This window comes from Thiothrix litoralis (assembly GCF_017901135.1).
In the GTDB taxonomy this organism is placed as follows: domain Bacteria; phylum Pseudomonadota; class Gammaproteobacteria; order Thiotrichales; family Thiotrichaceae; genus Thiothrix; species Thiothrix litoralis.
This window is the reverse complement of the sequence record NZ_CP072801.1, coordinates 399,816-457,486: the sequence shown is the minus strand read 5'-3', so window position 1 is coordinate 457,486 and position 57,671 is coordinate 399,816. Positions and strand designations below refer to the sequence as shown.

At 53.1% G+C, this 57,671-nt stretch carries 55 protein-coding genes, 1 other RNA gene and 1 pseudogene (2 of these 57 cut by a window edge); 21 read left to right on the top strand and 36 right to left on the bottom strand.

Annotation, left to right across the window (positions count from 1 at the left end):
• Positions 1–229: the beginning of a lipoprotein insertase outer membrane protein LolB gene (gene lolB / locus J9253_RS02220; RefSeq protein ID WP_210223112.1), read on the bottom strand. Its footprint begins 407 nt before the window's first position; the window shows 229 of its 636 coding nt (coding positions 1–229); its start codon is at positions 227–229; its stop codon lies beyond the left edge, outside the window.
• Between the two features lie 28 nt (positions 230–257).
• A complete protein-coding gene (locus J9253_RS02215; protein ID WP_210223111.1) occupies positions 258–1,973 on the bottom strand; it encodes a tetratricopeptide repeat protein in 1,716 nt (571 codons plus the stop codon).
• A 156-nt stretch (positions 1,974–2,129) separates the two neighbouring features.
• Here J9253_RS02215 and hemA point away from each other — a divergent pair, with 156 nt between their 5' ends.
• Genes hemA through prmC form a run of 3 tightly spaced genes read left to right on the top strand, consistent with a single transcriptional unit; the run spans position 2,130 to position 5,310 of the window.
• Entirely contained in the window at positions 2,130–3,395 is a 1,266-nt protein-coding gene (gene hemA / locus J9253_RS02210) for a glutamyl-tRNA reductase (protein WP_210223110.1), read from the top strand.
• Between the two features lie 6 nt (positions 3,396–3,401).
• A complete protein-coding gene (gene prfA, locus J9253_RS02205; protein ID WP_210223109.1) occupies positions 3,402–4,481 on the top strand; it encodes a peptide chain release factor 1 in 1,080 nt (359 codons plus the stop codon).
• Positions 4,438–5,310 (top strand): peptide chain release factor N(5)-glutamine methyltransferase, encoded by an 873-nt coding sequence (gene prmC, locus J9253_RS02200; protein ID WP_323128866.1) that lies wholly within the window; start codon positions 4,438–4,440, stop codon positions 5,308–5,310. The genes prfA and prmC overlap by 44 nt, the downstream gene beginning before the upstream one ends.
• Here the strand turns inward: prmC and J9253_RS02195 are convergent.
• From J9253_RS02195 to J9253_RS02165, 7 genes are all read right to left on the bottom strand, one after another.
• Positions 5,307–9,107 (bottom strand): PilC/PilY family type IV pilus protein, encoded by a 3,801-nt coding sequence (locus J9253_RS02195; protein WP_210223108.1) that lies wholly within the window; start codon positions 9,105–9,107, stop codon positions 5,307–5,309. The two genes, prmC and J9253_RS02195, sit on opposite strands and share 4 nt — an antisense overlap.
• A 47-nt stretch (positions 9,108–9,154) precedes the next feature.
• The gene (locus J9253_RS02190; RefSeq protein WP_210223107.1) at positions 9,155–13,063 is read right to left on the bottom strand and encodes a PilC/PilY family type IV pilus protein; all 3,909 of its coding nucleotides are present in this window, start codon (positions 13,061–13,063) and stop codon (positions 9,155–9,157) included.
• A 43-nt stretch (positions 13,064–13,106) separates the two neighbouring features.
• Positions 13,107–13,526 carry a type IV pilin protein gene (locus tag J9253_RS02185; protein WP_323128865.1) on the bottom strand — a complete coding sequence of 140 codons (420 nt, stop codon included), beginning with the start codon at positions 13,524–13,526 and terminating at the stop codon, positions 13,107–13,109.
• A gap of 37 nt (positions 13,527–13,563) precedes the next feature.
• A complete protein-coding gene (locus J9253_RS02180; protein ID WP_210223106.1) occupies positions 13,564–14,067 on the bottom strand; it encodes a pilus assembly PilX family protein in 504 nt (167 codons plus the stop codon).
• 12 nt (positions 14,068–14,079) lie between these two features.
• Positions 14,080–14,997 (bottom strand): PilW family protein, encoded by a 918-nt coding sequence (locus tag J9253_RS02175; RefSeq protein WP_210223105.1) that lies wholly within the window; start codon positions 14,995–14,997, stop codon positions 14,080–14,082.
• A gap of 10 nt (positions 14,998–15,007) precedes the next feature.
• Positions 15,008–15,592 carry a type IV pilus modification protein PilV gene (gene pilV, locus J9253_RS02170; RefSeq protein WP_210223104.1) on the bottom strand — a complete coding sequence of 195 codons (585 nt, stop codon included), beginning with the start codon at positions 15,590–15,592 and terminating at the stop codon, positions 15,008–15,010.
• Between the two features lie 265 nt (positions 15,593–15,857).
• The gene (locus J9253_RS02165; RefSeq protein ID WP_210223103.1) at positions 15,858–16,040 is read right to left on the bottom strand and encodes a hypothetical protein; all 183 of its coding nucleotides are present in this window, start codon (positions 16,038–16,040) and stop codon (positions 15,858–15,860) included.
• Positions 16,041–16,172: 132 nt separating this feature from the next.
• Here J9253_RS02165 and J9253_RS02160 point away from each other — a divergent pair, with 132 nt between their 5' ends.
• On the top strand, positions 16,173–17,063 hold the full coding sequence (locus J9253_RS02160) for a formylglycine-generating enzyme family protein (RefSeq protein ID WP_210223102.1): 891 nt from the start codon (positions 16,173–16,175) through the stop codon (positions 17,061–17,063).
• A 6-nt stretch (positions 17,064–17,069) separates the two neighbouring features.
• Here J9253_RS02160 and J9253_RS02155 read toward each other — a convergent pair whose 3' ends face one another.
• The 12 genes from J9253_RS02155 to J9253_RS02100 all read right to left on the bottom strand — a co-directional run bounded on the left by J9253_RS02155 (position 17,070) and on the right by J9253_RS02100 (position 27,306).
• Positions 17,070–18,410 carry a dihydroorotase gene (locus tag J9253_RS02155; protein ID WP_210223101.1) on the bottom strand — a complete coding sequence of 447 codons (1,341 nt, stop codon included), beginning with the start codon at positions 18,408–18,410 and terminating at the stop codon, positions 17,070–17,072.
• A gap of 20 nt (positions 18,411–18,430) precedes the next feature.
• The gene (gene folA / locus J9253_RS02150) at positions 18,431–18,916 is read right to left on the bottom strand and encodes a type 3 dihydrofolate reductase (RefSeq protein WP_210223100.1); all 486 of its coding nucleotides are present in this window, start codon (positions 18,914–18,916) and stop codon (positions 18,431–18,433) included.
• 5 nt (positions 18,917–18,921) lie between these two features.
• Positions 18,922–19,437: a ClpXP protease specificity-enhancing factor gene (locus J9253_RS02145; RefSeq protein ID WP_210223099.1), complete on the bottom strand. Its 516-nt coding sequence runs from the start codon at positions 19,435–19,437 to the stop codon at positions 18,922–18,924.
• The gene (locus J9253_RS02140; protein WP_210223098.1) at positions 19,434–20,063 is read right to left on the bottom strand and encodes a glutathione S-transferase N-terminal domain-containing protein; all 630 of its coding nucleotides are present in this window, start codon (positions 20,061–20,063) and stop codon (positions 19,434–19,436) included. The genes J9253_RS02145 and J9253_RS02140 overlap by 4 nt, the downstream gene beginning before the upstream one ends.
• A gap of 84 nt (positions 20,064–20,147) precedes the next feature.
• Positions 20,148–20,912, bottom strand: a complete 765-nt coding sequence (locus J9253_RS02135) for a cytochrome c1 (RefSeq protein ID WP_210223097.1) — start codon at positions 20,910–20,912, stop codon at positions 20,148–20,150.
• A gap of 12 nt (positions 20,913–20,924) precedes the next feature.
• Positions 20,925–22,352 (bottom strand): cytochrome b, encoded by a 1,428-nt coding sequence (locus J9253_RS02130; RefSeq protein WP_210223096.1) that lies wholly within the window; start codon positions 22,350–22,352, stop codon positions 20,925–20,927.
• On the bottom strand, positions 22,352–22,954 hold the full coding sequence (gene petA / locus J9253_RS02125) for a ubiquinol-cytochrome c reductase iron-sulfur subunit (protein WP_210223095.1): 603 nt from the start codon (positions 22,952–22,954) through the stop codon (positions 22,352–22,354). The genes J9253_RS02130 and petA overlap by 1 nt, the downstream gene beginning before the upstream one ends.
• Before the next feature lie 279 nt (positions 22,955–23,233).
• Positions 23,234–23,989, bottom strand: a complete 756-nt coding sequence (locus J9253_RS02120) for a Nif3-like dinuclear metal center hexameric protein (RefSeq protein ID WP_210223094.1) — start codon at positions 23,987–23,989, stop codon at positions 23,234–23,236.
• A complete protein-coding gene (hisC, locus tag J9253_RS02115; RefSeq protein ID WP_210223093.1) occupies positions 23,986–25,038 on the bottom strand; it encodes a histidinol-phosphate transaminase in 1,053 nt (350 codons plus the stop codon). The genes J9253_RS02120 and hisC overlap by 4 nt, the downstream gene beginning before the upstream one ends.
• Positions 25,039–25,246: 208 nt before the next feature.
• The gene (locus J9253_RS02110) at positions 25,247–26,458 is read right to left on the bottom strand and encodes an SUMF1/EgtB/PvdO family nonheme iron enzyme (RefSeq protein WP_210223092.1); all 1,212 of its coding nucleotides are present in this window, start codon (positions 26,456–26,458) and stop codon (positions 25,247–25,249) included.
• 63 nt (positions 26,459–26,521) lie between these two features.
• Complete coding sequence (locus J9253_RS02105) at positions 26,522–27,034, bottom strand: GNAT family N-acetyltransferase (protein ID WP_228291477.1); 513 nt, start codon at positions 27,032–27,034, stop codon at positions 26,522–26,524.
• Positions 27,035–27,036: 2 nt separating this feature from the next.
• Positions 27,037–27,306, bottom strand: a complete 270-nt coding sequence (locus J9253_RS02100) for a type II toxin-antitoxin system TacA family antitoxin (RefSeq protein WP_210223091.1) — start codon at positions 27,304–27,306, stop codon at positions 27,037–27,039.
• An 82-nt stretch (positions 27,307–27,388) separates the two neighbouring features.
• Between J9253_RS02100 and J9253_RS02095 the strand changes: the two genes are divergently transcribed.
• Entirely contained in the window at positions 27,389–28,351 is a 963-nt protein-coding gene (locus J9253_RS02095; protein WP_210223090.1) for a hydrolase, read from the top strand.
• Positions 28,352–28,400: 49 nt separating this feature from the next.
• On the opposite strand, the gene ssrA is transcribed toward J9253_RS02095, so the two are convergent.
• Positions 28,401–28,765: a transfer-messenger RNA gene (gene ssrA, locus J9253_RS02090) on the bottom strand.
• 176 nt (positions 28,766–28,941) lie between these two features.
• Between ssrA and J9253_RS02085 the strand changes: the two genes are divergently transcribed.
• Positions 28,942–29,487, top strand: coding sequence for a sulfur globule family protein (locus J9253_RS02085; RefSeq protein ID WP_210223089.1), 546 nt, complete (start codon positions 28,942–28,944; stop codon positions 29,485–29,487).
• Between the two features lie 62 nt (positions 29,488–29,549).
• Here the strand turns inward: J9253_RS02085 and J9253_RS02080 are convergent, their stop codons facing one another.
• Complete coding sequence (locus tag J9253_RS02080; RefSeq protein WP_228291476.1) at positions 29,550–30,197, bottom strand: c-type cytochrome; 648 nt, start codon at positions 30,195–30,197, stop codon at positions 29,550–29,552.
• A gap of 189 nt (positions 30,198–30,386) precedes the next feature.
• On the opposite strand from J9253_RS02080, the gene J9253_RS02075 reads away from it, so the two are divergent.
• Positions 30,387–30,830 (top strand): hypothetical protein, encoded by a 444-nt coding sequence (locus J9253_RS02075; protein ID WP_210223087.1) that lies wholly within the window; start codon positions 30,387–30,389, stop codon positions 30,828–30,830.
• The gene (locus J9253_RS02070) at positions 30,820–31,254 is read left to right on the top strand and encodes a hypothetical protein (protein ID WP_210223086.1); all 435 of its coding nucleotides are present in this window, start codon (positions 30,820–30,822) and stop codon (positions 31,252–31,254) included. The genes J9253_RS02075 and J9253_RS02070 overlap by 11 nt, the downstream gene beginning before the upstream one ends.
• 23 nt (positions 31,255–31,277) lie before the next feature.
• Here the strand turns inward: J9253_RS02070 and mnmC are convergent, their stop codons facing one another.
• Positions 31,278–32,489 carry an FAD-dependent 5-carboxymethylaminomethyl-2-thiouridine(34) oxidoreductase MnmC gene (gene mnmC / locus J9253_RS02065; RefSeq protein WP_210223085.1) on the bottom strand — a complete coding sequence of 404 codons (1,212 nt, stop codon included), beginning with the start codon at positions 32,487–32,489 and terminating at the stop codon, positions 31,278–31,280.
• 110 nt (positions 32,490–32,599) lie between these two features.
• Here mnmC and lepB point away from each other — a divergent pair, with 110 nt between their 5' ends.
• On the top strand, positions 32,600–33,517 hold the full coding sequence (gene lepB / locus J9253_RS02060; protein ID WP_210223084.1) for a signal peptidase I: 918 nt from the start codon (positions 32,600–32,602) through the stop codon (positions 33,515–33,517).
• Here lepB and J9253_RS02055 read toward each other — a convergent pair.
• Both J9253_RS02055 and J9253_RS02050 read right to left on the bottom strand, forming a co-directional pair.
• On the bottom strand, positions 33,514–34,266 hold the full coding sequence (locus tag J9253_RS02055; RefSeq protein ID WP_210223083.1) for an OmpH family outer membrane protein: 753 nt from the start codon (positions 34,264–34,266) through the stop codon (positions 33,514–33,516). The two genes, lepB and J9253_RS02055, sit on opposite strands and share 4 nt — an antisense overlap.
• A 95-nt stretch (positions 34,267–34,361) precedes the next feature.
• Positions 34,362–35,600 carry a DUF1015 domain-containing protein gene (locus J9253_RS02050; protein WP_210223082.1) on the bottom strand — a complete coding sequence of 413 codons (1,239 nt, stop codon included), beginning with the start codon at positions 35,598–35,600 and terminating at the stop codon, positions 34,362–34,364.
• 185 nt (positions 35,601–35,785) lie between these two features.
• Between J9253_RS02050 and gspD the strand changes: the two genes are divergently transcribed.
• From gspD to mnmH, 6 genes are all read left to right on the top strand, one after another.
• Positions 35,786–37,861: a type II secretion system secretin GspD gene (gspD, locus tag J9253_RS02045; protein WP_210223081.1), complete on the top strand. Its 2,076-nt coding sequence runs from the start codon at positions 35,786–35,788 to the stop codon at positions 37,859–37,861.
• Positions 37,858–39,372 carry a type II secretion system ATPase GspE gene (gspE, locus tag J9253_RS02040; RefSeq protein WP_210223080.1) on the top strand — a complete coding sequence of 505 codons (1,515 nt, stop codon included), beginning with the start codon at positions 37,858–37,860 and terminating at the stop codon, positions 39,370–39,372. The genes gspD and gspE overlap by 4 nt, the downstream gene beginning before the upstream one ends.
• A 2-nt stretch (positions 39,373–39,374) precedes the next feature.
• The gene (gene gspF, locus J9253_RS02035) at positions 39,375–40,595 is read left to right on the top strand and encodes a type II secretion system inner membrane protein GspF (RefSeq protein WP_210223079.1); all 1,221 of its coding nucleotides are present in this window, start codon (positions 39,375–39,377) and stop codon (positions 40,593–40,595) included.
• A gap of 187 nt (positions 40,596–40,782) precedes the next feature.
• A complete protein-coding gene (locus J9253_RS02030) occupies positions 40,783–41,766 on the top strand; it encodes an exopolysaccharide biosynthesis polyprenyl glycosylphosphotransferase (RefSeq protein ID WP_210223078.1) in 984 nt (327 codons plus the stop codon).
• Positions 41,767–41,806: 40 nt separating this feature from the next.
• Positions 41,807–42,847: a selenide, water dikinase SelD gene (gene selD, locus J9253_RS02025; RefSeq protein WP_210223077.1), complete on the top strand. Its 1,041-nt coding sequence runs from the start codon at positions 41,807–41,809 to the stop codon at positions 42,845–42,847.
• A gap of 1 nt (position 42,848) precedes the next feature.
• Complete coding sequence (gene mnmH / locus J9253_RS02020) at positions 42,849–43,979, top strand: tRNA 2-selenouridine(34) synthase MnmH (protein WP_210223076.1); 1,131 nt, start codon at positions 42,849–42,851, stop codon at positions 43,977–43,979.
• On the opposite strand, the gene J9253_RS02015 is transcribed toward mnmH, so the two are convergent.
• Positions 43,972–45,612, bottom strand: a complete 1,641-nt coding sequence (locus J9253_RS02015) for an alpha-D-glucose phosphate-specific phosphoglucomutase (RefSeq protein WP_210223075.1) — start codon at positions 45,610–45,612, stop codon at positions 43,972–43,974. The two genes, mnmH and J9253_RS02015, sit on opposite strands and share 8 nt — an antisense overlap.
• A gap of 91 nt (positions 45,613–45,703) precedes the next feature.
• On the opposite strand from J9253_RS02015, the gene J9253_RS02010 reads away from it, so the two are divergent.
• Entirely contained in the window at positions 45,704–46,180 is a 477-nt protein-coding gene (locus tag J9253_RS02010) for a DUF1249 domain-containing protein (RefSeq protein ID WP_210223074.1), read from the top strand.
• 168 nt (positions 46,181–46,348) lie between these two features.
• The gene (locus J9253_RS02005; protein WP_210223073.1) at positions 46,349–46,861 is read left to right on the top strand and encodes a Fe-S cluster assembly transcription factor; all 513 of its coding nucleotides are present in this window, start codon (positions 46,349–46,351) and stop codon (positions 46,859–46,861) included.
• Positions 46,862–46,909: 48 nt separating this feature from the next.
• Here J9253_RS02005 and J9253_RS02000 read toward each other — a convergent pair whose 3' ends face one another.
• The 5 genes from J9253_RS02000 to J9253_RS01980 form a co-directional block, all read right to left on the bottom strand.
• Positions 46,910–47,662, bottom strand: coding sequence for a metallophosphoesterase (locus J9253_RS02000; RefSeq protein ID WP_210223072.1), 753 nt, complete (start codon positions 47,660–47,662; stop codon positions 46,910–46,912).
• A gap of 143 nt (positions 47,663–47,805) precedes the next feature.
• Positions 47,806–48,195, bottom strand: a complete 390-nt coding sequence (locus J9253_RS01995; protein ID WP_210223071.1) for a DUF423 domain-containing protein — start codon at positions 48,193–48,195, stop codon at positions 47,806–47,808.
• 101 nt (positions 48,196–48,296) lie between these two features.
• Positions 48,297–48,977: a class I SAM-dependent methyltransferase gene (locus tag J9253_RS01990; RefSeq protein ID WP_210223070.1), complete on the bottom strand. Its 681-nt coding sequence runs from the start codon at positions 48,975–48,977 to the stop codon at positions 48,297–48,299.
• Positions 48,977–49,180, bottom strand: coding sequence for a SlyX family protein (locus tag J9253_RS01985; protein WP_028487899.1), 204 nt, complete (start codon positions 49,178–49,180; stop codon positions 48,977–48,979). The genes J9253_RS01990 and J9253_RS01985 overlap by 1 nt, the downstream gene beginning before the upstream one ends.
• A 4-nt stretch (positions 49,181–49,184) precedes the next feature.
• Positions 49,185–50,405, bottom strand: a complete 1,221-nt coding sequence (locus tag J9253_RS01980) for an argininosuccinate synthase (protein WP_210223069.1) — start codon at positions 50,403–50,405, stop codon at positions 49,185–49,187.
• Between the two features lie 86 nt (positions 50,406–50,491).
• Between J9253_RS01980 and J9253_RS01975 the strand changes: the two genes are divergently transcribed.
• The 3 genes from J9253_RS01975 (at position 50,492) to J9253_RS01965 (ending at position 53,790) form a co-directional block, all read left to right on the top strand.
• On the top strand, positions 50,492–51,598 hold the full coding sequence (locus J9253_RS01975) for a TRAP transporter substrate-binding protein (protein WP_210223068.1): 1,107 nt from the start codon (positions 50,492–50,494) through the stop codon (positions 51,596–51,598).
• A gap of 63 nt (positions 51,599–51,661) precedes the next feature.
• Entirely contained in the window at positions 51,662–52,198 is a 537-nt protein-coding gene (locus J9253_RS01970; protein ID WP_210223067.1) for a TRAP transporter small permease subunit, read from the top strand.
• Positions 52,195–53,790 (top strand): TRAP transporter large permease, encoded by a 1,596-nt coding sequence (locus tag J9253_RS01965; RefSeq protein WP_210223066.1) that lies wholly within the window; start codon positions 52,195–52,197, stop codon positions 53,788–53,790. Before J9253_RS01970 ends, J9253_RS01965 begins: the two co-directional genes overlap by 4 nt.
• On the opposite strand, the gene J9253_RS20880 is transcribed toward J9253_RS01965, so the two are convergent.
• Both J9253_RS20880 and J9253_RS01955 read right to left on the bottom strand, forming a co-directional pair.
• Positions 53,705–53,968, bottom strand: coding sequence for an Lrp/AsnC family transcriptional regulator (locus J9253_RS20880; RefSeq protein ID WP_210223065.1), 264 nt, complete (start codon positions 53,966–53,968; stop codon positions 53,705–53,707). The genes J9253_RS01965 and J9253_RS20880 overlap by 86 nt on opposite strands.
• A 235-nt stretch (positions 53,969–54,203) precedes the next feature.
• On the bottom strand, positions 54,204–54,554 hold the full coding sequence (locus J9253_RS01955; protein ID WP_210223064.1) for an AAA family ATPase: 351 nt from the start codon (positions 54,552–54,554) through the stop codon (positions 54,204–54,206).
• A 52-nt stretch (positions 54,555–54,606) separates the two neighbouring features.
• Here J9253_RS01955 and J9253_RS01950 point away from each other — a divergent pair, with 52 nt between their 5' ends.
• Positions 54,607–55,821, top strand: a complete 1,215-nt coding sequence (locus tag J9253_RS01950) for an RNA-guided endonuclease InsQ/TnpB family protein (protein WP_210223063.1) — start codon at positions 54,607–54,609, stop codon at positions 55,819–55,821.
• A 192-nt stretch (positions 55,822–56,013) separates the two neighbouring features.
• On the opposite strand, the pseudogene J9253_RS01945 reads toward J9253_RS01950, so the two are convergent.
• Positions 56,014–57,487: pseudogene (locus J9253_RS01945) on the bottom strand (ISNCY family transposase).
• 149 nt (positions 57,488–57,636) lie between these two features.
• Positions 57,637–57,671 carry the 3' portion of a hypothetical protein gene (locus J9253_RS01940; RefSeq protein ID WP_210223062.1) on the bottom strand. 112 nt of this gene lie beyond the right edge of the window, so 35 of the gene's 147 nt are visible here — the last part of the coding sequence; the start codon falls outside the window, past its right edge; the stop codon is at positions 57,637–57,639.

Here is a 57,671-nt window from a genome sequence, read left to right as displayed (position 1 = left end):
GAAGCCAGGAAAGGTTGAAGGAAGCACTTTGGTCACGGAACTGCATCCCCACCTTGCCCTGCAAGCGCCAGGAACTCATCCGGGCAAAATCTGCCTGGCGTTGTTGCCAAGCCGCTTCGGCACTGATGGGTTTGGCTGCCGTGCTCGCAGGTGTCGGGGCTTTATTTTGACTGGCGCAACCGCCCAGCGTCAGTAAGCAGCAGGCAACAATCAGCATCCGTTGTTTCATGGGATTCGTCCTGAAAAATAAATAAGGGTTAGGCGTCGACCAGTTTGGCTTTTAGTGGCAGCAGCAGCTTGTCATCGGGGAACTTGCCGAGCATGGTATCCAGAATGGCCTTAGCCTCGGCTTTATTACCACGCGCAAGCAACACTTCCACCAAGTGGCTCGCCACTTCAGGGTCTGGTAACAGATTATAGGCTTTGCGCAGCCAGCTTTCCGCCTCTTCCAGCTTGCCGGTACGAAACAGCACCCAACCCATGCTATCCATGATCGCCGGGTCATCCGGGCGGACTTTCAGTGCCTTGTCAATCAGTTCAACCGCTTCCGGGTAACGCTGGGTATTCACCACCAGCATGTAGCCCAGGGCATTCAACACCATGGCATTGTCCGGCTGTAATTTCAGCACGGCCTGCAAGTCTTTTTCCGAGGCAGCAAAATCACCGGCTTTTTCGGCACTCAGCGCCCGCGAATACAGCACATCCGAGTCATCCGCCTTAATCGCCAACGCTTGTCCAAAACTGGCAATCGCTGGCGGGTATTGCCCGGCATCATGCAACAACTGACCATCGACTTGCCACAGCAGCACCTTGCGCTCATCGCTGCTGGACTTGATCTGTTCCGCCAGCCACGCCCGCGCTGCCGCCAGACTATCAGTATCTTTCAACAAGGCCGCAATCCGCACGGTGGACTCACGCGCATAACGCCCCACACTGGCACGCTTGTAAGCATCGAGAGCGGGTTTCGGCTGTTGCAGACCTTCATAAATCTGCCCCATGAAATAGCTGGCTTCTTCGGAACGCTCAGGCACTGCCAACAATTTTTTGATCAGTGGTTCGGCTGACTTGAAGTCTTTTTGCTCCAGATACAGCAATCCCAAGGTGTATAAAACATCAATATCATCAGGGTGACTGGCGTAAAGCTGCTGGTAAATCGGGATAGCTTCCGCCCGCCGATCGGCCAGAATCAGCAGTCGGGCATAATCCAGGGTTAACTCCGTGTCTTGGCTGGTTTTGCTGGTGGCTTCCAGTTCAGCAATCGCTTCGGGCAGTTTATCCAACCTTACCAAAGCTTTAGCTGCCCAACGCGATGCTTGCACTTGTTGCGCCTTGTCGCCTTTTTGCTTCACCACCTTGCAAACGTTCAAAGCCTCTTCAAACTGGTCAGCATTCAGCGCTAGCGCTGCCAGAGCCAGTTGCGCCCGCGCCGAGCTATCAACATTGCTGACATACTGCTTGAAGGCTTGGTAGGATTTTTTGGTTTCAGGTTCCAGCGACAGCAACGAGACGATGAACTCAAAACCGTGCCCCGCTTCCTTGTCGATAGTATCGCGAATTTTGACCAAATCCTTGATGGCGGCATCGTACTTTTCGGCACGCACATTGGCAAGTGCTTGATACTGCACAGCCTCAGCGGAATCCGGTGACAGTTTGATCCAGCGTTCCAGCGCCCGGCCTGCCAATCCGGCATCCTTACTGTTCATCGCCAGCTCCACTGCCCGTTGGGCAACGGCTGGGTCATTGGTTTGCTGCGCGGCCGCAACATAATGTAAGGCTGCTTGCTCAGGGTTACCCTGTTTTATAAACATCTCACCCGCGAGGATATTGTAGACTTGATAGCTGAGCGGACTGCTGAAAGTAGCGACATTATCCGCCTGCTCATCAGCAAAGGTAGCGTTCCCCATGGCACACCCACCGATCAACAGAGCCAGGGTGATGCTCAAAAAATGGCGCGGCAAACGAGTGCTGTGCATGTGTATCTCTGTTATGTTGCAGAAGGTTTTAAGGATATATTCAGCGAATTACCTTGTAATCGCCCATAACGTATCAGAAAATTCGCGGTTCTGAAAGTTAACTACCTTATCCCGAAACGGGCAAAGGCTGAAATGTATCTGTTGGTATACTACTGAATGTCCATCCTGATCGTTGGAGTCAATCATAAAACCGCCCCTGTATCGATTCGGGAAAAGGTTTCCTTCTCACCTGACAGCTTGCCGCAGGCGTTGCACGCTGCGCATCAGGTCGCTTCCGAGTGCCTGATCCTCTCGACCTGCAACCGCACCGAGCTGTATGCCGCCTGCCAACCACAACAATCAGTGGAAACGCTGGTGGAATGGCTGGCAGACTGGCATAACATTCCGGTCGCGCAACTGCAACCGTACTTGCAAATCCACCAGCAAGACGCAGCGGTACGCCATGCGCTGCGCGTTGCCTGCGGGCTGGATTCGCTGGTGCTAGGTGAGCCACAAATTCTCGGGCAATTGAAAACAGCCTTGCAAGCGGCCAGCCACAACAGCACCACGGGCAGCCAGCTTAATCGCCTGATGCAACACGCTTTTTCCACCGCGAAAAAAGTGCGCACCCAGACCAGCATCGGCGCAAACCCGGTCTCGGTTGCCTTCGCTGCCGTCAGTCTGGCAAAACAAATTTTCAGCAAACTGGAAAAACAAACTGCCCTGTTAATCGGCGCAGGCGAAACCATTGAACTGGTTGGCAAACACCTTGCCGCCAACCATATCGGCAAAATCCTGGTCGCCAACCGCAGCGTCGACAAAGCACACAAGCTGGCAGCCGAATACGGCGGCAAAGGCATCGGCCTGCCCGAGCTTGCCGACCATTTGCCATTGGCGGACATCGTTATTTCCTCCACTGCCGCCCCCGTGCCCATCCTTGGCAAAGGCGCCGTGGAACGCGCTCTAAAAATCCGCAAACATCGCCCAATGTTCATGGTCGACATTGCCGTACCCCGCGATATTGAGCAGGAAGTGGCAGAACTCGACGACGTATACTTATATACCGTCGATGACCTGCAATCGGTGATCGAAGAAAATCTGCAATCGCGCCGCGCTGCTGCCGCACAAGCCGAAGGCATGGTGGTAGAAGAAGTCGACAAGTTTATGGCATGGCTACAGGCACAAGACCACATGGCAACCATCCGTGATTACCGCGCCCGCACCGACAGCATCCGTCAGGAAGTCTTCGACAAGGCCACCACGCTGTTACACAACGGCAAAAGCCCCGAAGAAGCCCTGCAATTTCTGGCACACACTCTCGCCAACAAACTGTCGCACGACGCCACCCAAGCCATGCACCAAGCAGCCCGCAGCGGCGACCACGAACTGCTGCAACATGCCCGCACCCTGTTCAACCTTTCCACCCCTGACGATAACGGCTAAAAATCTGTGAAAGCATCCATCCTGCAAAAACTTGAAACCCTGAGCGAACGTTACGCTGAAATTGCCGCCCTGCTTGGCGAGCCGGACGTGATCGGCGACCAGAGCCAATTCCGCAAACTCTCGATTGAATACAGTCAATTGGAGCCCGTCGCGCAAAACTTTCACGCCTACCAACAAACGTCTGATGATATTGAAGCCGCCCGAGACATGCTTTCCGACCCGGAAATGCGCGACATGGCGCAGGAAGAAATCGAAACCGCCAAAGCCCGGCGCGATGCACTCGAAATCGACTTACAAAAGCTGCTATTGCCCAAAGACCCGCACGACGACAGCAACGTCTTCCTCGAAATCCGCGCCGGAACCGGGGGTGATGAAGCCGCCATTTTTGCAGGCGACCTGTTCCGCATGTACGCGCGTTACGCCGAAACCCGCCGCTGGCAGATCGAAATCATCAGCCAAAGTGACGGCGAACACGGCGGTTACAAGGAAATCATTTCGCGCGTGATCGGGCAAGGCGCGTATTCACGCCTAAAATTTGAATCAGGTGCTCACCGGGTGCAACGTGTCCCCGCCACCGAATCGCAGGGGCGTATCCACACCTCCGCCGCCACCGTCGCGGTCATGCCGGAACTGGATGAAGTCGAAGCCGTCGACATCAACCCGGCTGACTTGAAGGTCGACACCTACCGCGCCTCCGGTGCGGGTGGGCAGCACATCAACAAAACCGAATCCGCCATCCGCATTACCCACTTACCGACCGGGATTGTGGTGGAATGTCAGGATGAACGTTCCCAGCACAAAAACCGCGCCCGTGCGATGGGGCTATTACAGTCACGTATTTTTGAGGGCGAACGCCAGAAACAGGCCAGCGAACAGGCTGAAACCCGTAAAAATCTGGTGGGGTCAGGCGACCGTTCCGAACGCATCCGCACCTACAATTTCCCACAAGGGCGCGTTACGGATCACCGCATCAATCTGACGCTGTACAAGCTGGATGAGATTTTGGCAGGAAGTGTAGATCAGGTGATTGAGCCGCTCATCAATGAATACCAAGCGGATCAGTTGGCGGCTTTGGCGGGTGAATAATCAGGCATTACTGGCGGATGCCGTGCAGCAACTGCAAACCGCGTCAGAATCGGCGCGGGCAGATGCGGAAATCTTGCTGGCGCATTGCCTGCAAAAATCACGCACGTATTTATTTGCGTACCCTGAAACAGCAGTCGATAGCCTCACTGAGGCAAGTTTCAGAGAATTGCTGGCGGAACGTTTGCGGGGCGTACCGATTGCGCACATCACCGGTCAGCGTGAATTCTGGACGCTCAACCTAAAAGTCACCCCCGACACGCTGATTCCACGCCCCGAAACCGAACTACTGGTCGAAACAGCGTTAAAACTAGGAAGCAGCAGTAGCCATATCCTTGACCTTGGCACGGGCACGGGCGCGATTGCCATCGCCATCGCCAGCGAACGCCCCGACGTGCAAGTAACCGCCTGCGATTTTTCCGCCGCTGCTCTTGCAGTCGCCCAAGAAAATGCTCAAGTAAACAGCATCCACAACGTACACTTCATTCAGTCCGACTGGTTTAGCGCCCTACCCGCTCAACGTTTCGACATGATTGTTTCCAATCCACCCTACATTGAGGCCGATGACCCGCATCTGGCGCAAGGCGATGTACGCTTTGAACCCCTGACTGCGCTGGCATCCGGGCAAGACGGGCTGGATGATATTCGCCACCTTATCCAAACAGCACCGCAATGGCTGGTAAACGGCGGCTGGTTACTGCTTGAACATGGCTATAACCAAGGCCAAGCCGTGACCGCTTTATTGCAAGCAGCAGGCTTTACCCAGGTGCGTTGCCTACCGGATTTGGCGGGCAACGACCGAGTTAGCCGAGGGCAATGGCTCACGGATTAATCCGAGACATTGTGATCCAGCCAGAACATACGTGGCATAATGTCGGTCAGGTCGGTTTTACCAGCAATATCCTGCACGCTGATGCCAGTATTGGCATTGTCGCTATTCGCGGCATCCATCACGGGCATTTCCATTTTACCCACGCGGATTTCAACAGTTTGTTGGCAATCGCCTTCCGTACAGACACCGCCATCTGACGCGGCTGGCATACGGAACACAATCTTGGCGGCATCCAGAATTTCATTGACACCCGCCACGACGAAATCATCCTTACCGTCCGTACTATTGCTGGCGGTAGTGGTTGATGTCCGATCAAGGTCAGCAACCGCTGTCCCCTTAAACAAGTCAAGCACGTAAGCACGGGCACTATTGGGTGGCACAATACACGGATCATCAGATGCTGCGTTACCCGACTCATCCACCGGGGCAAACGTAGTGAATACCACTTTGTTCAAGAAGCTGATGGCTGGCGCAAGGACTTTTTCACCCGTATTGTCAAAGCTGTAGTACCAACCTTTGTAGTTGGTCGTGAGTAAACTGTCATTGGCTCCCTCAAAGCTGCCAGCGCTTCCCAACGTACCCCGTGCGTTAATCAAATCAGCATTGGTAATTTTGGTAAAAGCATGGTCACCTGTTGTAGCCGGTTCGTTATACACATTGGGGTCCATCAACACGTAGAAACGGTTATTGGTATTGGTATTCAACGGGTGGGTGCGGTAGCCACTACCAATCGCAATCGTCATCAAGACTTTGCCGTTGTACTGGATAAGCGCCACATCCGGCTCGTAGAAGAATTTGCGCGAGTCAGTGCCATAATCACCACCCGTGCCGAGTTCAGCCATTTTGGTCAGAATGGCATCATCGTAGTTGTACATATCCGGGTCACTATCCCGCAGGTCGTGATCCATATCTACCCGCCAGACATTCCCGCCGGTATCGGCAAAATACAAGCGGTCGAGTGCACCGTTACGATCCATATCCATCACCCGAATGTCGCCCGGAATACTGTCCTTGATCGGGTTGCTCAAGGCGCTGTTGTTGAAAAGGTCGCGCTGCAATGACCACAGGAGTTCACCCGTTAGTGCATCGACGATCATGACGTCGCTACCCACTTGGTCAGGTTGACGGGTAGCGACATTTTCCTCATCTTTGAGGGCATCGTAACCCGCGCCAAACACCACCACATCACGTACTTCGCTAGATGTCGCACTACCGATACGCATTTTAGCCAAGCTGGGTTTCGACCAAGTTTCACCCAACTCATACCATGCCGGGTCATCAGCCCCCGGCGCATTTTCCTTCTTCCACAAAATCTTCGGCGCATCAGGCAAAGTAACATCCAGTGCGTAATAAGCTTTGCCTCCCCGCCGCAACCCAAAGAACAGCACCCGCTTATCGCCATCGGTACTCTTGATTTCACCGTCATGGTTTTTGTCGTAGCTCCACAGCGTCAACGGGCCGTCAATGCCGTAAACATGATCTTTTGACGGCAAATTTTCCATAAACGTCTTGATATTGGGTAACAAGTCTTTCGGCATGAAAGCCCATTGCTCTTCACCATCGGTGGTATCAATGGAGTGCAGGAAACCTTCGTTGGTGGCTGCAAAAATCCGCTGCTCACCGTCACCATAATCAACGACCAGTGGTTTGCTATTGAGCATGTCACCCATGTGCTGGCGCGGCGTCGTCACCGCTGGATCAGGATCGGCATCCCCCCGCACAAAGTCCAACAACTGCTTACGGGCACTGTCTGTTAAATAATCTGTAGTGGGACAGGTAATAGCAACATCTGCAATCGTCACACAGCCCGCTTTGGTAGAATAATCACCCAGAACATTATGTTTAGTACCCGCACAGTCATAGTAGTAACCCAAACAACTCGTACCATCACCATCCACATCAGGCAACCAATACTTCACTACCTGACCAGCAACATCAGGAAGCCCCAACAGCAAACCATCAGTGAGATGTGTGTTAGCTGCATTCAACGCATTGGCAGTGGCCGTCAAGTTTACGTCAGTGCTGATATCGGTATACAACTTCCGGGCAGCGGGGGCAGGCAACGCGGAGGCAGCCCCACCACTGGCAACGTCAGTACCGCTGACAGGCCCCCACAAATCATCAGCCGAATCCAGAAATTCACCTTGGGCATTCACAATCGGCGTCCCTGAAGTAATGGCATTGGTAAGCGGGTCACGCACGATCGGCTCACCGACCAGTTTACCATCGGTGGTACGTGCAAATTTTTTCAGATTGCCTGACCAAACGGGTTTGTTATCCCGGTCAAACACGGGAATGTAAACCTCATCACTGTGCGCCAGCATATTGTTGGTATCCACCGTGTACGTCGGTGAACTGAAAGAGGATGCTGCCTTGCTGATGGAATTCAGGATGGACTTAAACGCATCAGACAGTTCATCCTCGTTGCCAGCGGGGAAATACTCACCCTTGCCTTTATTCGCTAATAACTGCAAATATTCCTCACCCTTATCGGAAGGGTCTGCATTCAGTGCAAAACCGACCGTATAGGTTTTGACAACCTGATCACCGTTGCTCGAATCGCCGTCCTGATCGGTTGTCGCCAACCAGTGCGCCAGCTCCGGCCCACAAGTACCACTGTTGTAGTTGATGGTAGGGTCAGAACCATCCACACAGTTTGCTAACCCCATGTAGTCTTCGAGACGTGGGTTTACCTTGATCTCACTGCTTTTGTCAGCCGCATAACCTGTCCCGCCCGGATACCGTTCGGATGACGGCGGGTAATACAGCGTACCATCCACTTCTGGCGGATTCACCCCGGGGTAGTAAGGGTATTCTGGCTTGCCATCTGACATCAACACCAGATAATTGGCTTGGCAGGAATGCTTGATGGGAGATTTGTAAGACAAATCCACACTGGTGTCATAAGCCGTGCACACCCGATTTTCGCACGTAGTAATCGTACTTGAGCAACTGTAGTTCTCATTGACGCAATAACCTGAACCATCCCCACCGGTTGAAACCCAACCATCATTGGGATCAGCCGGGTCGTCGCAACAAGCGTTATAGGTTTGTGCCTGGCAAGTAGCAGGCAATATTTCACCATTGCACTGCCCCCATTCCTTGACACAGGTTGGGTTGTTAGGCGATGCCGGTGGCGTGGCGGACGTTCCCCCACTCGCTGTCTGATAAGCTGTGCAACTGATGCTGTTCTCATAGGTTAGCGGGTGAGCAGACCACCCCAGCGTCGGCAACCCCATTCCCCAACCTACTTGGTCACCACGATAATAACGGGCAGCTTCATACATGGAATCAACAATAGGCGTATAGCCATCGGCACTCCAACTCTCGACGACGGAAGACAAAAATGAGCGCACAGGTGTTGTCAAAGGTGGTTGAGCACCCGACAGTTTGTACAGGTTTTCATCAGCAGCCGTCATCCCTGCCCCACCATCTGTCGAAGAGCCTATTTCGCTGTCGATAGGTGACACCGGAAAATTCACACCCTTGATGGAACTCCACCAGTAATCATTCCCCAAGCCATGATTGGCGTAATGCATCAACCCCACATTCAGGTTAGCAGGCGCGTTATCCATTACATTCTTGAAAGAGCTTTTGAGCACATCCATCCGAGAGTCACTACCCGTAACGGTCTGGCTCATACTGCCGGAACCATCAATCAGGAACAGGACATTGGGTGACACCTCACCACTTTTATCGGCGAAGTAGATTTCGGTTTCATCGGCCATTACGACTGAAACAGGCAACAACGCCGCCGCCAACAGTAACCAACCCATCAGGTGATGCTTGTTTTTCATGCTTTTTACATCGCTGGTAAAATTATTTTATTAATCATTCGCTGATACTAATAAGAAAGACCACCATCACGCCAGAAAGTCCTAGGTAAAATATCGGTCAAATCCACACTTCCTGCCACGCCTGTTCCCAATGCGTTATTACTATCCATCACTGGCAACAGCATTTTACCTACCCGAATATCCACACTCTGCTGACAGTCACCTTCAGTACACGCATCCACCCCATTACTGCCCACAGGGTCAAGGAACACGATTTGCGCCCCACTAAGGATTTCATTAACACCCGCTACCACTGATCTATCCTTATCAGCGTCTACCGTACCATCACGGTTCAAATCCGCCACGGCCTGCCCGTTAAACAAGTCGATCACGTAAGCGCGTGCCGTATTCGCGGGGGCATTACAAGGGTCATCACTAGCACCATCGCCAACCGCAAAGGTAGTAAATACCACTTTATTGAGGAAAGTGACCGCTGGAGCAAGCACTTTCTCAGCGTTATTCGGCAAGTCGTAATACCAACCGTAATATCCCGCATCCAGCAGATTTTTACCCGCCCCTGCCAAAGCATCCGCCTCGGTCAAATCGGCATCAGTCAAGGTCGTGAAAGTATCAGGATCAGGGGGTGTATACACATTTTCATCCTTCAACACGTAAAAACGGTCTTGAATACCGGCGCTCTGCGGATGCGAGCGATAGCCACTGCCAATCGCCAATATCATGACCGTTTGGCCTTGGTGCTGCATCAGCGCCACATCCGGTTCGTAATAGAACTTGCGTTTGTCTGTCCCACTGCCAGCCAGATTTGCCAACAGGGTCAAACGGGCATCAGCGTAATCGTACATACTGGCATCGGTATCACGTAAATCCATGTCCATATCCACCCGCCACACCTTACCGCCAGTATCCGCAAAGTACAGACGATCAAGTGCACCGTTACGATCCATATCCAGCACCCGAATATCGCCCGGAATACTGTGTGTCAGCAAGGCATCAGCACCATTCACATCATCACGCAATGACCACAGCTTATCACCTGTCAAGGCATCAACGATGAACACATCCCGCCCCATCGCATCAGGTGTCCGGCTTGCCGGGTTCTCTTCCTCTAACGCCGGGTCAAAACCACCACCGAACACCAGCACATCTTTCAACTCCATCGGGTCAGCGACTGTTGCCTGCACCCGCATTTTAGCCAAGGCCGGTTTTGACCAACTCTCACCCAGCTCAGCAAAATCTGCCTGACTGCTGTTGAGCGTCCACGCCAGTTTTGGAGCGGCAATGTCCGTAATGTCCAGCGCGTAATAAGCCCTGCCACCGCGTCGCAGACCAAAGAACAGGTAGGCTTTCTCACCTTGGCTGGCATCAACTTTGCCATCCCCATTCTTGTCCAGCATCCACGTCACCAGTTGCCCATCCACCCCGTAAAAATGGGTTTTAGCCTGATTGTTGTCGTAAAAATGACGGATGTTTTTCAGCAATGACTGCGGCATGAATGCCCATTTTTCTGCGCCATTATCCGTATCAAAGGCGTGCAAGAAACCTTCATTACTGCCCACCAGCACATAACTTTTACCATCAATGTAATCCAGCACCGCCGGTTTGCTGTTCATGATGTCACCTATATGGTGACGTACCGTGCTGCCATCCTTATCGTAACCGCGTGCAAAGGCCAACAAGCTGGCGTGCAAGGCATCATCCATCCCCGTATCCCCCAGCAACGCTTTGCTAATGGCCGCATTAGCAACACCAAGATAACCCAGCGTACCACCTGCATCGGTGTACAGCGTGCGGCTGGCAGGGTTCAGTAATGCCGCAGCACCACCGGCTTGTACCTGATTACCATCCGCAGCAGTCGAGGTTGACCATTCATCCCAGGTATCCTTGGTAAACTGCCCCTTGTCATCCACCGCTGGCTTGTTGTTTTTAGTGCTGTATATCTGGCCTTTCTGGATGTCAACAATCCCATCGCTATTGGTATCAATGGGCGATTTTGCCACCTTGAACTTTTTCAGATTACCCGACCAAAGCGGTAACTGGCTGCGCTCAAACACGGGGATATACACATTGTCACCGTGTGCCAACAGATTGCTCTTGTCGATACTGTAAGCCGGGGCGCTGAAAGACGCCGATGCCGCATCAATTTTATCCAGAATGCTGTTGAAGCTATTGGTCAGGTCATCCAGATTACTGGCCGTGAATGCCCCATTACTGGTAACCGCCAAACGCCCCCAGTAGCGCAAGGGGTTCAATATTTCCTTTAGGCCGGAACGGACTTCTGCCAACGCCACACCCGCACCCAGCACCCCAAAGACCTGCTGATACACATTCTGAGTTTTTTGCGCCAAAGCCAGTGGCTTGGTGACGGTATAATCGGGCTGATAAGCCATACTGGCCGAGGCGATCTGCCCACCATCAATGCGGTTAACCTTGCGGATCACTTGATCAAACGCCAGCTTCAAGCTAGTGCTGTCGTTTGCCGCCAAGGCTCCATCGGTCATATTGGCGAGGCTGGCAAGGTAGTCAGTACTGGCCTTATCTTCCACACCAAACGCCACTGTGAATGTACCAATAGCCTGTTTGCCTGCAACCGTACTGGACTGGTCCGTGTTGGCAAGAAAGTGGGTCAATTCGGAGCCACAGGTGCCACTTTTATAGCCGTTAGGGGCATCATTACCGCATCCTGCGCCCTTGCCAGTCAGGGTTTGCACCTCATTCTGGCGTAGTGGATATTGGTTAATACCACCGCCGTTACTGGCGCTGCCTGCGTATTCAGGCCGCCCGTCAGACATCAGTACCACGTAGTTGGCCTGACATTCATACTGCATCGGCGAAATATAGCGCTTCCCGCCGCCACAGGTGATTTGCTGTTGCCTGCACTGTTCCTCGGTAACGTCTTCCCATTCCTCACACACCTGTTGCGTGCTGGTGTTGGTGGTGGAGCAGGTAAAGCCGCCGGTGCATTGCTGGACATTTTTAGTGCAAGCCACCTCAGTACATTGCTGGACATCTTTCATGCAAGCCACTTCGGTGCAACTGGAAATTGGCTGGCCCGATTCATCGTAGCCACTTGTCACACAGTTCTGACACATCCCCGGTTGTTTTACGGTTATGCAATTTTGGCAGGTACTGGCCTGTTGCACCGTTTCCCAACCACAGCACTGGTTGGGTGTCGTTGAGGTGATGGTTTCCGTGGCGTATTTCTTGCAAACCTTTTTCGTCTCGGTCTTACAGTCAGTCAGGGCAAGCGCAGTGTTACACTGACCTGCTGAGTTATTGCACCATGATTCTTTGGTCTGGCAATTCAGGCTCGCGTCATTGGTGTAGGTGGATGGATGAGCTGCCCGTACCTGATCGGGGGCGAGATTGCCAAAATCGACCGTTTCGCCACGGTAATAACGGCTGGCTTCATACAAGGCATCCACAATCGGCGTGTTACCGCCTGCACTCCAGCTATGGGCAATGTCTTGCAAAAATTCCCGCACAGGTTCACCGTTTCCTGTTGGGTTGGGCAAGTTATCCTGCCCCAGCGGAATACTGGCTTCGATGACCGATTTGGCACCACCGTTACCATCCTTATCCAGATCAATCGGTTTTACTGGGAAGCTGACTCCATTCGCCTGGTTTTCACCATGCCCACCGTAACGCATCAAACCAATATTGAGGTTGCCCGGTGCCGAAGACATGACCGCTGAAAAGGCTTCCTGCATGACTTGCATACGGGTTTTACCGCCACTGCCTGCCACGATGTTTTTGTTCACACAGCTACTATCCGGCTTGTCGTATAGCCCGTTGGCATCAGCTTGGCACTCCATGCTCAGCGAGGTATCCAACACAAACAGGATGTTCGGGTCGGCACTGACGCTTTGCCCGTAGTAAATCTCTGCATCATCAGCCATCAATACGGTAGAAAACAGCAGGGGGATAGCGGGTAATAGACGGCGAAGCATTCGTTTCATGGTGCACCTTTTTATTATTCTGGCTACTGAGGCAAACAATGGGTTATTTCCAGCAGGTATTGGCAGTGGTCGTGGTGGCAGTCGCCCCACCCTGTTTCACACCGCGATTATTCAGTGTCATAACTTGGCAGGGCGTGTCATGTGCCTGAGGCTTGCCACTCGTCGCTGTAGCTGTGGCTGTAAAGGTAGTGGCGGTCGCGGTGATCGACAGGGTGTAATAACCATCCCCACTGCTCGTACTGTAGCCCAACGCCGTGGTATCCCCATAACTGCGGTTACGCAGGAAATAGCTTTCTTCGCGCTGCGCAATTTCCATCAAGGCTACTTGCGCGTCTGCGCGGCGGCTTTTCTGCACACTGGCGGTATAACTGGGGTAAGCAATGGCAGCCAGAATGCCGACAATCGCCACGGTGATCATCAGTTCAATCAGGGTGAAACCGCGTTGGTGTGTTATTGTTGTCATGATTATGGCCTTATTAGTTCGCGTTGATTGGCTTGGCTTAGTTGATTTTGGGAACGGGTTTCAACACACCTTCGGAATGCTCGCTACGCGCCCCCGTTCCTGACAGGGAAGCATTTGCCTCCGTGGTAAACACCCGACAGGAAATACCGCCCGCATCCGGTGTCATTTCAGTCGTCATGGCAATACCTTTCAGAGGTGGGCAACCTTCTTCCTCACTCATTGCCGACTCACCCGTTACCTTGACGCCACTGGTTGCCTCAGAAAAGGTGCTCAGTTGCAATTCTTTAACCTTATTCTTATTGTAAGCACCTGACGGTGTTGTACCCGTTTGCGCTGTTTGCATCACCTGATACAAACTGATGGATTTCCTGAGCATCGAATCTGCCCCCTGGAATGTCAGCATGGACATCATCTGATTACCAGCAATGCGGCTATCGACTGTTGCCATCCGGGTAGCGGCAATGCCAATCACGGTCATGGTCAGCAAGATAACCAACCCCCACACCAACACCGCACCGCGTTCCTGTTTTCTTGTTCTCATACTGAGTCTCCCTTAGCCATCAACTCTATTGCGTAGTTGAATAACCGTGTTATAAACGACGTGTTGGTAACGATCATCACGCACCACATCCTTATCCAACAAGCGGTATGTTTTAGATTCTTTTACGGGCAAGACGGGTTCTATCGAACGCATTAACAACGCCACCTTAATACTAATTACCCTGTCCCAAGCATTGGCTGTTGTCACTTGCGTTGCGGTAAGGTATTGATCTACCGAGTCATTGCCATCAGCATCTACCCCGTACATGAACTGCATGGCATCAACCCCTTGAGCCACTGATTGTTTATTAGCACTAACCGAACCAGAGCAATACAAATTGGGAATACTGACTCCCAGTGAATCCTTTTCCGGTGTAGTGGCATAACCAATCGAGAACGTATTATAAATGAGCGAGCCTTCCACATTTGCCGCCGCCCCATGCTTACACAACGACTTCAAACGCTGCGCTCTAGTATCACTCAACGTGATACTGTTACCTTCTGTATTACCACAATCAATAAACAACGCATCATCCCCCACATACGCAATACCAACAGTATCCCTGCCTGTCTGTTGCGCCGGAGTCGTACTCGCATCATCAGCCGTCACATTTAACGTTGATGCTGTATTAATATTACTGCCACCATCAGAACAAGTACCTGCTACTGGTGTTGTCAGTACAAACGGTGTTGGCAATGGAAACACACCCGCAGCAGTGGCGGCATACCCCGTATGTTCCAAATGTTTGGTCAGGGCATTCAACGCGACACGCGCATTTTCATCCATCAACGAAAGCTGATCACGCGCTTGGTAATTACGCTTACTGCTCATGTAGACTGTTCCTATCCCTGCCATCAGCACCAAACTGACGACCATCGCAATCATCAGCTCAATCAGCGACAGCCCTTTTTGCCTATTGGCCTTTTTCATGGTTTTCCCCCTACAAAATGGCATCCAGATTGATGTTGAAGCTTTCGACGCCGTCGGTATTGCCATCAAAATCACCTGCTTGACTACTTGCAGCATTGCGTTCATCCCATTGCAAATTGACCGTCACCCCCTTACGACAATCGTTGGTCGGACAAGTCACTTGCAGTTGCCCTCCCATCAGGACATTGTTGATACCGCTGCTCGCCCCATCACCACACATGACGTTGTAAACATCGTAGGTTGCCATCTCCCCCCCAGTACAATGAGTGCCGGTGGAACAATCCTTACTCAGGGCAGTGCTGCAATGGGTAGCAGCCGTAACGGCGGTAGTCAAAAGGTACTTGGAATCAGGAACAGGTGGCGTAGCAGTTGTCATGTGGAACACTTCTGCCTTATTGGCACGCATCCGCTCCAGCAGGTCATGCACAATCCAGGTAGCCTGCTGCATTTGATAGGAATTATGGGTGGTCTTCATCCCCGCGATTTGCAAGCCAGCCAAACCCAGCAACCCGGTAGACAGTACCACCGTAGCAATCAGGACTTCCAGCAGGCTCAAACCTGACTGTTTGTGAGGGGATGGTAAGCGTATCGGCATAGTGCGACCTATTAATATTATGATGGGTGCTTTAGGTAATGCCCATTATACTGAAAACCAAAATTTATGGGGAGAAAATACAAGTTATGCCGATAAGCTGTAGCATTTAGGGTATCAATGGCAGTTGCGCCACTCATCTGACAGGCAAAAAAAACCCCGGTATGTAACCGGGGAGAGAACTCTCAACTCATGACTATGACGCTACTGCGTTACTATAGAAGTCGCTACATCCCGCCAAAAAGTTCATGTGTTTACGCATTCTTTTTCAGTGAAGCCTCATGGAAAAGGCTGGATCCAGACTTGATCGCAAACCACCTTCCCGTAACAAACGCTCCAGTTGCTTACCCAGACCACCTAAATCCTGACGATAGATAATCAGCCCATCCAGCAAAAGCTGCGCAGAACTACGCTGCCTCATGCTCTCTCGGACTACAAGTCTTCTACTCATTTACATACCCCTTACTTGCTAGTACTAACCCTCGGTTTAAATATAGTTCAAAAATGAATTTTCTGTGTTGTCTTTCTAGTGAGTTTGGGGATAATACAAGAACTTTAGTATATTAACGGCTACTGATTAAGCATGACCATCGCAGAACCCCTTACGCCCGAACAACGCCTATTATTCATTGACGAACTTGATCATGAATCAATCAGGCAGTTACAACATGATACAGCGAAAGCCCACCAACTCACCCCTTACTTTCACGATACCCTGAAAAAGGGTGTTACTGGCCCAACACTCGCGGTCATACCCGCCGGACGCTTTGAAATGGGTTCGGAACCCAGCGAAGTTGGTCATCAGCGCGAAGAAGCCCCGCGCCATCTCACCATGATCACCAAGCCGTTTGCGATGGGCATTTACCCCATCACGGGTGAAGAATTCCGCCTGTTCCGTCAGGACACTGAATGGTTTTTGCGCCCGGAACTCATCTGGCACGAAGGCCGTTACCCCGCAATCAATGTCCGCATCGAAGACATCAAACTGTTTCTGGCATGGCTGAGTATGCAAACAGGCGCAACCTACCGTCTGCCAACCGAAGCCGAATGGGAATACGCCGCCCGCGCTGGCACGACCACCCCTTTCCATCACGGTGAAGATGTAAGCTGCAAGGAAGTGCATTTCAACCCGCTGTTCCCCTACAAGGAAAAGTTGGATAAGCGCCGCTGGTATTTGCCGCGTTGCTTCCCCAGCCCCAAAGCCAGCGAAGTCGGCCTGCAAGCCGCTAATGCCTGGGGCTTACACGATGTGCACGGTAATGTGTGGGAATTTACTCAGGATCACTGGACAGCTTCCCACCTGTACGCCAACCGTGATGGTCGTCCTTCCAACTCGGCAAACCCGTATTGGTACGTCACCAAAGGCGGCTCATGGTTCGACCCGGCAGCGCGGGCGCGAAGTGCAGCCCGCAAAAAACGCTATCTGGATGAAATGGACACCAACCTCGGCTTCCGGGTAGTACGGGAACTTTAACCGCGATTACTCGCGATCAAATTCCAGCGCCATGCCTAGTGGCGCAACATCCAGCAGCTTGCCGTCTTGCCAGACCAGTTGCCCATTCACCAAGGTGGCGGCAATGCTGGAGCGGAATTCGTAACCATCGAACGGCGTCCAACCACACTTTGACAGGCTATTGGCGTGCGTTGATACAAACGGCTTGTCCAGATCAACCAGCGTCAGGTCTGCCCAATAGCCTTCACGGATATAGCCACGATCCTTGATATTGAACATCTCGGCAACGGCATGGCTGGTCTTTTCGACAATGAATTCCAGCGTGAAAATGCCATCTTGATAATGCTCCAGCACCGTTGGCAGCGCGTGTTGCACCAGTGGCAAACCCGAAGGCGCTTTAAAATAACTGGGGTTGTGTTTTTCTTCCCACGTATGCGGGGCGTGGTCAGTGCCGATCACATCCAGCCGCCCATCCAGCAATGCCTGAATAATGCCTGCGCGGTCTTCCGCCGTCTTGATTGCCGGGTTGCACTTGATGAGCGCCCCTTTGGTCGCATAATCCTCATCCGCAAAATGCAGGAAATGGACGCAGGCTTCCGCCGTAATCTGCTTGTCCTTCAAGTCCGCATCGGAAAACATTTCTGCTTCTTTGGCAGTGGAAATGTGCAGGATATGCAAGCGCGTCCCACAGCGCTTTGCCAATTCCATCGCCATCGAAGACGATTTGTAACAGGCGGCTTCACTACGGATGGTCGGGTGCAAATTGAAGGGGATATTGTCACCGTAAATACTGCGGTAACTTTCCTCGTTTTCCATGATGGTCGGGGTATCTTCACAATGCGCCGAAATCAGGATCGGTGCATGGGTAAAGATTTGCTCCAGAATCTCCGGGTCATCCACCAACATATTGCCGGTCGATGCTCCCATGAACACTTTTATCCCGCAAGCATCTTTCGGGTTCAGCGCTTTGATGACTTCAAGGTTGTCGTTGGAGGCGCCCAGATAGAACCCATAATTCCCCAGCGAACGCCCCGCAGCCAAGTGTTTTTTATCGTTAAGCGTCGCAGAATCCAGCGCATTTGGGATGGTGTTCGGCATATCCATAAAGCTGGTAACGCCCCCCGCCACAGCAGCACGGCTTTCGCTTGCCATGTCAGCCTTGTGGGTCATCCCCGGTTCACGGAAATGCACCTGATCATCAATCATGCCCGGCAGTAAATGCCGCCCGGCAGCATCCAGTACCCTGACACCCGGTGCGGACAAATGACGACCAATGGAGGCAATACGCCCGTCACGGATGAGCACGTCAGCTTCCGTAATCTGCCCTTCATTGACCAGATTTGCATTGACAATCAACAGTGAACTCATAGGGAGGCGTCTCCTTGAAATCAGGATTCCCGTTCAAGAACCAGGAAGGAATAGGGATAAGGGTTTTTGGCATCAGCAGGACAATTAATCCGCTCTACTTCATGCCATTGATATTGATTATAGTCAGGAAAAAAAGTATCGCCTGTAAAATCAGCATCAATCAAGGTTAAATACAGACGGTCGGCACGCGCCAAAAAGTGCCGGTAGATTTGAGCACCACCCACAATCATCACTTCGGGGGCACTAGTGACCGCTTCCCAAGCTGCATCCGGCGAGGCAAAGCGTTCTGCGCCACTGGGCTGAAAGGCTGTATCACGTGAAATGACCAGATTACGGCGTCCGGGTAAAGCGCGTCCGATCGAATCCCAAGTTTTGCGCCCCATGATAATCGGCTTACCTAGGGTATTTTGTTTGAACCAAGAAAGATCAGCGGGCAAGTGCCAAGGCATGTTGCCTTCGCACCCGATCACCCGCTGATGTGCCATCGCTGCAATCAGTGACAGCATTGGTATTACTTGACCACCCGCAAAGCAGGGCGTTTGGTAGGCTTCGGCGGTGGTGGTTCATCCTGACCATCATCAGCATCAGAGGAGGAACCCTCATCACTGTTGGTCACCGCTGTCCCGGCAACCGTTGCCAGTGATGGGCGTGGCGCCGGTGCTTCCGCAGCAGGAATCGCCATACTCTCGGCATATTCCTCTGGCGGGAAATGCAAGCCATCCTGCGTTTCCTTGGCGTAAATACCCATGATCGACCACATCGGCAACCAGATCGACACAGACTTGCCACCGAAGCGGGCACTAAAGGTTACCTGATCATTGTCCATCATCAGATTGCTGGTAGCCGTCATGCTCACATTCAGCACGATACTGCCATCCTTGACAAACTGACGAGGAACCTGAACCTGATCGGAACGTGCATCCACCATAATATGCGGCGTCAGATTATTATCCGCGATCCACTCGTAGAAGGCACGCAACAAATAAGGTCGCTTCGGGGTGTAAATGGGTTGCTTGGGCTGGTTCATGGGCGAATCGACTTTTCAACCTTACTCAAAGACTGCTGGAATGCATCGCGTGAAAACACCCGCTCCATGTACTTCAGGATAGGCTTACCCTGTTTTTCCGGTACATCAATACCGTATTTGGGCAAGCGCCACAGGATCGGGGCAATCGTGCAGTCCACCAACGAGAACTCATCACTCAGGAAGTAAGGCTTGACGGAAAATACTTCCGCCGCTGACAACACACTTTCCCGCAAGATCTTACGAGCTTGGGAAGCCGTAGCATCATCGCCGTGCTCAATATCATCGACCAGTGAGAACCAGTCCTTTTCGATACGGAACAAAGCCAAACGGGAATGCGCCCGTGTCACTGGGTCAACCGGCATTAACGGTGGGTGCGGGAAACGCTCATCCAGATATTCCATGATGATACGCGCGTCATACAACACCAGATCGCGGTCGAGTAACGTTGGCGTGGTATTATAAGGGTTCAACTCCGCGAGATCTTCAGGTTTGTTATCGGGGTTGATATTGAGAATATCGACGGTAATATCTTTTTCCGCCAGCACAATACGTACACGATGACTGTCTGCACAGTCAGGCGCGGAAAATAATGTCATGACAGATCTTCGGCTGGAAAGCGAAGCCATATAAGCGGGACTCCCTGTACTGAAAACAAAAAAGCCACTCTATAGTACACTAGAGTGGCTTAAAGGTGTTATACCGACGAAGTATTAATGAACATCCTTCCAGTATTCCTTCTTCAGGAAATACGCAAGTACGGCAAACAGCCCCAGGAACAACAACACAAACACCCCATAGGTTTTACGATGTAGTGCTGCTGGCTCACCAACATAGGTCAGGAAGTTGGTAATATCGCGTGCAACCTTATCATACTCGGCTGGGGACATAGTGCCTGCTTTAACGGTTTTCATTTCGCAATGTTCAACCGCGTGCTCGCCTTCACCTTCTTTGGTGCACTCTTTCGCTTGCAAACCTTGCAATTCCCACAGGACATGCGGCATACCAGCGTTTTCAAACACGGTATTATTTACGCCCATCGGACGGCTTTTATCCACGTAGAAAGCTTTCAGGTAGCTGTAAATCCAGTCCGACCCACGTGAGCGACCAACCAGCGATAAATCCGGTGGCGGCGCACCGAACCATTCTGCTGACTGCTTGGGGGACATCCCGTTTTTCATCAGCTCACCAGCTTTGGTCGGCTCGCCATCAGTACGGGTGAAAATCAGGTTTTTAGTCACCTGTTCCTCAGTCAAACCCAGATCCGCCGCCACACGGTTATAGCGGCTGAAATTCAGGGAATGGCAACCCATGCAATAGTTGGCAAAATACTTCGCCCCCACTTGCAGGCTGGCTTGATCGTGAATATTGATATTCGCCGACTCCAGATGCACACCACCTTCATTGGCCAACGCAGCGCCAGATACCATCACGGAAGCTGACAGTGCGAACATTACACTTGCAATAAATTTTTTCATGTTTGTCACACCTCAACCTGTTACACGGTCAGGAACCGGCTTTTCTTCATTGCAGCTCGCTTTAAAAGCAGGCAACAACAAAGTCAGTGCCAGATAGCCTACTGGCCAGATAGCCTGAATAAGCATTTGGTTCAATGCTTCAGGGTCACTACCGGGTACACGGAACGTAAAGTCATAAGCAATAATCGCCGCCAGCAGGATACCAAACCACATCACATACTTCGCCTTGGATGGATTGCTATGGATCCACAGCACCACAAAGAAAATGAAGTAGATTTGGGTCATACGCGTACCCAGTTCCTTGAAGGCAGGCGTTACCGCTTCAACACCCATCCAGCCCAATACCAAGAACACCACAGCAAACAGGATCAGGTTGATCTTGTGTGCGCTGGTGCGGTAGCGCCAAGATTTAACCGGATTACGGTCGATCCACGGCAGCACGAACAGGACAGCAATCGCAGCAAACATCGCCAACGTACCAAAGAACGGGTCAGGAATTGCACGCAAAACGGTATAAAATGGCGTGAAGTACCACACAGGGGCAATGTGCAATGGTGTTTTCATCGCATTCGCTGGTTCAAAGTTTGGCTGTTCGAGGAAATAGCCGCCACCTTCTGGTACAAAGAACAGGATAGCGAAGAAGCCAATCAGGAACACGATCACACCCAGAATGTCTTTAACAGAGTAGTAAGGGTGGAACGGAATACCATCAGTCGGGGCAGTTTCGCTCCAACGGTTGCCTTTAGGGCCTTGCTTGATTTCAACACCGTCAGGATTATTGGAACCGACTGCGTGCAGCGCCACGATGTGGACAAACACCAATGCAGGCAGCACCAGCGAAGGCAAGAAGAAGTGTAGCGCAAAGAAGCGGTTCAGGGTTGCATCACCGAGTACGAAGTCACCACGAATCCAGGTAGACAGACCTTCACCTATCACCGGAATCGTATTGAACAGGTTGATGATAACCTGCGCACCCCAGTAAGACATTTGACCCCAAGGCAGCAAATAGCCCATGAAGGCTGTTGCCATCAGCGCCAGATAAATCGCCATACCGATCAACCAGATCAGTTCGCGCTTGCCTTTGTAGGATCCGTAAATCAGCGCACGGAACATGTGCAGGTACACCACGATAAAGAACGCAGAAGCGCCCGTGGAGTGCATGTAGCGGATAAACCAGCCACCCGGCACATCACGCATGATGTATTCAACCGAAGCAAACGCCAAACCGGTATCCGGCTTGTAATGGAAGGCCAGGAACAGGCCAGAGAAAATCTGGATAACCAGTACCAGCATCGCCAGTGAACCGAAGAAATACCAGAAATTGAAGTTTTTAGGCGCATAGTAACCAGCCAAATGCGCTTGCCAAGTTTCCATCATGGGGAAGCGGTCTTCGACCCAACCCAGGAAACCCTTGTAATTATGTGCGGGACGCTCTGCCATTATGCTTTACCTCCATCTTCACCGATCAGGATAGTGTTATCGTCTTTGAAGTAGTACGGAGGTACTTCAAGGTTCGCCCCGGCTGGAACGTTCTTGAAAACGCGACCTGCCAGATCGAATTTAGAGCCGTGGCACGGGCAATACCAACCACCTTTCCAATCTGCACCCAAGTCAGCCGGCGCCAACTCAGGACGGTACGTCGGGGAACAACCCAAGTGCGTACAAATACCAACCAGCACCAGATATTGCTCTTTCCCCTCGCGGGTACGTGCCAAATTCTTGGCATATTCTGGCTGCTGCTTGATATTTTCGGAATTCGGGTCTTTCAGACTCGCTTCCAACCCCGCCAACGCATCCAGCATTTCCTTGGTACGGTTAACCAGCCACACTGGCTTGCCGCGCCAAACCACACGAATCTGTTGACCCGGCTCCGCCTTAGTCACAGAAACCTCAACCGGTGCACCAGCGGCAAGCGCCCGCGCACTAGGATTCCATGAATTAAGGAACGGAGCCGCAACCGCTGCCACCCCTGCTGCCCCTACCACTGATGTGGCGGCAATCAGGACGCGGCGACGGCCTTTATCTACTCCAGAATTTGCCATCGTAAGCACTCTCCCAAATGTTCAAAACTTAACCTGCACCATTACTGCAATACTGTCAAAACACGCTTGCAATAATGTTAAATTTCTGAGCCATAGACTCAAACATGGCTATATTAGCATATGCTAAAAGACAATGTAGAATGTCCGAACTCACTTCTAAAATCAAGCATAAATGAGCAGTGTGAACCCTAAAAAACCGACTGTTTGATTTAGGTCAATGCACCGCCCTACCAGCTAGGCGCGGCAATAATAGCACAAACCTAAACAAAATAACCTGACTTATGCCGGGTTATTGATATCGATAAAGCGATGTTCCAAACCAAACTGCTCTGCCAAATGATTGCCGAGTGCTTTTATGCCATAACGCTCAGTCGCGTGATGCCCCGCAGCAATGTAATGGATGCCGTTTTCACGGGCGAAATGCACGGTATGTTCGGAAATCTCGCCACTCAAATAGGTATCCGCACCCAGCTCGAAGGCTTGCTGAATGTAACCTTGCGCCCCACCGGTACACCAAGCGATACGCTGCACTGGATGCTCGCCACCCGCAATCAATAAGGGTTCACGCGCCAAGGCTGTCGCCACTTGCTGCCCGAAATCTGCCAGCGACACGGGTTCGCTTACCGAACCGATATTACCCACGCTTTGCAACTCACGCTCATCCATCACCCCTTCGTTGCGGATACCCAATAACATCGCGAGTTGCGCGTTATTGCCGAGTTCCGGGTGCGCATCCAGCGGCAAATGGTATCCCAGTAAGCTGATGTCATGCTGGATCAAGGTGGCAATACGCTGCTTTTTCATGCCCCGAATCACGGGTGATTCACCTTTCCAGAAATAACCGTGATGCACCAAGACCGCATCTGCACCGTATTCGACGGCGGCATCCAGCAAGGCTTGGGAAGCGGTTACGCCGGTCACAATCCGGGTGACTTCTGCCCTGCCCTCAACCTGCAAACCATTGGGCGCATAGTCGCGGAACTTGCCAATATTCAGCAGCTTATTGAGGTAAGTTTCTAAGGTGTAAAGGTTCATAGTTCAGCAAGTATTTGCAAGAAAGTGTTCATTTCATCATCCGTACCGATGGTGATGCGCAAGTATTCGTTGATACGCAGCTTGTTGAAATAGCGTACCAGCACGCCGCGCTGCTTCAATGCCAGATACAGGGCTTCGGCATTGCCTGCGGGCGGGCGGGCAAACACGAAATTGGCCGCCGAGGGCAATACGCTAAAACCCAGTTCGGTGAGTTTTTGCACCGTCATTTCACGGGTGGCGATGATTTGCTGGCAAGTACTCGCGAAGTATTCCTTGTCACGCATCGCCGCCGCAGCCCCGGCAATCGCCATGCGTCCGAGTGGGTAGGAGTTGAAGGAATTTTTCACTCGCTCTAATGCATTGATCAGGTCAGGATGGCCAACGGCAAAACCAACCCGCAACCCGGCGAGGGATCGCGATTTGGAAAAGGTTTGTACCACCAATAGGTTCGGATACTTCGCTATCAGCGGAATCGCAGTTTCTGCGCCGAAGTCGACGTAGGCTTCATCCACCACCACCACGGAATCGCGGTTGGCTTGCAGCAAGGCTTCAATCACATCCAGCCCGACCGCCATGCTGGTGGGCGCGTTGGGGTTGGGGAAGATAATGCCGCCGTTTTTGCCGCTGAAATCCTTCAAGTTCAGGCTGAAATCGTCCCGCAGCGGAATTTGCTTCGCCTCAATCTGGTAGAGGTTGGCGTAGACCGGGTAGAAGCTGTAGCTGATGTCCGGGTACAGCAGTGGCGCATCGTGCTTGAGCAGGCCGCAGAAAACGTGTGCCAGCACTTCATCCGAACCGTTACCGGCGAAGATATTGGCGCGTTCGACGCTGTAGTAGTCGGCGATGGCATCCTTGAGTTCATCCGCATTCGGGTCGGGATAGAGGCGCAAGCGCTCATCCGCTGCCGCGTGGATCGCCGCCAAGGCGTTGGGCGAAGGCGGGTACGGGCATTCGTTGGTGTTCAGCTTGACGTAGCGCTGGTCTTTGGGCTGCTCGCCCGGCACATACGGGTCGAGATCGTGTACCAGTTTGCTCCAGTATTGGCTCATGCGTACTTCCGGTGGGGAATATAAACGTGTGATGATATAGAGGAAAGACAGGTTTTGCCAGCGATGCAATCACCACCGCTACGCGGCGGGCGCTCCCGGTGCTGTCATGGTCTGGCGCTGCTCCGCGACGCGCCTGCCCACGCCATCCCCGTCCGCGCAAGAGTACCGCCTCCGGCGGCTGCGGCTCCGCCGCCCTGCTGGCCTGAGCTCAATGACCTAGGGCAAGCCGGAAGCCAATGAAGTCGTCACGGTTAGCGGGATCGAGCCTGCGACGGATGGCAGAACGCACGAGCCAGCCGACGCTGTACCACGAACCGCCGCGAACGACGCGCAGAACGCCTGTTTGTGAACCCTCCGGGTTCCTGACCGGCTCCGCCGGATAAGAACCATACCAATCCTGACACCATTCCCAGACGTTGCCGTACATTTCGTACAAGCCCCACGGATTCGCTGGAAGCGATTTGACCGGAACGGTTTTCTCCCGATACAAACCTTTTTTGCCACCTGCATACGGATAATTACCATCGTAATTGACCTGTTCGGGTGTAATGTTTGTGCCAAAAGAAAACGGCGAGGTGCTTCCGGCACGGCAGGCATATTCCCATTGCGCTTCGGTTGGCAGCTTCGCTTTCAGACCCGACACAACCCCATTGAGCTGTTGAATGAAACCTTGCGTATGATCCCAACTCACCTGCTCCACCGGATTACGCAGGTCATCTGAAAAGTCGGCGGGGTTATTGCCCATCACGGCTTGCCACAAGGCTTGGGTACAAGCCGTATCCGCCAGCCAAAAACCTTGGCTCAGCGTGACTTCATGCTGAACCTCATCATCACTGCGCTCCTTCTCAGATTGCGGCGACCCCATCAGGAACTTGCCCGGTTGTAACCACCGAAAACGCTGGATCACGCCTTTTACATCCACATCGGCGTAACGCCCGTATTGGTCATCACCTGATGCATTTGCCCACGCCAGATCAGGCTGCTGCTTAACAAGCACAGGGACAGGAGGTGAGTAAGGAGCTTGCGGACTCGGCACCGTGATATGGCTGCTGATCGCTTGCATCAACCGTTGCCAATCGGCTTCACGGGAAAAATCCAGCCGTTGGAGATGACGTAACCACAACGGTGCAGACAGCGCTTCGGCAAACACCGGGATGATGGGTATCTGGTGCTCCTTCGCCATATCAAATTCGGCGAATACCCAATCTGAATGCAATGCCTTAGCGGAGACCACCAGCACCACCAGCTCACTGGCTTTCAACTGGCGTTCGATTTCGTGCACCCATTTTGTGCCGGGAATCACACCGCTGACATCGCGGAACACGGCAAAACCCGCCCCGTGCAACTGCTGCTGCACTTGTTCGGCGAGGCGTTGCCCGTGCGCTTGGTCTTGGGCGTAACTGATAAAAATCTGCTGCATTGGCTGGCTGGATGGGTGATTTGCTTATGATGGGTTAAGGATAGCATTTATCCAGCGGTAAAATCATACTTGCCGCAACCTGCCCATCCCCACAAACAGCCGCATCGGATCGTCAGTCAAGGGTTCAAAGAAATCAAAGCGCTGATAGAACGTCAAGGCATCCTCATCCAGCACATCCAGGATCAGGCCAAAAGCGGGCAAACCCTGCTCCATCAATTGCACGCTATGACGCAAAGCACTGATGAGAATTTTCGCTCCCAGCCCTTTGCCTTGATGTTGCCTGTTGATAGCCAGCCGAGCCAACAGCACCACCGGAACCGGGTAATGTGGCAAGGATTGCGAGGTCGGCAGACTGGATTTGTTGGCCGTAGCAGAAGCCAGCGTGTAATACGCAGCAACGGGTAATTTGGCAGCCTGCACATCTTCCAGCAACACCCACGTACTGCTTAAGCCAAGTTCGGCATGTTTGGCAGCAAAGCGGCTCAGGAACTGGTTCATGGACGGCTTGCCACAATCAAACAACTTAAGGTCATGCTTGCCTTTATCCACCCGTTCAACCGTTTGGTGAAATGCCATGCTCAAAATCCTTCGGTATCAAGGCGGCGGGCAGCTTCCCTAATACGTGGACTGGGTGGCGTCGTTTGTTTGCATAACTCGGCAAAACGGTCAAACTGTGCATTACTGAGTACGATTTCAGTTTCACCCCGTAAAACTTTTGGCGCATCTTGCTGAATAAGGCGCACAAGGTATTCCGTGACAGTGCATCCCAATGCATTAGCTGCACGTTCCGCAAGCTGTTTAACCTGTTCATTGACACGCATGTCGATACGGTTTGCTGCAATTGCCATGATGACATTCCTGTATTCGTTTGACTGAATTGATCCCAATAGTTTAACGTACACAAATAATCCGTACAATATAGACTTGCATATGCCAAAACAAATCAACTCCACTTTCCGTCCCGCGTGGTGGCTCAAATCTCCCCACCTACAAACCTTATGGCCGGTATTCTTGCGCCGCCGCCCCCAACTGCCGTTGCAACACGAACGTTTAGAACTCGCCGATGGTGATTTCATCGATCTTGCCTTTCATCCGCGCCCCGACTCGCCGCTGGTGCTGGTGATCCACGGGCTGGAAGGTTCGCTGGAATCGCATTACGCCAAAACCCTGTTACTCGCTTTGCACAAAGCCGGGTTCGCCAGCGTCTTCATGCACCTGCGCGGATGCAGCGGCACACCCAATCGGCTAGCCAGCAGCTACCATTCGGGTCGCACGGCGGATGTGGCGGAAGTGCTTACCCATCTGCGCAATACGGGCAGGCAGGCAGATGCGGCGGTCGGTTTCTCGCTCGGCGGCAACCTGATCCTCAAATACGCAGGGGAAACGGAAGCGGAGTCAGGGCTAAAAGCGGTAGTCGCAGTTTCCATCCCCTTTCAGCTTGAGGAATGCGCCCGCAAGTTGGAAAAAGGTTTTTCGGTGATTTACGGACGTTACCTGACGGGCAAGTTGAAAGCCGCCTACCGCAACAAATTCAGCCAGATGCCTAGCCCCTTACCGCTCAACATCAATACCGTGGGTACGATTTTTGACTTCGACGACCAGATTACCGCCACGTTGAATGGCTTTGACGGTGCGCACGACTATTACACTCGCAGTAGCTCCGCGCAGTTCCTGAAAAATATTCAGACGCCGACACTGATTATCCATGCGCAAGATGACCCGTTTATGTACCCCAGTACCGCACCAACAGAAGCTATGCTAAGTGATGATGTAACGCTGGAACTGACAACGCACGGCGGGCATGTGGGATTTGTAAGTGGGCGTGTGCCGTGGCGAGCAGAGTATTGGTTAGAAACGCGAATTATAGAGTGGTTGCAAATGCAGTTACGTTAAAAAACAAAAAACCCCTTAATTTTTCTTTAAAAATCAAGGGGTTATAATTTGGTGGAGGCGGCGGGAATTGAACCCGCGTCCGCAAATCCTCCATCTGAAGGCTACTACATGTTTAGTCAGTCGTTTGTTTAACCCGATTGCCGCCAACTGACAGGCTGCTCACAGGCTGTCCCAATACTGTTTAGTGGTTTGGCCTTGGGCGAGCCTCCCGCACGATCTTATGATTGGATGATGCCTGAATATTCGTACTGCATAAGCACAGTAGCGATCAGGCAGCTATCTACCGGTTATTAAGCGGCGAGAGCGTAAGAGTCGTCGTTTGCGACTATTGTTTGTGACTAGTGTTTAAGTGGTCACCACATCCACTACATGCTCCCCAGACTTTGTGATCCACGTCGAAGCCAAGTCGCCCCCGGAATCCTGCAAAAGCTGCTGGACTTTTCATTATACGGTTTGACTTGCCTGCTGTCATGTAGTTCCATCAAATGAAAAACATTTACCTGATCAGCGGTAAGGCTTGACATACATCAAAATCGGCGCAAGATAATAAGAATACTCTTTAATATGAAACCGTTAGGGAGGGGAAAACCATGAAATATACTGAAATACTATGTGCCATTACGTTGCTTATCAGCAATGGCAATGTTTTCGCTGAATTTTTCGAAGGCTTCGACAGTGGCAGTGGTGTCGGGCAGACATCGGGAACGGCTCAAGGAAGCACCAACGCCGACGCCCAAGGGTATGGCACGGGTACAAGTGATGTCAGTGGTCAGGGAAGCGCTAAAGGCAATGCGGATGGTCAAGTCGATTTTGCCGTGACATTCAAGGGCAAAGGCAGCACCGATATGGCATCTGATGTCTATGGCAGCGGACAGGGCGATACCAATGCCAATCTATACGGTTACACGAATGCGTATGGCTCAGGTTACAACAACTTGTATGGCTACAGTAACGCTTATACCAACAGTGCCCCGTGGAATTATTACAACCCTAGCTATACGCCCTACTACGCCCCGAACTATGGGTACAACCCCACGATGACGGGCTATGCTTATCCGCCAGCAACATTGGCGCCCAGTTTTAGTCAGGTGCAGCAGCAAATGCGCCAGTCAACAACACCCGTACCTGCCAATTAAAAACCAACTAAAAAAGCCCCTTAAAGGGGCTTTTTTGTGTCATCCGAAGATAACAGCGGTCATTACTTGGATTGGGCAACCATCCAGTCAACTGCTGCTGCAACTTCAGCATCAGACAGTGCCGGGTTGCCGCCTTTGGCTGGCATAGCATTCTTGCCATTCAGGGAAGCAGCGTGCAGTGCATCCATACCGGTTGCGATACGTGGCGCCCATGCCGCCTTGTCGCCCAGCTTAGGTGCGCCAGCAACGCCCATGTCGTGGCAACTGAAGCACAAACCTTTGTAGATCTTCTCGCCATCGGGTGCTGTAACATCCGCTACCGCTTGCGTAGTGGCATCAGCCGCTTTAGCTGCTGTGTCGCTTACCGCTTCAGTAGTAGCTTTAGCTGCATCATCAACAGCTTGGGTAGCAGAGTCAGCCGCTTGAGTGGCTGCATCACCCGCTGCTTTAGCGGCATCGCCCATCGCAGTTGCAGCATTGTTCGCCGCATCCGTCATCGCAGTCATCGGGTTACTGCTGGTTGCTTCAGGAGCAGCCTGTTCAGCAGGTGCGGCCTGTTCAGCGGCGGGTGCTGCTGCTTGTTCCATTGGCTTTTGCTCAGCAGCCGGGGCAGCGTCAGCTTTAGGCGCTTCTTCTTTCTTTTCGCCACAACCGCTCAGAACACCCAGCGCCAGAAACAGGGCAGAAATACTGATGGTGATTTTATTCATGACTAACATCTCCTAGATTTTAGAATGAGGGACTTTAAAAACTTGATTTTTTTGGAAGTATATCAATGGGCGATTATCGTAATGGACGCCTATAACGATGTCAATTGTGCCCGCCAAAAAACACTTCGTGCTTGAGTATCCTCCCGCTGCGAATTATGCTGCTAACTTTTGCCGTTAAGCCAATATAACATGAGCGAAACACACCCTTTTCTGCAAGCCTTTCGCGGCTCATTTTCCGGCGTACTGCGCTGGCCTCAACTGGATGCCTTGTGGGAAAAAGTTCTGGCAACCCCCACTGACAGTTGGTACGTCTATGCCGTCGGTGAAAATCCCCCCACCACCACCCAAACCAGCGATAGCCTGAGCAATATCGTGCGCGAGCTGGATGAGCTGTTACACCGCGAACACGATGAAGATTACTGCGGCATTGTTTACGTCGACAACCTGCAACAGCCCACCTACATTAAAGTCTTTGACCCCAACAACTTGGGTTCTACCTGCGGCTCTAGTGGCAACCCGCCGTTGCCGGGCTGGATATTTTCCCAAATACCACCGATCAACCTGCCTGCCGCCTTCCCGCAACCTACTAACCGCCGCCACTGGTGGCAAAAGCTGTTTACCCATGCCCAATAAAGATCCCATCACGGTTGTTGGCATACTAGCGACCATCATGCTGGGCGCTGGTGGCGCTATGCTATACCTGAACCCCACGCCACAGCCACCACCCGTGCAGACGCCAGTGGGTTTCACCAGCCCATTCAAAGCGCCACCGCCCACACGGGTAACGCCCGAACCCGCAAAGGAAGCCGCACCGGTATCCCCCACTGTCAGCGCCTTATCAGCACCAGCACTAACACCCGATGAGCTTGCCAAACTCACCCCATCAGAACGCAGCCATTACGACGCCATCCGCCAGTCCCTACAAAAAGTCTTACAACAAGTACAAACGTTGGAGCAGGAAAATACCCACCTGCAACAGACACTCAAACAAGGTGATGAAACAAATCAGGTATTGGATGCCGAAATCAACAAACTACGCCCCACTCCCGCCCCCTGAGCGAAGCCGAAGGGAGGTACTTCCTACCCGCGCTTAAGCTGACGGATCAGGAAACGCGCCGGGTGCAACTGCCCATATAAAGTCACCTCTGCTGGCAATGGCTCCCCACCGATGATGGCTGCCAGCAAATCCGCACACCAACCGCTGGTGGTCAGCCCGCGTGAGCCAAACCCCGCCATCACAAACACACCCTGCTGATAGTGCGCCTGTGGAAAGCCCTGGCTGGCGCGACCGTGCCGCAAATCAGCGTAGGCTTGGCGAAAAAAGTCCACATCCGGCAAAGCACCAACCACCGGGTAACGGTCGGGTGTGGTCATGCGGATAGCTGCGTGGCTTCCCTCGATGCTTCGACTACGCTCAGCAACCAAACTTCGGGCGAAGTCGGGCAGATGCTGGGCAAGCTGCTGGAAGTTGGTAACGTCCGCCGCGTCATCCAACACCGCATCACGCACATGACGCACAAAAGTTGCCCCGAAAATATGCTGCCCGGCGATAGCAGGCGTCAGGTAGCCTTCGTGCCCTAAAGTGGTTTTCAGCAAGGCACTCGCAGCGCTGGCAACCGCACGGCTGGTTTGCCCCATGACCGGCAAAAAGGGCAGGAAAGCGGTTTCCGCCAACTGATCCGCCTCACGCCCGCTGGCAATGATGGTGATACCTGTTGATGGTAAGCGGGTGGCATGGGTCAGGGTACGCACTTCGATCTGCGGGTGTGCCACCAACGCCGCGCACAGGCTTGCTGGGTTCACCCAACCGGCTTGCGGGAAATAACTTGCCCCCGTTGGCAGCGGAATGCCCGCGACGGCCGAAGCCGCTTGTTGATCCAGTATCTGGATGAAATCCGGCGGCAGATCACGTTCACGCAAGGCTTGTTGACGCGCTGCTTCACGCGGCTCATGCGCCAGTTGTAACGCCCCGCACTGCGCCCACTCGATCACTTGCCCCGCGGCCTCCAGTTCGCGGATTTGCTGGATAGCATACACAAAGCATTGGCGGTAAAAGGTTTCACCCCAACCCGGTTCCGCTGTCATTTTCGGGGTGAGCACACCCGCGCGGTTGCCGGAGGCTTCGGTGGCGAGGCGGGCATGGCGTTCCAGTAGCGTGACTTGCCAGCCGCGTTTTGCCAAGGCATGGGCAATCTGGCAACCAGCAATGCCGCCGCCGATGACGGTAGCGTGGTCGATGGGGTGAGGTTCGGGTAGGGCGAACCAAGGGGGAAGCGGGACAATTTCTTGCATGATGAAGTCATTTTTGAAAAAAATCAGTCAAATTATTACATCCATCCACAAAACAGCCACTTTTTTCTTTACCCCTGTATACACTCACCCGAAAAATACAGGAACCCACCATGCTAACCACGCCCACACCCGCCATCCAACCGCGCAAGCCGCTTCGCGCTCTCCTCATGTCGGCCATCTTGCCGGGGTTTGGGCAACTTTATAACGGCGAACCACACAAGGCGCTATGGTTACTGCTGATCTTTGCCTTCTTAACCATTCCCGCTATGGCGATAGTGGCGCTGTACCTGCCGGTTAGCTGGACGTTACCTGCCTTACTCAGCGGCTTATTGGTGCTGATTGCGCTATGGTTTTACGGTATAAGCGATGCCTTCCGTAGCGCCCGCCGCCAGCAGGCTTACGTCCCCAAAAGCTGGCAGAACGCCGGAACTTACCTGCTGGTGCTATTGGTGTGCAGCATCACCTTCCCCTTGCTCACCGCACAAATTCGCCAACAATTGGTCGAAGCCATGCTTGTGCCTTCGTCCAGCATGGAGCCGAATGTCATGAAATATGACCTGATATTTGCGGATAAACGTTACAACCGGGTGGGGGCAAAACAGGCGCTGGCGCGAGGTGATATTGCGATATTCGTCTACCCCAACGAGCGCAGCACTTACTACATCAAGCGCGTGATCGGTTTGCCGGGGGATCAAATCAGCATCAAGGGGGCAGAGGTTTCGATCAATGGCAAACCGTTGCTCTTACGCACCACCCCGCTTGCCAATGGCTTGCTGGTAACAGAAACCGACAGCAAAACCCGTTGGCAGGTTTTCTGGAACAACAGCAAGCTGCAATTGCCGCAAACTAAATTGCGCGTCCCGCCGGGGCAGGTGTTTATGATGGGAGATAATCGAACGGATAGTAATGATTCGCGCTTTTTCGGCACGGTTCCCTTGCAGGATGTGGTCGGAAAAGCGCGACAAGTCTGGTTTTCCGCCCAAGGCAACCGCGTGCGCTGGGAACGGATAGGCAAGCTGTTACGCTAAAACGGCATGACAGATTTGAACATTTTCATGAAAGGGCTAACCGTCGCCGCTGCCTCACCCATCGGAGCCGCCGCTTGCGCCAGTGTGCCGACGTTTTGGTTCATCTGCGACATATTGCCACTCATGGAAGCTACATTGTTATTCATGTAATACATAGACTGGTTCATGGCTTGGGTATTCTGTGACATCGCCTGAGTATCAACCGCCATCGCGCCCATGTGACCGTTCATGGTATTGATATTACCCGACATGGCAATCATGGAACTCTGCATACTGCTCATGATGACCATCATGTAACCGCCCGCAGCGCCCGCCATCAACAGCACCGGCAACAACCAACGCCGTTTTTTGGTTTTTACCGCCGCCAGGCTTTGCTGTACTTGCTGTAGTGCTTGGATTTTGTCTTCGAGTTGTTGTTCGCGTGCGTTGAATTCCTGATGCAAGCGCTTGAAAGCCTGCTCCAGCCGTTCGCTGACACCATCCACCGGAAGCACTTCAGGCGTAGCTCGCCAAGGCATCAATCGCCCTAACAAACTCAAACTGGAGGGTGTTTTTACCCGCGCAGCAGCACGGATACGTTTAGGATTGAGCTTGAGCACCATGTCATGACGTTTAACAATCTGCAAGGATTTGCCCGTGCCATCAACCAAGGCAGACCTCACCTCAGGGATAGCATTGCCGAACAGGTCGAGACCGACGTTGACTGGTTGCGCTGATTTGCTCTTGGTATTGGTATTGGTATGTTTCATGCCGATGAGTATATAAGCACCCCCTGATATACAGCAACAGGATGGGCGAATTTAGCCCAACCAGCAGGGCAGGCACAGGAGCCTGCCCTACAGCATTAATCCAGCAAGTAAGACACCACGCCATCCGCCAGTTTGGGTTCAAACCACGTTGATTTAGGCGGCATCACATCATTGTTATCCGCCACCGACATCAGGTCTTGCATACTGGTGGCATACAGCGAGAAAGCCACCGCCATTTCACCGCTATTGACGCGCTTTTCCAGCCCTGCCAAACCCCGAATACCGCCCACGAAGTCAATACGATCATCGCGGCGCGGGTCACTGATACCCAACACAGGTTCGATCAGGTAACGCGCCAGACGGCTGACATCCAGACGCGCTACCGGATCATCATTCGGCATCAGCGCCGGGTTCAGGGTCAGCTTGAACCACTGCCCGTCCATATACATCCCAAACGTACCCGGCTCGGCAGGCTTGACGGGCGTGGCAGAAGGTTCCAACGTGAAATGCTCTTCGACTGCCGCGAGGAACTGCGAAGGTTCCATGCCGTGCAAATCCTTGATCACACGGTTGTAGTCAAAGATTTTCATCTGATGCGCCGGGAAAATGACCGACAGGAAGAAATCCCACGGCGCAACACCCGCACTCCCCTGTTGCTCATGACGCATTTTCGCAATACGTGAAGCCGCAGCAGAGCGGTGATGCCCATCCGCGATATACAGCGCGTGCATCGCATTAAACGCAGCGGTCAATTGCGCAATGCTCTCGGCATTATCAATCACCCACAGGGTATGCTGAATACCATCATCCGCCGTCACATCCAACGCCGGTTCACCTTGTGCCGCAGCCGCTAAAATCGCATCCACAGCCGGTGCATCTGGGTAGGCCAACAACACAGGGCCCGTTTGCGCATTGACTGCATCTATCTGGCGCACCCGGTCATCTTCTTTCACCGGGCGGGTAAACTCATGCTTGCGAATACGGTTGGTATCGTAATCGGCCACCGACGCGCCTGCTACCAAACCCGTTTGCGAATGCCCATCCATAATCAGGCGGTAAGCGTAGTAACAAGGCTGCTCATCGCGCACCAGCAACCCCGCTTCGCGGATACGTGCCAGATTTTCTGCTGCCTTGGCGTACACGTCCGCACTATAAGGGTCAGTATTTTCCGGCAGATCAATTTCCGGCTTGGAAATATGCAAAAAACTCCACGGCTTGCCATCAGCCCGCTCCCGCGCTTCGGCAGAATTCAGGACATCATACGGCGGCGCAATCACCTCGCTAGCCCGACCCGGTGCAGGGCGCAGCCCTTTGAATGGCGAAATCAGATTCATGCTGGAAACCTTCTCACAAAGCTAAAAAACCGCTGTAGTATAAACACTGAAAGGCGACTTGTGGAACATCTGGACATTACCATCGCTCTAAATACGCTGGATATTCTAAATTATCTAATGCATCATCACGCACAACTATTGCCTGCGCTGACCCAGCCGACAATGAAACAGATAACAGGTTTTTCATGAAATCGCATAACAATCTCAAATCCTTGCTGACCACCAGTGCTATTGCTTGCTCACTGTGGCTGCTGACAACCTCTGCGGGCTTGCGGGCTGAAGATGCAACCCGCATCAATTTGCAAGACACCGAAATTCGTCAGTTAATTGACATCGTAGCCAAATCGACCGGGAAAAACTTCATCGTCGACCAACAAGTGCGCGGCAAAGTGACCTTCATTTCTGGGCGCGGCCTGGATAAGGATGGCCTGTATGAAGCCTTCCTCTCAGTGTTGCAGGTGCACGGTTACGAAGCGGTGGAATCCGGCAACCTGATCAAAATTGTCCCGGTTGGCAAGGCTCGCGGCAACGTTGCCCCACTGGTAGCTGATGCACGGGAAAGCGATTCCGATGCAACCATTACCCAGGTTGTTAATCTGGATTACATCCCGGTCAATACCGCGATCCAGACCCTGATGCCCTTAAGCGGGCAAGGTGAAACCAGTATCCTGCCCAATCAAGCCAGCAATTCCTTGGTTATCAAGGGCAAAGCGCAAAACGTGGAGCGCCTGCTGGATGTCATCAGCAATATTGATAAACCCAACAACGAAGACTTTGAACTGGTTCCGCTGGATTACGCGGTTGCTTCACAAGTTGCCTCTACCCTGCAAGGCTTGATGGCAGGCGGGGCAGGCGCAGCAGGTAGCGTGGCCATGTCCACCAGCGGCAAAGTATCCGCCGACGAACGCACCAACAGTGTGCTGATTTCTGGTGACAAACAAACCCGTGAACGCATGAAAAGCGCCATTACCAAACTGGATGTCAAACGCGCTATCGAAGGTGATACCCGAGTCATCCAGCTCCGCTACGCCAAAGCGGAAGACGTGGTAAGTGTCCTCAATGGCGTTGCCCCTAACCTGCAACGCTACAGCGCAGGCAGCTACGACTCCACCGGGGCGGCAGTGGGTGTCGCTGGCGCTGGCGCATCTCAAGGCAGCAGCTCTACAGATATTAAAGTATTAGCCGATAAAAGCAGCAACTCCATCATTATCAGCGGCCCACCCACTTTGCAGAAAAACATGATTGCCGTCATCAACCAACTTGACCGCCGCCGCGCCCAAGTCATGGTTGAAGCCGTCATTGCCGAAGTGTCTACCGACCTTTCCAACCAACTGGGCGCAGCCTTGCTCGCCAACGGCAGCAGCGGGGCGGGCTATAGCAACTTTGGCACCGGCCTGAGTACGCTGGCAGGGCTATATGGCAGCATCTCCGCCAGCTCCATCCCCACCATTCCCAACGGCTTGTTGCTGGGTGGCGGAAATGACAGTTTCGGTGTCATTGTAGATGCCCTGAAAGGCGATGCCGCCACCAATATCCTTTCCACCCCAACCTTGGTAACACTGGATAATGAGGAAGCCGAAATCACGGTCGGTCAGGAAGTGCCCTTCATTACAGGTCAATCAACCAGTGCTGCCAACGACACCACCAACCCCTTCACCACCATTGAGCGCAAGGATGTCGGCCTGACCTTCAAAATCACCCCACAAATCAACCGGGGCAATACCGTAAACCTAAAAATTGATCAGGAAACATCCAATGTCGCCTCCAGCAGTACGGGGGCGGCTGACTTGATCACCAACAAGCGTAAAATCAGCACCAATGTGATGGTAGAAGATGGTCAGATTCTGGTGTTAGGTGGCTTGATCGAAGACAACTACCGGGATTCCGAAAGCAAGGTGCCGTTGCTGGGCGACATCCCGATTATTGGCAGCGTGTTCCGCAACAACACCACCAACAAAACCAAAAACAACCTGATGGTATTCATTCACCCGATCATTTTGCCGGATGGCAAATCAGCCGACGCCTACACTCGCCAGAAATACCAGACCATGCAACAGCAGCAGCAGCGCAGCAAGATATTGCAACGCGGCGGGCGCTTATCCGAAGGCCCTTCCACCCTGCCACCGGACATGAGCCGCGTCACCAATGGCACAGCCGACAGCTTGCATAACCCGCCAGCACCGCCAGTAAAACAGCCTGTAAAAAAGGCTGTACAAAGTAAATGCAACAAGGCAGACCCCTTCTGTAATGGGATTTTATGAGTAGCAAGGATGCACTAGCCCTCCCGGAAGAAGCCGTGGTAGCACCACTGAGCCTGCCTTACAGCTTTGCCAAACGCCACGGTGTCTTGCTGCAAACCAGCGGGCAACATCCGCAGGTATTGTGCCGTACCGGGGTCACACCCTTGGCCTTGGCAGAAGTGCAACGCCTCAGTGGTGCCGCCTTACAGTTCCAGTCGGTGGATAACGCAACCTTTGACCGCCTGTTGGCAGCGCACTATGACCGCAGTCAGGTGGGTGCATCCATGATGCAGGACATCGGCGACGATGCCGATTTGCAGGACATTGCCGGTTCCCTGCCCGAGCCGGAAGACTTGCTGGAATCCGAAGACGATGCCCCCATTATCCGTCTGATCAATGCGCTGTTGACGCAGGCCGTCAAGGAAAGCGCATCCGACATCCACATCGAAACCTTTGAAACCCGTATGTCGGTGCGGATGCGGGTCGACGGTATCTTGCGTGAAATCATTGAGCCACCGCGCAAACTTGCCCCGGTGATCATTTCGCGCATCAAGGTCATGGCGCGGCTGGACATTGCCGAAAAACGCCTGCCGCAAGACGGACGCATTTCCCTGCGCGTCGCCGGGCGCGGGGTCGACGTGCGGGTATCCACCCTGCCCTCCGGTCACACCGAACGGGTGGTGTTGCGTTTGCTGGATAAACAAGCCGGACGCTTGAATCTGTCGCATTTGGGCATGGACCCGAAAATTTACGACCGCCTGCAACTGCTGATCGAAAAGCCGCACGGCATTATTCTGGTCACAGGCCCGACAGGTTCGGGGAAAACCACCACGCTGTACGCTGGCCTCACCCATTTGAACGACCAGCGCCGCAATATTCTCACCGTGGAAGACCCGATCGAATACTACATCGACGGTATCGGGCAAACCCAAGTGAATGCCAAAGTCGACATGACCTTTGCACGTGGCTTGCGTGCCATTTTACGCCAAGACCCGGACGTGGTAATGGTCGGTGAAATCCGCGACCTGGAAACTGCTGAAATCGCCGTGCAAGCCAGTTTGACGGGGCACTTGGTGTTTTCCACCCTGCATACCAATACTGCCGTGGGCGCTGTTACCCGCTTGCAGGACATGGGCGTGGAACCTTACCTGCTCGCCTCCAGCTTGCTGGGTGTTGTCGCGCAACGTCTGGTACGCCTGCTCTGCCCGGAATGCAAACACCCCGCCACGGCCGATGATGGTGAAATGAAAATCCTGCGGGCAGACAATCGCTCTCCCCCGCCCATCCTTTACAAGCCAGTAGGCTGCCCCGCCTGTAACCACCGGGGCTTTGTCGGGCGTCTCGGCATTTACGAGCTGGTGGCGCTGGATGATGGCCTGCGCCAGATGATCCACGACCATAAAAGCGAAATGCAACTGGAAGCCTACGCCCGCCAACACAGCCCCAGCATCCGCGAAGACGGTATCCGTCTGGTGCTGGAAGGCCGCACCTCACTGGATGAAGTGCTGCGCGTCACCCGTGAGGATGCCTAACCGTGCCAGCGTTTGAATACCTTGCCCTCAATGCTGCCGGAAAAGAAGAACGCGGCATTATGGAAGCGGATACCCCGCGTCAGGTCAGGCAACTGTTACGCAACGGCGACCTGATCCCGCTGGAAATCAACGAAGTCGCCCAAAAGCAAAAAAAGTCCGAAAGCCGCTCACTCTTCGGCGGCGGGCGCTTGAACCCGGCAGACCTTGCGCTGATGACCCGCCAATTGGCAACGCTGGTACGCGCCGGTTCGCCGATTGAAGAAGCCCTCGGCGCGGTGGTACGCCAAACCGAACGCAATTCCTCACGGCGCATTTTCTCCGCCATCCGCTCACGGGTGATGGAAGGCCATACACTCGCAGGCTCGCTGGGGCAGTTTCCCAGTGCATTCCCGGTGCTGTACCGCGCCACCGTCGGCGCGGGTGAACAATCCGGGCATTTGTCCGAAGTATTGGAACGGCTGGCGGATTACACCGAAAACCGCCAACACAACCAGCAAAAAGTCACCGCTGCACTGGCTTACCCGATGATCTTGCTGCTGGTGGCTATCGGGGTGGTCTCTGCCCTGTTGCGCTTCGTCGTCCCCAAGGTGGTGGAAGCCTTTGCCACGCTCGACATTGAGCTGCCGCTGCTGACCCGCATGTTGATTGCTGCCAGCGAATTCCTGCAAAACCACGGCCTGACCTTGCTGATCGGCATTATCCTGTTGATTGCGGGTATCGTCTGGCTCTTACAACGCCCCCTCTGGAAACGCCGTTACCACAAGCTGGTACTACGCCTGCCCATCGTTGGGCGCATCGCTCGCGGCATTAATACCGAAAACTTTGCTCGCACTTTCAGCATCCTCAGCAGCAGCGGCGTCACCGTACTCGATGCCATGAAAATTTCCGCTGAAGTCGTCATCAATATCCCCATGCGCGAATCGGTACTGGAATCTGCCGAAAAAGTCCGTGAAGGGATGCCCATCCACAAAGCGCTGGAACGTTCCGGCTACTTCCCGCCGATGATGGTTTACCTGATTGCCAGCGGCGAAGGCAGCGGTAAACTCGATGAAATGCTGGAACGTGCCGCCATCCAGCAAGAACGCGAAGTTCAAGCGAAAATTTCCACCATGCTCAGCCTGCTCGAACCCGGTTTAATCCTGGTCATGGGCGGCATTGTCACCCTGATTGTCCTTTCCATCATGCTCCCGGTCATGGGCGGCATGTCACAAATCATGCATTAATCCCCATTATTTTTCCTGATTAAACACTTCATCAGCTAAATAGCGTCGGTCGTAAGCCGTGGCGTTGAGGCTCTCTCACGTCAGTCGCATAGTGTTATCAAGCAATAACAAACTTTTGCAACCCAATATTAAAAATAATGACCTGTGGGGAATAAATTTCACACAAGGTCTTTGTGGAGCAAACACTATGTCAGATAACAGCCTCGCATTCCGTTTGACAACAGACGTTTTTCCTTTGGAAGGAAGCTCCAGCTATTCACCTAAAGCTCAAGCAAACAGCACCAACCTGCTGTATGTGTACACACCTGAAAATGATGTGGCATCCATTGCTGAGGTACTGAAACGCAACAATATTCCTCATATCGTGAATCATTACGGCATCCGCGACTACCGCGATAAAACCCTGTGTTTCTGCAAAATTTCTGATCTGGATGACACACAACTCAACTTTTTGGTGAATGCTGCCAGTGCAGGTGCACGGGTAGAAGCACTTCTCGATCATTTGGACAAGCGCCTCAACTTTGTCGAAACCGAACTGCTACACGCCGATTATTTGCTGGAAAATAGCCAGCGGCAACGGACACCAGCCCCCTACCAGTGGCAGAAACGCCTGCTGGACGTGGGTATGTCTCTGCTACTGCTAACCCTGTCCTTACCCATCTGGTTGCTCACCGCACTTGCCATCAAACTGGAATCACCGGGACCAGTCTTTTTTCAGCAACGCCGCACTGGCCTGTTCAATCAGGAATTCAGCATTTTCAAATTCCGCTCCATGTGTGTGGATGCTGAAAAAGACGGAGCACGTTGGGCATCCAAAAATGACAGCCGCATTACACGGGTAGGTAATTTCATCCGCAAAACCCGCATTGATGAATTGCCACAACTGCTCAATGTGCTGAAAGGCGAAATGTCCATCGTTGGCCCACGCCCGGAACGCGAAGTGTTTATCCACGATTTGGAAAAACAGATTCCTTTCTACCGTTTCCGCCACACGGTCAAACCGGGCGTGACCGGTCTGGCACAGGTACGCTATACCTATGGCGCTTCTGTGGAAGACGCCATGCATAAGCACCGCCATGACATTTACTACATCAAACACCAGAATTTCTGGATGGATGTGCGGATTCTGCTCGATACCGTGCGCATCGTGCTGACGGGTCAAGGGGTCTGATGTATCATCAGGAGCTTTCCCCCAACAAGGATTGCCCCGCATGGATACCCCCATCCGCATGACCGAATACAGCCACGGCTCCGGTTGTGGCTGCAAGATTTCCCCCGCCGTCCTCGATGTCATCCTGCACAGCCAACTGCCGCCGGATGTGTGCGATGCCCTGTTAGTCGGCAACAGTTCCCGCGATGATGCTGCCGTTTACGATCTGGGCAATGGCACGGCGGTCATCAGCACCACCGATTTTTTCATGCCGATCGTCGATGACCCGTTCACTTTCGGGCGGATTGCCGCCACCAACGCCATCAGCGATGTGTACGCCATGGGCGGCAAACCCATCATGGCGATTGCGATTTTCGGCTGGCCACTCGACAAACTGCCACCAGAAATCGGGCGTGAAGTGGTCGAAGGCGGGCGTAAAGCTTGTCAGGATGCCGGTATTCCACTCGCAGGCGGACACAGCATCGACGCCCCAGAACCCATTTTCGGGCTGGCTGTCACCGGCATTGTCCAGACCCGTCACCTCAAACAAAACAGCACTGCCACCGCTGGTTGCAAGCTGTATCTCACCAAACCCCTTGGTATCGGTATTCTCACCACCGCTCAAAAGCGTAAAGTCTTGTTGCCGGAACACACTAATCTTGCCATCGACACCATGTGCCGCATGAATACCATCGGGGCGCAATTCGGTGAAATGGCCAGCGTCACCGCCTTGACCGACGTGACCGGCTTTGGCCTCGGTGGGCATTTACGCGAAATGTGCGAAGGCAGCCACTTGCAAGCGGTGATCCAATTCGCGCAAGTGCCTGTATTGCCACACATCCCGCAATATCTGGAACTGAATTGCTCACCCGGCGGCGCACAACGCAATTTCGACAGCTACGGCTATGCGCTGGGCGACATGACAGAACGCCAGCGGCAAATCATCTGTGACCCGCAAACCAGCGGCGGCTTGCTCGTGGCGGTTGACCCAGCGGGTGAGGCTGATTTCCTGATGATCTGTCGTGATGCGGGGCTGGATTTACAAGCCATTGGCTACCTGCGCGAACCGGTGGCAGGCGCTGCCCTGATTACGGTTGAATGATATGTCGCTGAAAGAAGTTGGCAAGGATTTGCCCCTGGTTGAAGACCTGCGCAGCCTGTTCCTGTCGGGCAGGCCGCTGCTGGATGTCCGCGCTCCGGTGGAATTTCACGAAGGTGCTTTCCCCAACACCCGCAATCATCCACTGATGGATGATGCCGACCGCGAAGCCATCGGCACTTGCTACAAGCAACAAGGTCAGGATGCAGCGATTGCGCTGGGAATGCAGCGGGTCAGCGGCGACATCAAGGATGCACGGGTCGCCGCCTGGGCAGCCTTTGCCCGCGAACACCCGGATGGCGTGTTGTACTGCTTTCGTGGTGGTTTGCGTTCGCGCATTTCCCAGCAGTTATTGTATGAAAGCACTGGCATCCAGTACCCGCGCGTCAAGGGCGGTTACAAGCTCATGCGGCGTTTCCTGTTACAGCAACTGGAAACACTGCCCAGCCAATTGCAGCCGATTATTCTCAGTGGCGGCACTGGCTCAGGCAAAACGATCTTTCTGAAAACCATCAGCCAATCCATTGATTTGGAGGGCATTGCCAACCACAGAGGTTCCGCCTTCGGGACGCAGCCTAACCAGCAACCCACGCAAATAAACTTTGAAAACCAGCTTGCCATTGACCTGATGCGCAAGCTCGACCAAGGCCAGAGTACCCTGCTGTTTGAAGACGAAAGCCGCATGATTGGCTCATTACACTTACCTGAAACGTTTTTCAAAAGGCTTTCCGAAGCACCCTTGGTGCTGATGCAAGTGCCAAATGATGAGCGTGTCGAAATCAGTTACCAAGAATACGTGGTGGATAATTTGCAAGCCTTCACCGCGCTGCATCATGGCGATGAAGCAGCAGGGTTTGCTGCATTCAGCCAGTATTTGCTGGGCAGTCTGGCTAAAATCCAGCGGCGCTTGGGTGGGGTGCGCTACCAGAAAGCTCACCGGATGATGCAGGACGCCTTGATACAGCAGAAACGCACCGGCAAAACAGAGGCACATTACGATCTGGTGCGCTTCATCCTGCTGGATTATTACGACCCGATGTACAATTACCAGATCAGCAAAAAGCAGGATCGGCTGGTGTTTACAGGTTCACCAGCCGAAGTGCGCGATTACCTCAACAGTATGGGTATCAGGTGATCACGTCGGCGGCTTCGCGCCCAGTGAATTCGGTGATCCGTGCTACTTGTTGGGCAATATTGAGCAAGTCTGCCAAGGCTTCTTGCACATCCTGATTATGCTTGGCGGTATCCGCTTCGTATTTTTCGAGGTATACCCGTAAGGTTGCGCCCTGTGTACCGGTGCCGGACAAACGGAAAATGATGCGTGAGCCATTGGTGAATAGAATGCGGATACCCTGATTCTTGCTGACTGAACCATCAACTGGATCGGTATAAGTGAAGTTATCCGCAGCACTTACCGTCAAGCCACTACCAAACGGCTTGCCTGCCAACGTTGGCAATTGCGCCTGCAAGGCATCCACCAACGCATTGGCATCCTTCAAATCAATGGATTCGTAATCGTGGCGTGAATAGTAATTGCGCCCGTATTCTGCCCAGTGGCTACGCACGATGTTTTCTACCGAGTCCTGCTTTTCTGCCAGCAAGTTCAACCAGAACAGCACTGCCCATAGACCATCTTTTTCGCGCACATGGTCAGAACCCGTGCCAAAACTTTCTTCGCCACACAGGGTAATTTTGCCCACATCCAGCAAGTTGCCGAAAAACTTCCAGCCGGTGGGTGTTTCAAAGCAAGGGATGCCGAGTTTCGCCGCAACCCGATCAGGTGCCTGACTGGTCGGCATGGAACGTGCTATCCCGGCAATACCGTTACGGTAGCCGGGAATCAGCCGCGCATTCGCCGCTAGTATTGCCAAACTATCGCTAGGGGTGACAAAGAAACGCTTGCCCAGAATCATATTGCGGTCGCCATCGCCGTCAGAGGCTGCGCCAAAGTCCATCGTTGACTGGCGGGCATACAATAAGCTCATCAATTCTTTGGCATGTGCCTGATTGGGGTCTGGGTGTCCGCCACCAAAATCGGCCAGTGGTAAGCCATGAATGACCGTGCCTTCTGGTGCGCCCAAACGCTGTTCCAGAATCTGGTGTGCATACGGGCCCGTGACAGCGTGCATTGCGTCGAAACGCATCTTGAAAGACTCAGAGCTGAGCATTGCTGCAAGCTTGTCGAAATCAAAAATGCTTTCCATCAGGGTCTGATATGCACTCACCGAATCAATCACTTCCACTTGCATCCCGGCAAGCTGATACACGCCCAGTTTGTCGACCGGAATCGGCTGAATCGGCACAATACGGTATTCATGAAGCTGTTTCGAGGCGGCAAACATGGCCTCGGTCATGCTCTCCGGCGCAGGGCCACCGTTAGCACCGTTAAATTTGATGCCGAAATCGCCTTCCGGCCCCCCCGCATTATGGCTGGCAGAGAGGATAATCCCGCCGAGTGCCTGATACTGGCGAATCAGATTGGAAGCCGCCGGGGTAGACAGGATACCGCCCTGCCCCACGATCACCCGTCCGAAACCTGTCGCCGCCGCCATGCGCAAGATAATCTGGATAGCTTCACGGTTAAAGTAACGCCCATCGCCCCCTAGAATCAGGGTACTACCCGGCACATTTTCCAGGGTATTGAAAATGGCTTGTACAAAGTTTTGCAGGTAATCAGGCTTTTTGAACTGTTTGACGCTTTTACGCAAACCGGAAGTGCCCGGTTTCTGGTCGTCGAAAGGTGTTGTCTTGATGATCTGGATAGTCATGATGGTACGCTTACCCGTTGGTTTTTGTTAGGATCAAGGTTCTTTCTGCACAGCATGGCAGCCGCACACATTACCAACCCATTATGGATTTATGTTAGTTAAAGAACAACCCACCAGCTTCTCACCACTGCCTAAATCTTTCGCGGCACTCATGGAAATGTACGAAATAAATTATATCCAGTTGCGTCTGTTGTGCGGTGACATCCGTATATTGCCAGAAGCCTCGGTATCGAGGGTTGCCAACGGGATTCCAGTAGCTGCCCATGTCATTGAACATTCACGCCACACCACCACGCTGATGCTGACATACTTGTTCAATGAATACAGCGGCGCTAAGGATAACCGCCCTGACATGCTGATCCGGGTCTATCACGATTCACGTCAAGCCGAAGTTATTAGCCATCGCTGTCGGCTTACCGATGAGGTTGTACAATACTGGGGCAAGGAACTCGACACCATGCTGCTGTGTCGCTGGCGAATGAACCGATTCCTGTACAAGTGGACAAATTATTTACGGCGACAAGGCCATTGCTTCGCTTACGACCATGAAAACGAAAATTTTTTGTAGAACTTTTCCTTAAAAAGCATACAATGCCTTTACACAACTTCTATTATTGTTAACATTTCGTATAACTTTTAGGTGCAAATATTCTTGACTAGAACACTGGGTTTACTTAAGATACCAAGTAATTCAGTCGGGAATTAACAAGCAGTCGTACTGCCAAGGAGTATACCCATGAAACTGTCAACAAAAGGTCGATACGCGGTCACTGCCATGATGGATCTGGCCATTCATGATCATCAGGGTCCCGTCACGCTAGCCGATATTTCACAATGCCAAGGCATTTCCCTGTCCTATCTCGAACAGCTCTTTGCAAAATTGCGTAAAGAAGGTTTGGTAGAAGGTGTGCGTGGCCCCGGTGGTGGTTATCGTTTAGGCCGCCCGTCCAGCCAGATCAGTATTGCGGAAATTATCAACGCAGTCGATGAGAACATTGACGTTACCCGTTGCTTAGGTAGCAAGGATTGCCATGGCGGCGAAAAGTGCTTAACCCACCAATTATGGGAAGATTTGAGCGGGCGTTTGTACGAATTTCTGGATAATCTCACGCTGGCGAGCTTCATCAATCGCCCTGAGATTCGGGAAGTGTCGCGCCGTCAGGACACGATAGCCAGCCGAATTGCTACCATGTTTCCACCACGCCCAACCATTGGTGCTGGTGCAACCATAGTAGGTGTGGCTTGTTAACAAACAGTAGGGGCGAATAATGATTTGCCCCTACCTGCCCCTGCTGACTTAAGCAGGGATACTTTCGCGTTTTTCAGTCCGTACATCAAACTGATGCAACTCCATTACAGGGTGAATCTGCAACAGCGTCAATTTTCCCAATGCCTTATCATCCAGCAATGAAGCACCGGTGTCGATGTAGTAGAAGTTGGCGGTATGCAGCGGTTTGCTCACGGGCGTATGCCCAAACACCACCAGATCAATACCTTCCACTGGCACAGTCCGCCCAAGCATTTTGAAATGCTTGTAGCGGTTGCGTGACCACAACGCATATTCTTCCATGTCCGGGTCAGCATCCAGCAAGCGGATAAATTTATGCCAGGGAATACCGGTAGGAATATCTGCATGGACAATGCCGATATGCCCTACTGCCGTGGATACCTCGAAAGCCAATGGCAGATTCGCCAACACTTTGCGGATACGCGGGCGAATGTGTTCAGGCACCTGCTTCCACCAAGCCCCACCGTTATAGCGAGTCCAATTCTCCAGCACCTGCTCGTTAAATTCCGAGTCCAGCAGCATCCGCTCATGGTTGCCCATAATCGAATGAAACCAAGGATAGTTCAAAAACTCAATCACACGGTGAGATTCAGCACCACGGTCGATCAAATCACCGACTGAAAACACACGGTCGCAGTCCGGGTTGAAGTTGATTCGCTGCAAAAGTTGCTCAAGTGCTTTGAAAGAACCATGAATATCGCCGACGACAAAATCCCGTCCACGTGAATTTTTACCGAAAAATTTGAAGGGTGTATAGTTCATGGTGATAATTCCAAGGACAACCTAACCAAAATTAGCCAGTTAGCATAGGGCTTGCTTCTGCATTTTATTGTGACACCGACTAGACCAGCACTTGCTCTGAAAAAAGCTTAACTCAATTGATACCAATAAGAAATAACTTTATCCTATATTTTCTCTGTATGTGTAAAATTTCTTGATGAAAAAGCCAGTAACGCCCAGCCTATCATGAAGCTTAGCCCGCCGAGGGGAGTGACCATGGCAAACCCCTTAACACCCGTTAAAACATAAGCATAAAGGCTTCCTGAAAACAAAACCATGCCTAACAGGAATGCATAGCCAGCAAACATAACATACTTATTTCTTATTAATTTATACAATATGCTTATCAATAATAAAGCCAATGAATGATAAAACTGGTACTCGACACCCGTATGAAAACGTTGCAACATCTTGGCATCCACCAGCTTTTCCAGCCCATGTGCGCCGAATGCCCCCAGAATGACTGCGAGCATTCCAGACAAGCTGCCGATTAGCAGAAAATGATTTTTTTCCACAACTAGTTAACCTTATGAATACACATGAAAGACGTCAATTATACCGGGTCATTCTCAGAATCATGGCATGGTTTGGTATTTTATTATTAATGGCCGTATTTTTACGTAGCTGCTTTCCCTAGATACACATCATAACGCACCGCTTTCCCAGCAATCACGAAAGCGGGTTTACAACCTTCCAGCTCGGGAGCATGGCGCGGGCGCTTAACTACCACCCTGCGTTTGGCGTGCTGACAGGCCAGTTCAAGTAACGCATCGCTATCCTCATCCGCGCCCACCACTTCGTGAAAAAAACGCATTTCTTTCTGCACCAGCGCAGACTTTTGCCGCTCTGGAAACATAGGATCGAGGTAAACTACATCAGGCACATCGTTTACAGGCATTGCACCCAGCCATACGTGTGCATCTGCCAGATACAAGGTCATACGGCTGGCAATATCAACGGCCTCACTGTCATCGCTGGCAAGGGCGCGTTTGAGACCATCAGCCAGCAGTGCGTGAACAATCGGGGAACGTTCCAGCAAGGTCACGGTACAGCCTAGCGTGGCTAGCACGAAGGATTCCCGCCCCAACCCGGCGGTAGCATCAATCACATGGGGATGTTTGAATTTATGAAGCCCAATGGCTTTGGCAATATCTTGACCCTTGCCACCGCCAAACTTGCGGCGATGTTGGGCTTTGCCTTCGACAAAATCGACATAAACGGCACCCACTTTGGGATCGTGGGTGTCGTGTAGTTCCAGCCGTTGCGGCGTTTGGACTAACCGGTAACGCTCAAGCATCAATAATGCGGCGGCGGGGTTTCATCGGCCTGACTGCCGACCGCAGACGGGGTAATGGATTTGAGCTTTTCATTGAGACGCTCGATTTCCAATAACGCCCGCGTGATGTCCTGCTGTTGCAGGTAAATCTGGCGGCTCAAGGCTTCAAGGGTTTGCTCCTGTTCCATGAACAGGAGTTCCAGCTTTTCCAAACGTGCATCCACGAGATTAACGGCCTTTTACCGCAGCAATGCGCAGACGCAGTGCATTCAGCTTGATGAAGCCTTCTGCATCTTTCTGGTTGTATGCACCGCCGTCGTCGTCAAAGGTGGCAATAGCCGCGTCAAACAGGCTGTCGTCCGATTTACGCCCGGCGACCGTGACAGCACCTTTGTACAGTTTCATGCGAACCACGCCGTTGACGTGTGTCTGAGATGCGTCGATCATTTTCTGCATCATTTCACGCTCAGGACTCCACCAGTAGCCGTTGTAGACCAGTTCGGCATATTTAGGCATCAGACTGTCTTTCAGGTGCGCCACTTCGCGGTCAAGCGTCAGGGATTCAATCGCACGGTGCGCAGGCAACAGGATTGTGCCGCCGGGGGTTTCGTAGCAGCCGCGTGATTTCATACCGACGTAACGGTTTTCGACCAGATCCAGACGACCGATACCGTTTGCACCGCCCACTTTATTCAGGGTTTCCAGAATCGTGGCAGGTGACATTTCTACGCCATCCAGCGCTACTGCGTCACCGTTGCGGAAGGTGATTTCGACGTAAGTAGGTTTGTCTGGGGCAGTTTCCGGGGAAACACTCCAACGCCACATGTCTTCTTCGGCTTCAAACCACGGGTCTTCCAGTGGACCGCCTTCGTAGGAAATGTGCAGCAGGTTGGCATCCATTGAATACGGGGATTTCTTGCCTGCCTTCTTGAAGTCGACCGGAATATTGTGCTTTTCGGCGTACTGCATCAGGGCTTCGCGGGAATTCATGTCCCATTCGCGCCACGGCGCAATCACTTTCACACCCGGTTTCAGTGCATACGCACCCAACTCGAAACGTACCTGGTCATTGCCTTTGCCGGTCGCACCGTGGGAAATCGCATCCGCGCCGGTTGCATTGGCGATTTCAATCAAACGCTTGGCAATCAATGGGCGGGCAATGGATGTACCCAGCAGGTATTCGCCTTCGTAAATGGTGTTGGCGCGGAACATCGGGAACACGTAATCGCGCACGAATTCTTCACGCAAATCTTCAATGAAGATCTCTTCTGGCTTGATGCCCATCGCCAAAGCTTTGGCACGTGCTGGCTCGACCTCTTCGCCCTGACCGATGTCAGCAGTGAAGGTGACGATTTCGCACCCGTAAACTTCTTGCAGCCACTTGACGATGATGGAAGTATCCAGCCCGCCTGAGTAGGCCAGCACGACTTTCTTGACTGATTGCGTCATGTCTGTGTTCCCGTATGATAATCGAAACGGGGCATTATATGCGCTACACTCATGCCTTGCACTACTAACGAGAGAAAGGAGATACTATGGAACGCCGTTCATTCCTGAAACAAGCAGCTATCAGCGCCGCAACCCTTGGCGCTGCTGCTCCAGCCACCCTGCTTGCCGCCGATGACGCCAAATCGGCTGACTTACCCACGGTTACCTGGCGCTTGACCTCCAGTTTCCCTAAATCGCTCGACACCATTTACGGTGCATCCGACATACTCGCAGCGACGCTTGATAAAATCACGGGTGGTAAATTCACCGTCAAAATATTTGCAGCAGGCGAGATCGTCCCCGGCCTGCAAGTGCTCGATGCCATCCAGAACGGCACCGTCGAAGCCGGACACACCGCTTCTTACTATTACTTCGGCAAAAACCCCGCATTAGCGTTTGATTGCGCCGTGCCCTTCGGCCTGACTTCGCGCCAGCAAACAGCATGGATGTTGCACGGTAACGGCATGAAACTGATGCGCGAACTGTTCGCCGAATACAACGTCGTCAACTTCATGGGCGGCAATACTGGCACACAAATGGGCGGCTGGTTCAACAAGGAAATCAACACCGTCAAGGATCTGGAAGGCTTGAAATTCCGCGTCGGTGGTTTTGCCGGGCGCGTACTCAGCAAGTTGGGTGTCGTGCCACAACAATTGCCCGGTGGCGACATTTACCCCGCACTGGAGAAAGGCACGATTGACGCTGCCGAATGGGTAGGCCCTTACGACGACGAAAAACTGGGTTTCGCCAAAATCGTCAAAAACTACTACACCCCCGGCTGGTGGGAAGCAGGCCCGCAAATGTCCTTCTACGTCAATAAGGAACAGTGGGAAAAACTGCCCGAGCCGTACAAAGCGGCATGGGAAGCTGCTTGCCAACAAGCGCACAACGACATGCAGGCCAAGTACGACGCCAACAACCCGCAAGCCCTCGCCAACCTGTTGCAAGGCGATGTGAAACTGCGCCAGTTCAGCGACGAAATCATGGAGGCTTGCTTTAAAGCCACCGTGGAAACTTACGAAGAAGAATCCAAGGCCAACCCCAAGTTCAAAAAGATTTACGACGACTGGAAAGTGTTCCGCAATAACCAAGCGCAATGGTTCAGCGTAGCGGAACAATCCTACGCCAAGTTCGCCTTCGCCAAGAAGCTGTAATTAAACCTCTTGCTCCCTTCACCCCTTGCGGGGGAAGGGCTGGGGATGGGGGTATTCTTCACCATGCTACTAACATTTTCTCATGCCGTTGACACCGTCAATCGCTGGTTTGGGCAACTTGCCAATGTGCTCATCTTGCTCGCCTGTGTGGTCAGTGCTGGCAATGCCCTGCTCCGCTATGGCTTTGACCTCAGCAATAACTGGCCACTGGAATTGCAGTGGTATCTGTTTGGTGCAGCCGTGATGCTGGGCACGTCTTACACACTCCAACAAAACGGACATGTGCGCGTCGACATCATTTACGGCAATGTCTCCGATCGCGCCCGCTTGTGGATCGACATTTTCGGGCTGGTGGTTTTCCTGCTACCTGCCTGCGCCTTATTCGCATGGCTGTCATGGAGCACGCTATTTTTACCCTCGTGGGACATTCTGGAACACTCCAGCAATGCCGGTGGCTTACCCCGTTACCCGATCAAATTCATCCTGCCGCTGGGCTTTTTCATGCTGGTATTGCAAGGCTTGTCGGAACTGGTGAAACGCTTCGCCGCACTCAAAGGCGATATTCAGCTTGATACCCATTACGAGAGGCCAGAGCAATGATTACACTGGAAATGATGCCGCTGCTAATGTTCGGCGGGCTGGTTTTATTCATGCTGGTCGGCTTCCCCGTAGCCTTTTCACTGATGGCGGTCGGGCTATTTTTTGGCTTCATTTCGATTGAAATGGGCTTTTTCACGCTGTCGTTTTTGCAAGCGATTCCGCAGCGGATTTTTGGTAGCGTCATCGCGAATGAATTGCTATTGGCGATACCGTTTTTCACCTTTATGGGCGCGGTGCTGGAACGCAGCCGTCTCGCCGAAGACATGCTCGATTCGATGGGGCAATTGTTCGGGCGCGTGCGCGGTGGCTTAGGCTATTCGGTGATTCTGGTGAGCTTCGTACTGGGTGCGATTACTGGCACGGTGGCAGCGCAAGTGATCGCTATGGCGATGATTTCACTGCCGGTGATGATGCGTTACGGTTACAACATGCGTTACACCACCGGGGTGCTGGCAGCTTCGGGGACGATTGCGCAAATTGTGCCGCCATCCTTGGTACTGATTATCCTTGCCGACCAGTTGAAAACACCGACGGCGAGTGCGGATGTGGGCAGCATGTACCTGGGCGCGTGGATTCCAGCACTCATGCAAATCAGCCTGTTCATGCTCTACACGTTTTTCCTTACCCGCATTAAACCAGCTTGGTTGCCGGGGATTCCTGAAAGCGAGATTACTCTGAAGGGTTCGGCACTGTGGAAAAAAGCCTTGCGCGGCATTATTCCCACCGCTGTGCTGATTTTTCTGGTGCTGGGCACGATCATGCTGGGCATTGCTACTCCGACCGAATCCGGTGCGATGGGCGCAATGGGTGCGGTGTTTCTAGCCTTTATGCGTCGCCAACAACTCGGTGGTACGGCGGAATGGTGGAGCCTGATTAAACAGGCTTACAAAAATACCGCCCGTATTACCTCGATGGTGGTGTTCATCCTGATTGGTGCAACCACGTTTTCGGTAGTGTTTCAGGGCGTGGATGGTGGTCACTGGGTCGAAAGTCTGTTCTCGGATTTACCCGGCGGCTGGATGAGTTTCATGCTGATCGTCAACCTGTTCATCTTCTTCCTCGCGTTCTTCCTCGACTTTTTTGAGATTGTGTTCATCCTCGTGCCTTTGCTTGCACCTGTCGCGCAGAAGATTCTCACGCCCGTATTGCTGGCGAGTTTCGGCGGCAATGAACAGGCGGCGGCGACTGGGGCATTAATCTGGTTCGGGATTACTTTGAGCGTGAATATCCAGACCTCGTTCATGCATCCACCGTTCGGGTTTGCACTGTTCTATTTGCGTGGGGTTGCACCGAAAGAGGTGAAAAGCAGCGACATTTACTGGGGTGCGTTGCCGTGGGTAGGCTTGCAAATGATCATGACGCTGATCGTGATGTTCTCGCCGGGTTTGGTGACTGCGTTGATGGATAAGAGCCATGCGGCCATTCCACAAGGACAGGAAATCAATTTCCAGATGGAAAGCAATAAACCCGCCGCAAGTTCAGGCTCAGGTAGCAACGAATTGCAGTTCAGTCTGGATGGGCAGGAGCCAGCAAAAACGCCGGAGCCAGCCAAGAAAGACAGTAACGAACTGAATTTCCAGTTTGAGAAATGATCGCCAGCAACGCCCGGTAGCCGGTGATGAAACCAGCTTCTTCCAGAATGCGTACCCGGCGCAGGCAGGGCGAGGGCGAAAGGCCGATGCTGTCAGCCAAATCCTGATTGCTGATGCTCCCGTTGTCTTGCAGGATGCGGAGAATTTGCCAATCGTAGCGGTCGAGTTGTGTAGTCATGCTTGCTGTTCCTGCTCGTCCAACAAGTGCTGCAATTGCACCCGCAACAGTTCCACTAAACATGGCTATCACCATCTCCTTATAGACAAGTCCTCAAGGTAACTGTTCACGGGCTTGCAACTGCCACGGTCTGAGCTATGCTTGATGAATGAACGAGCTGACCACCACGTAACAGTTCACGAAACTGGCGGGCAATGCCTGCTTCACGCAGTTCAATACCCCATTTTGCACTGAGTCACTGCAATTCGGAGAGCATTGCTGCTTCCAGCCCCAAGGTCTTGTAACCAATATCACTGAACGAAATATGCAGCACCGGATGCGTTTTGTTCCAGTCCCACTGCGGCTCGATCGACAAGCCCGTAAACAAATCACGCCGCCCACCGTAAAGATACTTGATCACCGAAAGTGTCAGCGACTTGCCGAAACGGCGCGGACGCGATAAAAAGTAATACTTGCCTGTGGTCAGCAGATCGAAAATCGTCGCCGTTTTATCCGTCTTTCGCGTAAAACCTCGTCCTTCAGGGCGAGGATGCAGAGCGAGGGCAGCATCGCTGCGCCTCTTCCGTTTGTCGGCTGAAACCCGCATTTACGGTGGATTCAGGCGCACAAGGCAGAGATTTCAACCTATCCTTAACCTCATGCAACGACGCCAAGCCTTTAAATACGAACTGAAGCCCACCGGCGAGCAACAGCGCAACCTACGCCGTTACGCGGGATCGTGCCGCTTTGTTTACAACAAAGCGTTAGCGTTGCAGCAAGCCAACCATGCTGCGGGTGAAAAGTTCATCGGTTACGTGGCCATGGCAGCCAACCTGCCCGTTTGGAAACGCGAAGCGGGGCAGACGTGGCTAAAGGATTCCCCCTCACAGGCGTTGCAGCACGCACTAAAGGACTTGGACAAGGCCTACCAAAACTTCTTCGCCAAACGTGCCGATTTTCCTCGCTTCAAGCGCAAAGGCAGCGGCAACAATTTCCGCTATCCCGACCCTAAACAAATCAAACTCGATCAGCGTAACAATCGCCTTTTCCTGCCCAAACTGGGCTGGATACGCTACCGTAACAGCCGCGAGGTGTTGGGTGAATTACGCAATGTCACCGTGTCCGGCAAGGGCGGCAAATGGTTTGTCAGCATCCAAACCCAACGGGAAGTGGAGCAGCCAACCCCCACCGCCACCACGAGCATCGGCATCGACTTGGGCATCGCCCGTTTTGCCACGTTCTCGGATGGCAGCTACATTGCCCCGCTCAACAGCTTCAAGACAACACAAGCCAAGCTTGCCAAATACCAACGGCGCATGGCGCATAAACAAAAGTTCAGCAATAATTGGAAAAAGGCGAAAGCCCGCGTCCAAAAACTTCACGCGAAAATCGCCTATACCCGCTGCGATTTCCTGCACAAAGCCACGAATACAATCAGCCAAAACCACGCGGTAGTGTTCGTCGAAGACTTGCAGGTAGGCAATATGTCAAAATCAGCGGCAGGCACGGCAGAAAACCCCGGCAAGAACGTGGCGGCAAAGTCGGGCTTAAACAAAGCCATCCTTGACCAAGGTTGGGGGGAATTCCGTCGGCAGTTGGACTACAAGACGACATGGAATGGCGGAATGCTGTTTGCGGTGCCGCCGCAGTACACCAGCCAAACCTGCCCCGGTTGCGGGCATGTGTCGGCGGATAACCGCCAGAGCCAAGCGGTGTTTGCGTGTGTGGAATGTGGCTACGAAAATAACGCCGATGTGGTCGGCGCGATCAATGTCAAAGAGCGGGGACACCGCTTGTTAGCCTGTGGAGATGGGGCATTACGCCTCTCGATGAAGCAGGAACTCGCCGAAGTCAGTCAGCTATCTAGTGTCTGACCGAAAAAGCCTTCCTGCCGCCACGAGTGCCCAATTTTAGTCCATGCAGCCGTTTTCCCCGCCACCTTCTGGCAAGCACGAGGGTAAAACGCTGGGTTTCAAGGCATGGCTGGCAGCGCAGGCTTGCCTTCGGTGCAGGGGCTGCCCTGCCTTCCCGGCATTTTCCCTCATCGGTCGGCGTTGTGGGGTGGTTCAGGCGGCTTGGCGCTGTCGTCGGCGTTCATCCTTCTGCAAGGCCTCCAACGCCCTGGCCTGTAAAATGGCCCCGACCTTTTGCAGGTTCCTGCCCACCACCGCCAGTGCCACATAGCGCTTGAAGCGTTCCAGCCCCCGGTCGGGGCAATAGTCCAGCCCATGGACTTCCAGTGCGTTGATGCCGGATTCCACCGCTGAGTGCTGGCGTCTGGCCTGGACAAACGCCGGGTCGGTTTCACGGGCAGTGTCCGCCTGGCTCCAGCGGCCTTTTTCGGCAACACCACCCGGTCGAGCAGTTCGGCCAGTTCGCGCTGGTCTGGCCGGTGAGTGGAACCCCTTGTCAAAGCTGCACGCGCTCAGGGAGGGGAACAGCGCTTTGGCTTGCTTAACCATGGTCACGGCAATCTCACTGTCGGGGCAGTGTTGCATCACTTGGTGGTGGAGGATGAAGCCGTCAGCCGATTCCATCACGCACACGTTCAGGCCCAGCTCCACCGGCACACCGGCTTTGCCCTTGCTGAGCCATTCGCTGTAATCCTCGAAGAGGGAGAAGATCTTGTCGCCGTGGGGATGGTTTCCCCGTCCAGCACCCGCCGCCGCACCAGGTCAACCTGATGCCACCCGTACCCCAGCCAGCGCTGGAGGTCGTTGCCCGACCGGCTGTCCAGCAGGCTGAGGGGCAGGTCAGCCACCGTTTCCTCCACTTTCGACAACAGCGCGGCGCACAGGCCCAGGTAGGTGTGGTGGGCGTCACGGATGGCCTGTTGCCGGGTGGCCTGCTTGTCCGGGTCTTGGGAGCTGGAGTGCTTGAGCTTCTGCGCATGACGGCAGGCTTTCTTCACCTGGCGGAGATTGTACTGCCATTGCCGCCAGCGGCTGTCGCCGTGCCCTTCACACCAATCGGCCACCGTGCGCACCGAACAACGCACCGCGTCGTACAACAGGTTGATGTCGGTCGGGTAGTGGATGTTGCTTTCCACCACGAAGGAGTCACAACGGGCGCTCAGCGGCGCGGCTTTTTTTTTAGCAGCTTGTGACCGGCCTCCACCACCAACTGGTTGATGCGTTGCAGGCTGGCTTCGTCCACCAGAGCGGCGTTGTCCTTGACCGTTTGCAGCTTGTACTCATCGTCATCATCCCAGAAACCATGCCCCAGCATCTGACGGATGCTGCGGTGCTGGTTCGCCATCTCCAGCAGCCGGTCATAGTCCCAGTTCAGGTTCACCCGCAATGTCGCCAGCACCAGCGCATTCCACAGATCCATGCCGGGGCGTCCACGGCTGGCGTCCACCTCCGCCGGAACCCGCTTTTCCAGCACCGCAAACACCGCCTCACGCAGTTCGTCTGTCACATAAATGTATTGCAGCCCTTGCAACACCTGCGGGATGTCGTCCCGCGAACGTGGGTTGAAGGTCAGCCTGCCGATGTCAGCGTGACCCAGGCGAAGTTGGCGGGCGATCACTTCACGCATCGTGTGTCTCCTGCGAAGTTTGGCGGATGGATGCCCTATTTTGCCCTATTTTGGGCGCTTTTGCAGCTTTCTGGCCTGCTTCCGGGAAATCTTAGGGCAAGGAAAACGGGCGTAGCATCTTGATCGGAAAAGGGTTTTAGGGTTTCCGGTCAGACACTATCTAGCTGAATGCAGTAGGAATCCC

Coding starts and splice junctions, on each gene's coding strand:
- J9253_RS02180 (WP_210223106.1), bottom strand. CDS start 14,067: ATGAGAACAAGAAAACAGGAACGCGGTGCGGTGTTGGTGTGGGGGTTG.
- mnmC (WP_210223085.1), bottom strand. CDS start 32,489: ATGCAAGAAATTGTCCCGCTTCCCCCTTGGTTCGCCCTACCCGAACCT.
- J9253_RS02105 (WP_228291477.1), bottom strand. CDS start 27,034: ATGGCATTTCACCAAACGGTTGAACGGGTGGATAAAGGCAAGCATGAC.
- J9253_RS02190 (WP_210223107.1), bottom strand. CDS start 13,063: ATGAAACGAATGCTTCGCCGTCTATTACCCGCTATCCCCCTGCTGTTT.
- gspD (WP_210223081.1), top strand. CDS start 35,786: ATGAAATCGCATAACAATCTCAAATCCTTGCTGACCACCAGTGCTATT.
- J9253_RS02165 (WP_210223103.1), bottom strand. CDS start 16,040: ATGAGTAGAAGACTTGTAGTCCGAGAGAGCATGAGGCAGCGTAGTTCT.
- J9253_RS01965 (WP_210223066.1), top strand. CDS start 52,195: ATGATTACACTGGAAATGATGCCGCTGCTAATGTTCGGCGGGCTGGTT.
- J9253_RS02145 (WP_210223099.1), bottom strand. CDS start 19,437: ATGAACCAGCCCAAGCAACCCATTTACACCCCGAAGCGACCTTATTTG.
- J9253_RS02070 (WP_210223086.1), top strand. CDS start 30,820: ATGCCCAATAAAGATCCCATCACGGTTGTTGGCATACTAGCGACCATC.
- J9253_RS02015 (WP_210223075.1), bottom strand. CDS start 45,612: ATGACTATCCAGATCATCAAGACAACACCTTTCGACGACCAGAAACCG.
- folA (WP_210223100.1), bottom strand. CDS start 18,916: ATGCTGTCACTGATTGCAGCGATGGCACATCAGCGGGTGATCGGGTGC.
- J9253_RS02000 (WP_210223072.1), bottom strand. CDS start 47,662: ATGAACTATACACCCTTCAAATTTTTCGGTAAAAATTCACGTGGACGG.
- J9253_RS01970 (WP_210223067.1), top strand. CDS start 51,662: ATGCTACTAACATTTTCTCATGCCGTTGACACCGTCAATCGCTGGTTT.
- J9253_RS02010 (WP_210223074.1), top strand. CDS start 45,704: ATGTTAGTTAAAGAACAACCCACCAGCTTCTCACCACTGCCTAAATCT.
- hisC (WP_210223093.1), bottom strand. CDS start 25,038: ATGAGCCAATACTGGAGCAAACTGGTACACGATCTCGACCCGTATGTG.
- hemA (WP_210223110.1), top strand. CDS start 2,130: ATGTCCATCCTGATCGTTGGAGTCAATCATAAAACCGCCCCTGTATCG.
- J9253_RS02175 (WP_210223105.1), bottom strand. CDS start 14,997: ATGAAAAAGGCCAATAGGCAAAAAGGGCTGTCGCTGATTGAGCTGATG.
- petA (WP_210223095.1), bottom strand. CDS start 22,954: ATGGCAAATTCTGGAGTAGATAAAGGCCGTCGCCGCGTCCTGATTGCC.
- prmC (WP_323128866.1), top strand. CDS start 4,438: ATGAATACCAAGCGGATCAGTTGGCGGCTTTGGCGGGTGAATAATCAG.
- J9253_RS01980 (WP_210223069.1), bottom strand. CDS start 50,405: ATGACGCAATCAGTCAAGAAAGTCGTGCTGGCCTACTCAGGCGGGCTG.
- J9253_RS02075 (WP_210223087.1), top strand. CDS start 30,387: ATGAGCGAAACACACCCTTTTCTGCAAGCCTTTCGCGGCTCATTTTCC.
- J9253_RS02160 (WP_210223102.1), top strand. CDS start 16,173: ATGACCATCGCAGAACCCCTTACGCCCGAACAACGCCTATTATTCATT.
- J9253_RS02140 (WP_210223098.1), bottom strand. CDS start 20,063: ATGGCTTCGCTTTCCAGCCGAAGATCTGTCATGACATTATTTTCCGCG.
- J9253_RS02085 (WP_210223089.1), top strand. CDS start 28,942: ATGAAATATACTGAAATACTATGTGCCATTACGTTGCTTATCAGCAAT.
- J9253_RS01975 (WP_210223068.1), top strand. CDS start 50,492: ATGGAACGCCGTTCATTCCTGAAACAAGCAGCTATCAGCGCCGCAACC.
- J9253_RS02030 (WP_210223078.1), top strand. CDS start 40,783: ATGTCAGATAACAGCCTCGCATTCCGTTTGACAACAGACGTTTTTCCT.
- J9253_RS01955 (WP_210223064.1), bottom strand. CDS start 54,554: ATGCGGGTTTCAGCCGACAAACGGAAGAGGCGCAGCGATGCTGCCCTC.
- gspE (WP_210223080.1), top strand. CDS start 37,858: ATGAGTAGCAAGGATGCACTAGCCCTCCCGGAAGAAGCCGTGGTAGCA.
- pilV (WP_210223104.1), bottom strand. CDS start 15,592: ATGCCGATACGCTTACCATCCCCTCACAAACAGTCAGGTTTGAGCCTG.
- mnmH (WP_210223076.1), top strand. CDS start 42,849: ATGTCGCTGAAAGAAGTTGGCAAGGATTTGCCCCTGGTTGAAGACCTG.
- J9253_RS02120 (WP_210223094.1), bottom strand. CDS start 23,989: ATGAACCTTTACACCTTAGAAACTTACCTCAATAAGCTGCTGAATATT.
- J9253_RS02055 (WP_210223083.1), bottom strand. CDS start 34,266: ATGAAACATACCAATACCAATACCAAGAGCAAATCAGCGCAACCAGTC.
- J9253_RS02215 (WP_210223111.1), bottom strand. CDS start 1,973: ATGCACAGCACTCGTTTGCCGCGCCATTTTTTGAGCATCACCCTGGCT.
- lepB (WP_210223084.1), top strand. CDS start 32,600: ATGCTAACCACGCCCACACCCGCCATCCAACCGCGCAAGCCGCTTCGC.
- J9253_RS01990 (WP_210223070.1), bottom strand. CDS start 48,977: ATGCTTGAGCGTTACCGGTTAGTCCAAACGCCGCAACGGCTGGAACTA.
- J9253_RS02095 (WP_210223090.1), top strand. CDS start 27,389: ATGCCAAAACAAATCAACTCCACTTTCCGTCCCGCGTGGTGGCTCAAA.
- J9253_RS02110 (WP_210223092.1), bottom strand. CDS start 26,458: ATGCAGCAGATTTTTATCAGTTACGCCCAAGACCAAGCGCACGGGCAA.
- J9253_RS02195 (WP_210223108.1), bottom strand. CDS start 9,107: ATGAAAAACAAGCATCACCTGATGGGTTGGTTACTGTTGGCGGCGGCG.
- J9253_RS02050 (WP_210223082.1), bottom strand. CDS start 35,600: ATGAATCTGATTTCGCCATTCAAAGGGCTGCGCCCTGCACCGGGTCGG.
- J9253_RS01950 (WP_210223063.1), top strand. CDS start 54,607: ATGCAACGACGCCAAGCCTTTAAATACGAACTGAAGCCCACCGGCGAG.
- J9253_RS02080 (WP_228291476.1), bottom strand. CDS start 30,197: ATGAATAAAATCACCATCAGTATTTCTGCCCTGTTTCTGGCGCTGGGT.
- J9253_RS02135 (WP_210223097.1), bottom strand. CDS start 20,912: ATGAAAAAATTTATTGCAAGTGTAATGTTCGCACTGTCAGCTTCCGTG.
- J9253_RS02005 (WP_210223073.1), top strand. CDS start 46,349: ATGAAACTGTCAACAAAAGGTCGATACGCGGTCACTGCCATGATGGAT.
- J9253_RS02155 (WP_210223101.1), bottom strand. CDS start 18,410: ATGAGTTCACTGTTGATTGTCAATGCAAATCTGGTCAATGAAGGGCAG.
- J9253_RS02185 (WP_323128865.1), bottom strand. CDS start 13,526: ATGACAACAATAACACACCAACGCGGTTTCACCCTGATTGAACTGATG.
- J9253_RS02130 (WP_210223096.1), bottom strand. CDS start 22,352: ATGGCAGAGCGTCCCGCACATAATTACAAGGGTTTCCTGGGTTGGGTC.
- J9253_RS20880 (WP_210223065.1), bottom strand. CDS start 53,968: ATGACTACACAACTCGACCGCTACGATTGGCAAATTCTCCGCATCCTG.
- selD (WP_210223077.1), top strand. CDS start 41,807: ATGGATACCCCCATCCGCATGACCGAATACAGCCACGGCTCCGGTTGT.
- J9253_RS02100 (WP_210223091.1), bottom strand. CDS start 27,306: ATGGCAATTGCAGCAAACCGTATCGACATGCGTGTCAATGAACAGGTT.